49 protein-coding genes (2 of these 49 cut by a window edge) are annotated in these 57,671 nt (G+C 67.3%); 22 read left to right on the forward strand and 27 right to left on the reverse strand.

Annotated elements, in window-relative coordinates:
* A protein-coding gene (gene nhaA / locus V5F89_RS09670) for a Na+/H+ antiporter NhaA (protein ID WP_338445442.1) crosses the window boundary here: on the reverse strand, positions 1-131 show its start. The gene continues 1,087 nt to the left of window position 1, outside the view; only the first 131 of its 1,218 coding nucleotides appear in the window; its start codon is at positions 129-131; the stop codon falls past the left edge of the window.
* A gap of 80 nt (positions 132-211) precedes the next feature.
* Between nhaA and V5F89_RS09675 the strand changes: the two genes are divergently transcribed.
* The 5 genes from V5F89_RS09675 (at position 212) to V5F89_RS09695 (ending at position 6,381) form a co-directional block, all read left to right on the forward strand.
* A complete protein-coding gene (locus tag V5F89_RS09675) occupies positions 212-1,621 on the forward strand; it encodes a glycosyl transferase family protein (protein ID WP_338445443.1) in 1,410 nt (469 codons plus the stop codon).
* Positions 1,618-2,760, forward strand: coding sequence for a hypothetical protein (locus V5F89_RS09680; RefSeq protein ID WP_338445444.1), 1,143 nt, complete (start codon positions 1,618-1,620; stop codon positions 2,758-2,760). Before V5F89_RS09675 ends, V5F89_RS09680 begins: the two co-directional genes overlap by 4 nt.
* Before the next feature lie 81 nt (positions 2,761-2,841).
* Complete coding sequence (locus tag V5F89_RS09685) at positions 2,842-3,756, forward strand: sulfite exporter TauE/SafE family protein (protein WP_338445445.1); 915 nt, start codon at positions 2,842-2,844, stop codon at positions 3,754-3,756.
* A complete protein-coding gene (locus tag V5F89_RS09690) occupies positions 3,753-4,505 on the forward strand; it encodes a TIGR02186 family protein (protein ID WP_338445446.1) in 753 nt (250 codons plus the stop codon). Before V5F89_RS09685 ends, V5F89_RS09690 begins: the two co-directional genes overlap by 4 nt.
* A gap of 103 nt (positions 4,506-4,608) precedes the next feature.
* Positions 4,609-6,381 carry an ATP-binding protein gene (locus V5F89_RS09695; RefSeq protein ID WP_338445447.1) on the forward strand — a complete coding sequence of 591 codons (1,773 nt, stop codon included), beginning with the start codon at positions 4,609-4,611 and terminating at the stop codon, positions 6,379-6,381.
* A 12-nt stretch (positions 6,382-6,393) separates the two neighbouring features.
* On the opposite strand, the gene V5F89_RS09700 is transcribed toward V5F89_RS09695, so the two are convergent.
* The gene (locus V5F89_RS09700; RefSeq protein ID WP_338447554.1) at positions 6,394-7,128 is read right to left on the reverse strand and encodes a 7-carboxy-7-deazaguanine synthase QueE; all 735 of its coding nucleotides are present in this window, start codon (positions 7,126-7,128) and stop codon (positions 6,394-6,396) included.
* A gap of 133 nt (positions 7,129-7,261) precedes the next feature.
* Complete coding sequence (locus V5F89_RS09705) at positions 7,262-10,087, reverse strand: valine--tRNA ligase (protein ID WP_338445448.1); 2,826 nt, start codon at positions 10,085-10,087, stop codon at positions 7,262-7,264.
* Positions 10,088-10,181: 94 nt separating this feature from the next.
* Here V5F89_RS09705 and V5F89_RS09710 point away from each other — a divergent pair, with 94 nt between their 5' ends.
* Genes V5F89_RS09710 through V5F89_RS09730 form a run of 5 tightly spaced genes read left to right on the forward strand, consistent with a single transcriptional unit; the run spans position 10,182 to position 14,480 of the window.
* The gene (locus V5F89_RS09710) at positions 10,182-11,294 is read left to right on the forward strand and encodes an ABC transporter permease (RefSeq protein WP_338445449.1); all 1,113 of its coding nucleotides are present in this window, start codon (positions 10,182-10,184) and stop codon (positions 11,292-11,294) included.
* Positions 11,291-12,157, forward strand: a complete 867-nt coding sequence (locus tag V5F89_RS09715; RefSeq protein WP_338445450.1) for an ABC transporter ATP-binding protein — start codon at positions 11,291-11,293, stop codon at positions 12,155-12,157. The genes V5F89_RS09710 and V5F89_RS09715 overlap by 4 nt, the downstream gene beginning before the upstream one ends.
* 22 nt (positions 12,158-12,179) lie before the next feature.
* Positions 12,180-13,139 (forward strand): MlaD family protein, encoded by a 960-nt coding sequence (locus tag V5F89_RS09720; protein ID WP_338445451.1) that lies wholly within the window; start codon positions 12,180-12,182, stop codon positions 13,137-13,139.
* Between the two features lie 26 nt (positions 13,140-13,165).
* The gene (locus V5F89_RS09725) at positions 13,166-13,753 is read left to right on the forward strand and encodes an ABC-type transport auxiliary lipoprotein family protein (RefSeq protein WP_338445452.1); all 588 of its coding nucleotides are present in this window, start codon (positions 13,166-13,168) and stop codon (positions 13,751-13,753) included.
* A 22-nt stretch (positions 13,754-13,775) separates the two neighbouring features.
* A complete protein-coding gene (locus tag V5F89_RS09730; RefSeq protein ID WP_338445453.1) occupies positions 13,776-14,480 on the forward strand; it encodes an alpha/beta hydrolase in 705 nt (234 codons plus the stop codon).
* A 376-nt stretch (positions 14,481-14,856) separates the two neighbouring features.
* Here the strand turns inward: V5F89_RS09730 and V5F89_RS09735 are convergent, their stop codons facing one another.
* The 4 genes from V5F89_RS09735 to V5F89_RS09750 all read right to left on the reverse strand — a co-directional run bounded on the left by V5F89_RS09735 (position 14,857) and on the right by V5F89_RS09750 (position 20,158).
* A complete protein-coding gene (locus V5F89_RS09735; RefSeq protein ID WP_338445454.1) occupies positions 14,857-16,512 on the reverse strand; it encodes an alkaline phosphatase D family protein in 1,656 nt (551 codons plus the stop codon).
* 18 nt (positions 16,513-16,530) lie between these two features.
* Complete coding sequence (locus V5F89_RS09740; RefSeq protein WP_338445455.1) at positions 16,531-18,909, reverse strand: TonB-dependent receptor; 2,379 nt, start codon at positions 18,907-18,909, stop codon at positions 16,531-16,533.
* Between the two features lie 307 nt (positions 18,910-19,216).
* Complete coding sequence (locus tag V5F89_RS09745) at positions 19,217-19,474, reverse strand: hypothetical protein (RefSeq protein ID WP_338445456.1); 258 nt, start codon at positions 19,472-19,474, stop codon at positions 19,217-19,219.
* 99 nt (positions 19,475-19,573) lie between these two features.
* Positions 19,574-20,158 (reverse strand): XRE family transcriptional regulator, encoded by a 585-nt coding sequence (locus V5F89_RS09750; RefSeq protein WP_338445457.1) that lies wholly within the window; start codon positions 20,156-20,158, stop codon positions 19,574-19,576.
* Between the two features lie 200 nt (positions 20,159-20,358).
* On the opposite strand from V5F89_RS09750, the gene V5F89_RS09755 reads away from it, so the two are divergent.
* The 8 genes from V5F89_RS09755 (at position 20,359) to V5F89_RS09790 (ending at position 31,705) form a co-directional block, all read left to right on the forward strand.
* Positions 20,359-22,317: a serine hydrolase domain-containing protein gene (locus tag V5F89_RS09755; RefSeq protein ID WP_338445458.1), complete on the forward strand. Its 1,959-nt coding sequence runs from the start codon at positions 20,359-20,361 to the stop codon at positions 22,315-22,317.
* Positions 22,317-23,321 (forward strand): dipeptide epimerase, encoded by a 1,005-nt coding sequence (locus V5F89_RS09760; RefSeq protein ID WP_338445459.1) that lies wholly within the window; start codon positions 22,317-22,319, stop codon positions 23,319-23,321. The genes V5F89_RS09755 and V5F89_RS09760 overlap by 1 nt, the downstream gene beginning before the upstream one ends.
* Positions 23,322-23,407: 86 nt before the next feature.
* A complete protein-coding gene (locus V5F89_RS09765; protein ID WP_338445460.1) occupies positions 23,408-24,550 on the forward strand; it encodes a dipeptidase in 1,143 nt (380 codons plus the stop codon).
* Between the two features lie 4 nt (positions 24,551-24,554).
* Positions 24,555-26,741, forward strand: coding sequence for a TonB-dependent receptor (locus V5F89_RS09770; RefSeq protein ID WP_338445461.1), 2,187 nt, complete (start codon positions 24,555-24,557; stop codon positions 26,739-26,741).
* 20 nt (positions 26,742-26,761) lie between these two features.
* The gene (locus V5F89_RS09775; protein WP_338445462.1) at positions 26,762-27,802 is read left to right on the forward strand and encodes a DUF1611 domain-containing protein; all 1,041 of its coding nucleotides are present in this window, start codon (positions 26,762-26,764) and stop codon (positions 27,800-27,802) included.
* Entirely contained in the window at positions 27,799-28,938 is a 1,140-nt protein-coding gene (locus tag V5F89_RS09780; protein WP_338445463.1) for a hypothetical protein, read from the forward strand. Before V5F89_RS09775 ends, V5F89_RS09780 begins: the two co-directional genes overlap by 4 nt.
* Positions 28,935-30,512, forward strand: a complete 1,578-nt coding sequence (locus tag V5F89_RS09785) for a serine hydrolase (protein ID WP_338445464.1) — start codon at positions 28,935-28,937, stop codon at positions 30,510-30,512. The genes V5F89_RS09780 and V5F89_RS09785 overlap by 4 nt, the downstream gene beginning before the upstream one ends.
* A complete protein-coding gene (locus V5F89_RS09790; RefSeq protein ID WP_338445465.1) occupies positions 30,509-31,705 on the forward strand; it encodes a dipeptidase in 1,197 nt (398 codons plus the stop codon). The genes V5F89_RS09785 and V5F89_RS09790 overlap by 4 nt, the downstream gene beginning before the upstream one ends.
* A gap of 58 nt (positions 31,706-31,763) precedes the next feature.
* On the opposite strand, the gene V5F89_RS09795 is transcribed toward V5F89_RS09790, so the two are convergent.
* The 8 genes from V5F89_RS09795 to mgtE all read right to left on the reverse strand — a co-directional run bounded on the left by V5F89_RS09795 (position 31,764) and on the right by mgtE (position 42,825).
* Positions 31,764-33,170 carry an efflux transporter outer membrane subunit gene (locus V5F89_RS09795; RefSeq protein WP_338445466.1) on the reverse strand — a complete coding sequence of 469 codons (1,407 nt, stop codon included), beginning with the start codon at positions 33,168-33,170 and terminating at the stop codon, positions 31,764-31,766.
* Positions 33,171-33,178: 8 nt separating this feature from the next.
* The gene (locus V5F89_RS09800; RefSeq protein WP_338445467.1) at positions 33,179-36,364 is read right to left on the reverse strand and encodes a multidrug efflux RND transporter permease subunit; all 3,186 of its coding nucleotides are present in this window, start codon (positions 36,362-36,364) and stop codon (positions 33,179-33,181) included.
* Positions 36,365-36,413: 49 nt separating this feature from the next.
* A complete protein-coding gene (locus V5F89_RS09805) occupies positions 36,414-37,679 on the reverse strand; it encodes an efflux RND transporter periplasmic adaptor subunit (protein WP_338445468.1) in 1,266 nt (421 codons plus the stop codon).
* Between the two features lie 283 nt (positions 37,680-37,962).
* Positions 37,963-38,559 carry a TetR/AcrR family transcriptional regulator gene (locus tag V5F89_RS09810; protein ID WP_338445469.1) on the reverse strand — a complete coding sequence of 199 codons (597 nt, stop codon included), beginning with the start codon at positions 38,557-38,559 and terminating at the stop codon, positions 37,963-37,965.
* Between the two features lie 184 nt (positions 38,560-38,743).
* Positions 38,744-38,989, reverse strand: coding sequence for a hypothetical protein (locus tag V5F89_RS09815; RefSeq protein ID WP_338445470.1), 246 nt, complete (start codon positions 38,987-38,989; stop codon positions 38,744-38,746).
* 56 nt (positions 38,990-39,045) lie between these two features.
* Entirely contained in the window at positions 39,046-40,815 is a 1,770-nt protein-coding gene (locus tag V5F89_RS09820) for a methyl-accepting chemotaxis protein (protein WP_338445471.1), read from the reverse strand.
* Between the two features lie 123 nt (positions 40,816-40,938).
* Positions 40,939-41,334 (reverse strand): DUF1489 domain-containing protein, encoded by a 396-nt coding sequence (locus V5F89_RS09825; RefSeq protein ID WP_338445472.1) that lies wholly within the window; start codon positions 41,332-41,334, stop codon positions 40,939-40,941.
* Between the two features lie 42 nt (positions 41,335-41,376).
* Positions 41,377-42,825 (reverse strand): magnesium transporter, encoded by a 1,449-nt coding sequence (gene mgtE, locus V5F89_RS09830; protein ID WP_338445473.1) that lies wholly within the window; start codon positions 42,823-42,825, stop codon positions 41,377-41,379.
* Positions 42,826-42,931: 106 nt separating this feature from the next.
* On the opposite strand from mgtE, the gene V5F89_RS09835 reads away from it, so the two are divergent.
* A complete protein-coding gene (locus tag V5F89_RS09835; protein ID WP_338445474.1) occupies positions 42,932-43,396 on the forward strand; it encodes a peptidylprolyl isomerase in 465 nt (154 codons plus the stop codon).
* A 6-nt stretch (positions 43,397-43,402) separates the two neighbouring features.
* Positions 43,403-44,311, forward strand: a complete 909-nt coding sequence (locus tag V5F89_RS09840; RefSeq protein WP_338445475.1) for a hypothetical protein — start codon at positions 43,403-43,405, stop codon at positions 44,309-44,311.
* A gap of 202 nt (positions 44,312-44,513) precedes the next feature.
* Here the strand turns inward: V5F89_RS09840 and V5F89_RS09845 are convergent, their stop codons facing one another.
* The 12 genes from V5F89_RS09845 to V5F89_RS09900 form a co-directional block, all read right to left on the reverse strand.
* Positions 44,514-45,404 carry a LysR substrate-binding domain-containing protein gene (locus V5F89_RS09845; RefSeq protein ID WP_338445476.1) on the reverse strand — a complete coding sequence of 297 codons (891 nt, stop codon included), beginning with the start codon at positions 45,402-45,404 and terminating at the stop codon, positions 44,514-44,516.
* Between the two features lies 1 nt (position 45,405).
* A complete protein-coding gene (locus tag V5F89_RS09850) occupies positions 45,406-46,323 on the reverse strand; it encodes a hemolysin family protein (RefSeq protein WP_338445477.1) in 918 nt (305 codons plus the stop codon).
* Between the two features lie 5 nt (positions 46,324-46,328).
* Positions 46,329-46,832 (reverse strand): rRNA maturation RNase YbeY, encoded by a 504-nt coding sequence (gene ybeY / locus V5F89_RS09855; RefSeq protein ID WP_338445478.1) that lies wholly within the window; start codon positions 46,830-46,832, stop codon positions 46,329-46,331.
* Positions 46,833-46,887: 55 nt separating this feature from the next.
* Positions 46,888-47,916 carry a PhoH family protein gene (locus tag V5F89_RS09860; RefSeq protein WP_338445479.1) on the reverse strand — a complete coding sequence of 343 codons (1,029 nt, stop codon included), beginning with the start codon at positions 47,914-47,916 and terminating at the stop codon, positions 46,888-46,890.
* Positions 47,917-48,161: 245 nt separating this feature from the next.
* A complete protein-coding gene (miaB, locus tag V5F89_RS09865) occupies positions 48,162-49,508 on the reverse strand; it encodes a tRNA (N6-isopentenyl adenosine(37)-C2)-methylthiotransferase MiaB (RefSeq protein ID WP_338445480.1) in 1,347 nt (448 codons plus the stop codon).
* Between the two features lie 62 nt (positions 49,509-49,570).
* Positions 49,571-50,419: a lysophospholipid acyltransferase family protein gene (locus V5F89_RS09870; RefSeq protein WP_338445481.1), complete on the reverse strand. Its 849-nt coding sequence runs from the start codon at positions 50,417-50,419 to the stop codon at positions 49,571-49,573.
* Position 50,420: 1 nt separating this feature from the next.
* On the reverse strand, positions 50,421-50,852 hold the full coding sequence (locus tag V5F89_RS09875; RefSeq protein ID WP_338445482.1) for a Fur family transcriptional regulator: 432 nt from the start codon (positions 50,850-50,852) through the stop codon (positions 50,421-50,423).
* A gap of 79 nt (positions 50,853-50,931) precedes the next feature.
* Positions 50,932-51,375 (reverse strand): MucR family transcriptional regulator, encoded by a 444-nt coding sequence (locus V5F89_RS09880; RefSeq protein WP_338445483.1) that lies wholly within the window; start codon positions 51,373-51,375, stop codon positions 50,932-50,934.
* Positions 51,376-51,524: 149 nt separating this feature from the next.
* The gene (gene rimI / locus V5F89_RS09885; RefSeq protein ID WP_338445484.1) at positions 51,525-51,980 is read right to left on the reverse strand and encodes a ribosomal protein S18-alanine N-acetyltransferase; all 456 of its coding nucleotides are present in this window, start codon (positions 51,978-51,980) and stop codon (positions 51,525-51,527) included.
* Positions 51,977-52,603, reverse strand: a complete 627-nt coding sequence (gene tsaB, locus V5F89_RS09890; protein WP_338445485.1) for a tRNA (adenosine(37)-N6)-threonylcarbamoyltransferase complex dimerization subunit type 1 TsaB — start codon at positions 52,601-52,603, stop codon at positions 51,977-51,979. Before tsaB ends, rimI begins: the two co-directional genes overlap by 4 nt.
* 9 nt (positions 52,604-52,612) lie before the next feature.
* Positions 52,613-53,233: a malonic semialdehyde reductase gene (locus tag V5F89_RS09895; RefSeq protein ID WP_338445486.1), complete on the reverse strand. Its 621-nt coding sequence runs from the start codon at positions 53,231-53,233 to the stop codon at positions 52,613-52,615.
* A 24-nt stretch (positions 53,234-53,257) separates the two neighbouring features.
* Positions 53,258-53,836 (reverse strand): NifU family protein, encoded by a 579-nt coding sequence (locus V5F89_RS09900; protein WP_338445487.1) that lies wholly within the window; start codon positions 53,834-53,836, stop codon positions 53,258-53,260.
* Positions 53,837-53,936: 100 nt separating this feature from the next.
* On the opposite strand from V5F89_RS09900, the gene V5F89_RS09905 reads away from it, so the two are divergent.
* Both V5F89_RS09905 and V5F89_RS09910 read left to right on the forward strand, forming a co-directional pair.
* Complete coding sequence (locus V5F89_RS09905; RefSeq protein WP_338445488.1) at positions 53,937-56,888, forward strand: M16 family metallopeptidase; 2,952 nt, start codon at positions 53,937-53,939, stop codon at positions 56,886-56,888.
* A gap of 113 nt (positions 56,889-57,001) precedes the next feature.
* Positions 57,002-57,671, forward strand: partial view of a class II 3-deoxy-7-phosphoheptulonate synthase gene (locus V5F89_RS09910; RefSeq protein WP_338445489.1) — the 5' end (the start) only. It continues 704 nt past the right edge of the window; 670 of the gene's 1,374 nt are visible here — the first part of the coding sequence; its start codon is at positions 57,002-57,004; its stop codon lies beyond the right edge, outside the window.

Consider the following 57,671-nt stretch of genomic DNA (forward strand, 5'->3'; position numbering starts at 1 on the left):
AGCGTCGAATTGGCGAGCAGCATTGCCGCCGCGGCGACCAGAATCAGCAGGATCCCGGCGGACGCGTCGCCGACAAACAGGGCGCGGACAGGGGCGAACAGGGCTCGGATTGGATCGGGTGCTTTTGCCATCGGTCTGCTCCATTTCGGATTTCGGCGCGCGTTGCAAGGGTGACTGTAGTTAGTTAGGTAAGTTGCCCGGGGGGAAGGGGATGGGACCCGGCGATTTCGTGCTGTTCGAATGGCTCGTGCTCATGGAGCGCGAGCTTCTTATTTTCGCCGGCGTCTTCTTTCTGGCGGGGGCGGTGGACGAATTCGCCGTGGATCTCGCCTGGATCTGGCTGCGCGCGACCGGAAGGGGGCGTGCGCGGCTTCACGATTCGGAGCCGGCCGGCCGAACGGGGCGCGGCCGCCTGTCGGGCCGGGCTGCCGTCTTCATTCCCGCCTGGCGGGAGGATGCCGTGATCGGCACAACCGTCCGCCACATGCTCGGCGCGTGGTCCGATCCCGATCTGCGGATCTACGTCGGATGCTACCGCAACGATCCGTCCACGGTTGCCGCCGCCGCGGCAGCCGCCAGCGGGCAATCGAGAGTGAGGATCGTGATTCACGAGGCTTGCGGGCCGACCACCAAGGCCGATTGCCTCAATCGGCTCTACCGCGCGCTGGAGGAGGACGAGGCGCGAAGCGGCGAACGCGCGGCCATGGTCCTGCTCCACGATGCAGAGGATATGGCCGACCCGGCCGCGCTGGGCCTGATGCGCGAAGCGATGCGCGAAGCGGACCTGGTGCAGTTGCCGGTATTGCCGTTGCCGCAGCGCGATTCCCGCTGGATCGGCAGCCATTACTGCGAAGAATTTGCCGAAGCCCACGGCAAGGCGCTGGTCGTGCGCGATGCCTTGCGCGCGGGCATTCCCCTGGCCGGCGTCGGCTGCGCCATTTCCCGCGAGGCGCTGACGCTGCTCGCCAGGCATCGCGGCGCGGCTGCGCCTTTCGCCGCCGAATCGCTGACCGAGGATTACGAAATCGGCCTGGACATCGCCGCGCTGGGCGGGCGGACGCGCTTCGTCCGCCGGCGCGCCGGCGACGGGCGGCTGATCGCCACGCGCGCCTATTTCCCCCCGAAACTGAACCAGGCGGTTCGGCAGAAGACCCGCTGGATCTTCGGCATCGCCTTCCAGGGCTGGGACCGACTGGGCTGGAGAGGTTCTCCGGCAGAAGTGTGGATGCGCCTGCGCGATCGGCGCGGCCCGTTCAACGCGCTTCTCCTGGCGATCGCCTATTTCCTGCTCGTCATCGCCGCGGCCGGATCGCTTGCCGAATTGCTCGGCTTCGGGGAGCGTCCCGGCTTCTCGCCGATGCTGACTGTGTTGCTCTGGGCCAATCTCGGCTTTCTGGGCTGGCGCTGCGTCTTGCGTTTCGCCTTCACGGCCCGCGAATACGGCGCGATGGAAGGCCTGCGGGCGGTGCTGCGCCTGCCGCTTGCGAATATCGTCGCGATCATGGCGGCTCGTCGCGCGCTGTCGGCATATGTCCGCAGCCTCGGCGGCGCGGTGCCCACCTGGGACAAGACCGAACATCGCCTCCACCCGGCGCTCGCGATCGAGCGGGGGGCGCCATGATCGCGGGAATCGCAGGCCGCCGGGGCCAGCCGCTGATGATGCTGGCACTGGTGCTGACCTGCTGGATCGGCGGCCGGGCACTGACCTGGGAATCGCCCTTCGTGCTGCCGGCGGCGGTGTTCGAAACGCTCGCCGACAAAGGCCCCGCCGGGCGGACGAACGCGGCCCGCACTCCCGAACCGGTCGCGCCCCGATGGGCAGTGGCGCCGACTTTGCCTGCCGGAACAGCCGACAGGCCTGCCGATGCGGTTCGTTCGCACCGTTCCGGTCCCTGGACGGCCGATCGCGCTTCGCCTTCGGCTCGGCCTGAGACCGGTACGGTGATGGCCGGCCACCAGCTCCTGTGGCTTGCGGCGATGGGCCGCCTGCCCGTCCCCGCCGATGTCGCCACGGTGCTGTATCGCGGCGCCATCCCCGATCCGCCCTGGGCACGCCCGGCCCCGAGCACCGCTCCGGCAAGAGGGGAAAATCCGAAGCGCTGGTCGTTCGATTCCTGGCTGCTGCTGCGGGCGGGCGCGACCGGGACCGGAACCGTTCGGGCGGGCGCCGGACCGGGTCTCTACGGCGCCAGTCAGGCCGGCGCCGTGGTCCGCTATCGTCTCGATCCGGGCAATGCCCACCGGCCCGCAGCGCACTTGCGGGCGACCCGGGCCTTTGCCGCCGGGGCGGACAGCGAACTGGGTGCAGGCCTTTCGGCCAGGCCGTTGCCCCCGGTTCCGGTCGCGATACATGCCGAAATGCGCCTGGCGCGCAGCGAAGACGGCGCCGCGGTCGATTTTCGACCGGCGGTGTTCGCCGTTACGGAGCTTCCCCCGGCGCGCCTCGCGCATCGCTTGCGCGGGCAGGCCTATGCCCAGGCCGGCTATGTCGGCGGCGATTTCGCCACGGCCTTCGTGGACGGGCAGGCGAGGGTCGAGCGCGAGCTGGCGCGCTTCGACCTCGGCACCGTGCACGCGGGGGCGGGGGCATGGGGCGGGGCACAGAAGGGCGCGGCCCGGCTCGACGTCGGCCCCGGTGCGCGCTTCGAAATCGCAGCCGGGTCCACGCCGGCACGCCTCGCCGTCGACTACCGCATACGCGTGGCCGGGCAGAGCGCACCGGGATCGGGAATCGCGGTTACCTTGTCGACCGGCTTCTGACCGTTCCCGACCGACCTCGGAAAGCGCGAGGATGGCGGCTACGGCATTGCAGGTTGGATGCCCGGCGCTTAGGGCGATGACATGGACGTTTACCTCCCCATTGCGAACCTCTCGGTCAACGGGCTGGTCATTATCGCACTGGGGGCGCTGACCGGCGTTCTTTCCGGCTTGTTCGGCGTCGGCGGGGGGTTTCTCACCACGCCGCTGCTGATCTTCTACGGCGTGCCGCCCACCGTGGCCGCGGCTTCGGCATCGACCCAGGTCACCGGGGCCAGCGTGTCCGGCGTTCTGGCGCACGGCCGCCGCAACGGCGTGGATTACCGGATGGGCCTCGTGACCGTTGGCGGAGGGGTGATCGGGGCCGGTATCGGCGCGCTGCTGTTCCGATTTTTCCAGGCGATCGGCCAGATCGATACGGTCATCAGCATCCTCTACGTCCTTATGCTGGGCACGATCGGCTCGCTGATGGCGAAAGAAGCCTGGGAGGCGGTCCGGTCCGGCGAGGCGAGCGACAAGCGGCCGCCGAAGAGGCGTCGCCACCATCGTCTGATCGCGATGCTTCCGTTGCGCTGGCGCTTTTACGGCTCCGGCCTCTACATCTCGCCCATCGCGCCGCTCCTGCTGGGCGTCGCGGTCGGGGCCCTGACCATGCTGATGGGCGTGGGCGGCGGGTTCATTCTCGTGCCGGCGATGCTCTATATCCTCGGCATGAGCGCGAACGTGGTGGTCGGAACCTCGCTGTTCAACATCCTGTTCGTGACGATGGCCACGACGATGATGCACGCCCTGACGACGCACGCGGTCGACATCGTGCTGGTCGCGCTGCTCCTGATCGGTTCCGTCACCGGCGCCCAGTTCGGCACGCAGATCGCCCAGAAGTTCAAGCCCGAATATCTGCGCCTGGTCCTCGCTGCGATCGTCCTGTTGGTGGCGTTACGAATGTTCTTCGGCCTTTTCGTCAGGCCCGACGAGATCTACACGGTGGTGCCGCTGTGAAGCGGGTGTTTCTCCTTTTCGCCCTGCTGATGCTGTCGGCGCAGCGCGATCCGATCCTCGTGCCCGAGGTGTCGCAGGACGATGTTCAGGTGCAGCAGGGCTTCACCGGTGCCGAACTCCTGCTGTTCGGGGCAATTCTGGACCCCACCGGTGCGCGCGCGGGGCAGGATTACGACATCGTCGTCGTGCTCAAGGGCCCGACCGAGCCGATCACGGTTCGCGAGAAAGCGCGCGTCGGCGGCATATGGGTCAATGCCGACAGCTCCGCATTCCATTCGGCCCCTTCGTTCTTCGCGATCGCCGCCTCGCGCCCGATCGACGAACTGGTCGACGAGCGCACGGCGGTGATCTACGAACTCGGCCTCGATCATCTCCAGCTTTCGCCGAGCGGATCGATCGACCCCGAGGAACAGGCGCGCTTCACCTCCGGGCTGGTGGACCTCCGCCGGCGCCAGGGGCTGTACAAGGAAGTGACCGACGGGGTGCAGATCAGCGAACAGGTGCTTTACCAGGCGCGCATCTCCCTGCCGTCCAACGTCCAGACGGGCACTTACACGGCGGAAACCTTCGCGATCACGCGGGGGCGGGTGATCGCCTCCGCCATCGCCGAGGTGGAAGTTCGCAAGGTCGGCTTCGAACGTTTCGTGGAGGTGTTCGCGCAGCGTCAGTCGCTTCTCTACGGCCTGCTCGCGGTCTTCATGTCGGTCGGGACCGGCTGGATTGCCGGGCGGCTCTTCGCAATGATCTGATCCGCGGCCGATCGGTCGGGCGTTCCTCGCCTGCGTTGACGCGATCTTAACCCGGCGCGCGCTAGCCCCGGGGCGGGGAAAGAGCGAAGGGATCGACCGTTCCATGACCGATTTTGGCCACGGCAACCCCGCACGGCGGCCGCCGCTCGACGCGGGATCGGCGGAGCCGCCGGGCATCGGACCCGCGCGTTCCGCAGCCACCGCCTCTCCCCCGCCGGCAAGCGCGCCATCCGCCGCCGCGACCGCGCCCTCTCCCGTACGGTCCGGGAGCGAGAACGCCTCCATCCCGATCGGCGTGGTTGTCGAAGTCGCCGGTTCCGGGTCGCAGATTGCGCTCGATTCCGCGCGTCTCAACCAATGCATGGCCGATGCCGATCCCTCCATCGCGCTGGCCGGCCAGGTCGGCAGCCAGATCAAGATCCGGGTCGGAAACGCCTGGCTGCTCGCCAGCGTCCGCAACCAGCGGCAGGATCGCCGCGCGGGCGGGGGCATTATCGCGGACGTCGATTTTCTCGGCGAAGGCACCGAAGAAAAGCTGACCGGCCGGGTGCGCGGTTTCCGCCGCGGCGTCACCCGCTATCCGGTTCCCGGTGCGAAGATCTATCCGGCCGACACGGCGGACCTCAGGCACATCTATGCCAGCGACGGACGCACCAGCATCCCGATCGGGACGGTCTATCCGACCCGCGACATTCGCGCAGGCCTCTACGTCGATGCCCTGCTGGGCAAGCATTTCGCGCTGCTCGGTTCGACCGGGACCGGCAAATCGACGGCGGCGGCGCTGATCCTCCATCGGATTTGCGAGGCGGCGCCCGAAGGCCACGTCGTGATGATCGATCCGCACGGCGAATACGCCAGCGCGTTCCGGCACAGCGGGCTGATCCTCGACGTGTCGAACTTGCAGCTCCCCTACTGGCTGATGAATTTCGAGGAGCACTGCGAGGCGCTGCTCAGTTCCAGCGGGAACGAGCGCCAGGTCGACATGGACATCCTGGCCAAATGCCTGCTCAAGGCCAGGTCGAAGAACCGCATGGCCGAAACGATGGGCAAGATCACCGTCGATTCGCCGATCCCCTATCTCCTGTCGGATCTCGCGGCGGAGCTGCAGAACGAAATGGGCCGGCTGGACAAGGCGACGTCTTCCGCCCCCTATATGCGGATCAAGACCAAGCTGGAGGAATTGCGGGCCGATCCGCGCTATCAATTCATGTTCTCGGGCATGCTGGTCGGCGACACGATGGCCGAGTTCATCGGCAAGATCTTCCGCATGCCGGGGCAGGGCAAGCCCATTTCGATCATCGACGTGTCGGGCGTGCCGTCGGACATCACCGCCACCGTGGTCGCGGTTCTGAGCCGGCTGGTGTTCGATTTCGCGATCTGGGGACGCGACGAACAGGCCCGGCCGATCCTGCTCGTCTGCGAGGAGGCGCACAGATACGTCCCGAACGAGGCCAACGCCGATGGTTCGTCGGTGGGCGACATCCTGGGCCGCATCGCCAAGGAAGGGCGCAAATACGGCATCAGCCTGGGCCTGATCACCCAGCGCCCGTCCGACCTGGCCGAAGGCGTGCTGTCGCAATGCGGCACGATCATCTCGATGCGGCTCAACAACGACCGCGATCAGGCCTTTGTCAAGGCGGCGATGCCCGAGGGCGCGCGCGGCTTTCTCGATTCGATCCCCGCGCTGCGCAACCGCGAATGCATCATTTGTGGGGAGGGCGTGGCGATCCCGATGCGGGTGAATTTCGACACGCTCGAGGAAAGCAAGCGCCCGGCCTCGGCAGATCCGAGCTTTGTCGAACTGTGGAACCAGGCCGGCGGCGAGGAAGAGGCGGTGCAGCGCGTCGTCCGCCGCTGGCGTTCGCAGGGGCGCTGAACCCATCCGCGATCACGTCCCGCGCATATCGCCGTAGAGGTGGATATGCAGCCGGTCGCTCATGCGAAACCCATGTTCCAGGCACAGCGGCGCGAGCCATTCCTCGCGCGCGCGCAATGTGGCGCTGTCGGTCCCCTCGGGCATCAGGAATACGTGGCCGGGGCGAAAGCGGTATCGCGCCTGTAACGCCAGCACCTCGTCCACGTCCCCGGGCGTGGCGATCACGAATTTGAAGAACGCCCGCGGATCGGTCGCGTAGGCGTCGAGCCGTTCGGGCAGGAGCGCCAGTTCGGCAGGGTTGCCGCTGTGCGCCAGCTTGGGGCTGACGTTGTACTGGTCGATCCGCACGTCCAGCCGGGGCGGCGCGGCGACGGTGCCGTTGGTTTCGATCTCGACCGTCATGTCGGGCAGGCGTTCGAGCAGCGCCGCCAGCGCGCCTGCCTGTAACAGCGGCTCTCCGCCGGTGATGACGAGGCGGTTCTGGCCCAGCGCCGCGATCCGCTGCGCAACCTCGTCCTCGCCCAGCGCGATCTGGTTGGCCTTGCGCGCGAAAGTTTCGCCCGAGCGGTGCGGGCGGTTGTCACCTTCGAAATGCCAGGTGTAGGCCGTGTCGCACCACTGGCAGGCGAGGTTGCAGCGCGAAAGGCGCAGGAACGCGACCGGCATTCCCGCGCTCGGCCCTTCGCCCTGGAGCGAGGCGAAGATTTCCGGCTCGCCGGGAGCCTGGGTGGCGAGAGTTAGCGGCATCACTTCCGATCCATTGCACAAACGAGCGATGCAGGAAAATCCTCTCCCGTCGGGGGAGGCGGCTGGCGCAGCGCCTGCCAAGCCCCCTCCGTCAGCCCTTCGGGCTGCCACCTCCCCCGGAGGGGGAGGATCGTTAGCCCAGCCGTGCCAGCGCCGCTTTCAGGCGTTCCGCCTCGGCCGAATGATGCGCGTAATCGGCACGTGCCTTCTCGACCGCCTCGGGCTTGGCCCGTTCGACGAAATTGGCGTTGTTCAGCCGGCCTTCGAGGGCCTTCGCCTCTTTCTCCGCCGCGGCGAGCGCCTTGGCGAGGCGCGCCTTTTCCGCGGCAATGTCGATCAGCCCCTCCAGCGGGATGACCAGCGCATCGCCGCCGGCACCGACCTGCAGCGCGGCCCCGTCGGGGGCGGGCTCGGTGCGGATGGCCGAGAGGCGGGCCACCCGTTCCAGCGCGGCGGCATTGCCCGACAGGACCTTGCCCGCCACGTCGGACGGGGCGGGCAGCCAGGCCTCCAGCTTCGCGCCCGGAGCGATGCCGACCTCGTTCCTGGCCCCGCGCAAGTTGCGCGTCAGCTCGATCAGCCATTCGACTTCGGCCTTGGCCGCGGGGTCCACGGCGGCTTCAGGCCGGGGCCATTGCGCGACGATCAATTCGTAGGGGCGATCGTCCTGCGCATGCCACAGCTCTTCGGTGATGAAGGGCATGAACGGGTGCAGCATGACGAGGATCTGGTCGAGCACCCACCCGGCGACGGCGCGCGTTTCCTCGTCGATCTGCCCCTTGATCAGTTCCAGATACCAGTCGCAGAACGTGTCCCAGACGAAGTGGTAGATCGCGCTCGCCGCAGCATCGAAACGCAGGTCGGCCATCGCCTTGTCGAGCAGGCGAAGCGTTTCGACCACTTCGCCCACGATCCAGCGGTTGACCGCGCTGGTCGCGGGCGGCGCGGCCAGCGTCGTGCTGCCGCCGATGCCGTTGGCCTGGCAGAACCGGGCCGCGTTCCACAGCTTGGTGGCGAAGTTGCGATACCCCTCCACCCGGCTTTCATCCATCTTGATGTCGCGGCCCTGGCTTTCCATCGCCGCCATGAAGAACCGCAGCGCATCGGCGCCGTAGCGGTCGATCAGGTCCAGCGGATCGACCGTATTGCCCTTCGACTTGGACATCTTCGACCCGTCCGCCGCGCGCACGAGGCCGTGGAGGTAGAGCCGCTTCCACGGCGCCTCGCCCAGGAAATGAATCCCCTGCATCGCCATGCGCGCATCCCAGAAGAACAAGATGTCGAAGCCGGAAATCAGCAGGTCGTTCGGATAGTGCTTCTTGAGCAGCGAACGTTCCTCCCCCTTTGGGGGAGGGGGACCGCCGGAGGCGGTGGAGGGGGATGGTGCTGCGCCTGCCGCGCCCCCTCCGTCAGCGCTGCGCGCTGTCACCTCCCCCGGAGGGGGAGGATTTTCGTCGCACGGCCAGCCGAGCGTGGCGAAGGGCCAGAGGGCGGAGGAGAACCAGGTGTCGAGGACGTCTTCGTCGCGGGTGAGCGACACGCCTGTGCCGGCCTGCGCCTGGGCCTCGTCTTCGCTCATCGCGACATAGGCCTTGCCATCGGCATCGTACCACGCCGGAATCCGGTGCCCCCACCAAAGCTGGCGGCTGACGCACCAGGGCTGGATGTTTTCCATCCAGTTGAAGAACGTCTTTTCCCAGCTTTTGGGGACGATCTCGATCTTGCCCGAACGCACGGCCTCGATCGGCGCCTGCGCCAGCTTTTCGGCGTCGACGTACCACTGGTCGGTCAGCCAGGGTTCGATCACCACGCCGCCGCGGTCGCCAAAGGGGGTGGCGATCACGCGCGGTTCGGCATCGTGTTCGACCGGGTTGCCGTCCTTGTCCTTCGCGACATGCGGGATCAGGCAGCCGAGTTCCTTCAGCCGCGCGACGACCAGTTCGCGCGCGCCGTCCTCCCCGTCCTTGCGGAAGCGGTGGAGGCCGATGAATTCGTCGGGCACGAGGCCGTCGGCGGTCTGGCACACGTTGCCTTCGGCATCGAGCATGTTGAGCATGTCCGCCGGGGCGATTCCGGCGCGCTTGCCGACTTCGAAGTCGTTGAAATCGTGCCCCGGCGTGATCTTGACTGCGCCGCTGCTCAGTTCGGGATCGGCATGTTCGTCCGCCACCACGGGCACGCGGCGGCCGGTGATCGGCAGGATCACATGCTTGCCGACGACGCTCCGGTAGCGCTCGTCGTCCGGGTGAACCGCCACCGCCATGTCGGCCAGCATCGTTTCGGGGCGCGTCGTGGCGACTTCGATATAGTCCTGCCCGCTGTCCAGCGTGACGCCGTCGGCCAGCGGATAGCGGAAGTGCCAGAAATGGCCCTTCACGTCCTGCGTTTCGACCTCGAGATCGCTGATCGCGGTCTTGAGCTTCGGGTCCCAGTTCACCAGCCGCTTGTCGCGGTAGATCAGGCCTTCGTTATACAGGTCGACGAAGACCTTGGTCACCGCGCGAGAGAACTCGGGGCTCATGGTGAATTGTTCGCGGCTCCAGTCCATCGAACAGCCCAGGCGGCGCAGCTGGCGGGTGATCGTACCGCCGCTTTCCTCTTTCCACTCCCAGACCTTCTTCACGAAATCTTCGCGAGAATAATTGGTCCGCTTGTCCTGCCGCGCCTCCAGCTGGCGTTCGACCACCATCTGCGTCGCGATGCCGGCGTGGTCGGTGCCGACGACCCACAGCGCATCCTTGCCGCGCAGCCGCTCGTACCGCACGACGATATCCTGCAGCGTGTTGTCGAGCGCGTGCCCGATATGCAGGCTGCCGGTGACGTTGGGCGGCGGGTTCACGATCGTGAAGGGCGCCGCCTCGGGCCGTTCGGGACGGAACAGCCCGCCCGTTTCCCAGTGCGCGTACCAGCGCGCCTCGATTTCGGCCGGGTCGAATGTCTTGGGAAGCTCTGTGCTCATATGGCTGCGGCCTTTGCCAGCGGGTGCGCTGCGGCGCAACACGTCACGAATGTGCGCTTGTAGTGGCGCGCGTTTCCCCGCATAGATCAAGGCGATGCAGGAAGGGGCGTTCTTCGAGGTCGAGGAAACGGGCGGCAACGGCGCGCGCCTCGTTCTTTCAGGGCCCTATCTTGTCTCCACGATCGGGGCGGTGGACCAGGCCCTGCGCGATATCGACCGCGATCTGAGCGCGATCGATCTTTCGAACGTAAGCGAAATCGACACTGTCGGCGCGTGGATCGCCAGCAGCCTCGCCGCGCGCCACGATGCGGAAATCACCGGCGCCAGCGAACGCGCGCAACGCCTGCTGAAGGCGGTCGGGCAGATCGGCGAAGGGGCCGATGTCCGGCCCGAGCGCCTTCCCGTATATCTCCGGGTGCCGGATGAAGTCGGCGCGCTGGTGCGCGATTTCGGGCGGGGGTTCGTCGGCATAGTCGGCTTCCTCGGCCAGATCCTGGTTTCCGGGGCCAGCCTGGTTCGCCATCCTTCGCGCTTTCGCGGGCGCGCGCTGGTGCGCCAGATGGAGCTGGTGGGCGTGTCCTCGTTGCCGATCATCGGGCTGATGAGCTTCCTGATCGGTATCGTCATCGCCCAGCAGGGGGCGGTGCAGCTGGCGCAGTTCGGGGCCGAAACGCTGACGATCAACCTGGTAGGCCGGATCACCTTGCGCGAACTGGGCGTGCTGATGACCGCGATCATGGTCGCGGGCCGGTCGGGCAGCGCCTTCGCCGCGCAGCTCGGCACGATGAAGCTGACCGAGGAAGTCGATGCCATGCGCACGATCGGCATCTCCCCGATCGAGGCGCTGGTGATCCCGCGCATCCTCGCCGCCGTGCTGATGATGCCGCTGCTCGGGTTCTTCGCATCGTGTATCGCGATCGTCGGCGGAGCGGTGATCGGGGATGTCATGCTGGGCATCCCGTTCTTCACGTTTCTCAGCCGGATTCAGGAAGTCGTGCCGCTCTACGACCTCTACGTCGGCCTCGCCAAGGCGCCCGTCTTTGGGCTCATCGTGGCGCTGACCGGATGCTATCAGGGGCTGCAGGTTCAGGGCAATTCGGAACAGGTCGGCCTCAAGACGACCAAGGCCGTGGTCCAGGCGATCTTCATGGTCATCGTGCTCGATGCCTTCTTCGCGGTGTTCTTTACCGAGATCGGATGGGGATGAGCGAAGAGGAAAGCGAACGCGAGACGAAGGGGCTCGGCCGTTACGAACGGTTCCGCGGCGACCACCCGATCGTCGTGGAAGGGCTGGTGAACCGCTTCGGCGACCAGACGATTCATGAGGATCTGTCGCTCACCGTCAACCGGGGGGAAATTCTCGGCGTGGTCGGCGGGTCGGGCACCGGCAAGTCGGTGCTGATGCGCTCGATCATCGGGTTGCAGACGCCGAACGCGGGCCAGATCGAGGTGTTCGGGCGGTCGATCACCGATGCCGAGCCGGACGAGAACCTCGGCCTGCGCAACCGCTGGGGCGTGCTGTTCCAGGGCGGCGCGCTGTTTTCGACCCTGACGGTGGGCGAGAATGTGGAGGTGCCGCTCAAGCAGTTCTATCCCGATATCCAGCCGCAACTGCTGCACGAGATCGCCCGCTACAAGGTCGTGATGTCGGGCCTGCCGGAAGAGGCGGCGAGCAAGTATCCGTCGGAGCTTTCGGGCGGGATGAAGAAACGCGCAGGGCTGGCGCGCGCGCTCGCGCTCGATCCCGAGCTGCTGTTTCTCGACGAGCCGACCGCCGGCCTCGATCCGATCGGCGCGGCCAAGTTCGACCGCCTGACGCGCGAATTGCAGCAGACGCTGGGCCTGACCGTGTTCCTGATCACGCACGATCTCGATACGCTGTATGAAATCTGCGACCGCGTGGCCGTGCTGGCCGATCGCCAGGTGATTGCCGTGGGCACGATCCCCGAGCTGCTCGAAACCGACCATCCGTGGATCGACGAATACTTCAACGGCCCGCGCGGGCGCGCCGCCCGCGAGAGCAAGACGCGCGCCGAAACGATGGACAATCCCCCGGGCGACGGGGCATAGGGGCGTGAGGTAACTTATTTCCATGGAAACACGCGCAAATCACGTCTGGGTGGGGGCCGTAACGCTGGCATTGCTGGCCGCCGCGGCGCTGTTCTTCGTCTGGCTCGCCCGGCTGGGGCAGGGCGCGCAAGACGAATACGACATCTTCTTCAAACAGTCGGTGGCCGGCCTCGCCAACGGATCGCAGGTGTCCTTCGCCGGGGTGCCGGTCGGTCAGGTCAGCCAGATCGCGCTGTGGGAAACCGATCCGCAATTCGTGCGCGTGCGGGTAAAAGTGAGGGACGAGGTGCCGATCCGCGTCGGCACGACCGCCACGATCCAGGGTTCGTTCACCGGGGTTTCGACGATCCTGCTCGACGGCGCGCGGCGCGACGCTCCTGCACTCACGTGTGAGGAAGGGCCGGGCAACACCGCCTGCCCCGAAGGCGTTCCGGTGATCCCGACCAAGCCGGGCGGGCTGGGCGAACTGCTCGCCAATGCGCCGCTGCTGCTCGAACGGCTGGCGACGCTGACCGAGCGGCTGACGATGCTGCTGTCCGACGAGAACCAGGGGGAGATCGCCGGCATTCTGCGCAATACCAACCGCATGACCGCCGACCTGGCGCAGACCGCACCGCAGGTGGAACGAACGATGGCCGAACTGCAGGTGACGCTGCGCGAATCGAGCGAGGCGCTGGATGCGTTCGAGAAAGTCATGGGATCGACCGACCGTCTGCTGAACCAGGAAGGGCAGTCGCTCGCGACCCAGCTGCGCTCCACACTGACGTCGGCCGAGGCGGCGGCCAATGCCCTGACCGAAACGATGGAGCAGGCGCAGCCCGCCACTCGCCAGCTCAGCGAAAGCACGCTGCCGGCGGCGGAGGCCGCGCTGGAGGATCTGCGCGCGACCAGCAAGGCGCTGCGCAACGTCACCGAGAAGATCGAAACGCAAGGCGCCGGGTCGCTGATCGGCGGGCAGAAGCTGCCCGACTACGAACCATGATCGACGCCAGACTACAGGGGAAGGCCATGCGCGCGACAGTCAGGACCTTTCCGGCGCTTGCGGCGCTTGCCGCGCTGGCCGGATGCGTCAGCTTCGGCAGCGAGCCGCCCGAAAGCCTGCTGACGCTGACCCCCACCGCGGCGGCGCCGGCGGGATCGGGCGCTTCGGGCAGTGCCGCCGGCTCGCTGGCGATCCTCGTTCCCGAGGCGCCCGCGCGGCTCGATGTCGTGCGGGTCCCGGTGCAGATCGACGGCGCCACGCTCGCCTATCTCAAGGACGCGGTCTGGGTGGACAAGCCCGCGCGTCTGTTCCGCACGCTTCTGGCCGAAACGATCCGCACGCGTTCGGGCCGGGTGGTGATCGATTCGGACGATCCGGCGCTGACGCCCAGCACCCGGTTGCGCGGCGTGCTGCGCGATTTCGGGTACGATGCGTCGTCGTCGTCAGTCGTCGTGCGCTTCGATGCGATCCGCGAGACGAGCGGCCGGGGGATCGAAACCCGCCGTTTCGAAAGTGTCGTCCCCGGCGTGGCCCCGGAAACCGCGGCCGTCGGCCCCGCGCTCAACCGCGCGGCAAACGATGTTGCCGGTCAGGTCGCGGACTGGGTGGGTTAGGCGGTCGGTCCCCGCACCCAGGGTGCCGTTCGGCCCCTCGTTTCAACATGCACGACATCGCAGCGCTATCGGCGAGCGGGGCCGGGGCGGCGCACGCTGCCCTTTCGATTGCCCTTCGAAGCTGCCGGGCGCCGAGTCCGCTTGCGCGAAGATCGTCGGGCAACAGCAGGCAAAGGCCGCGCTCGAACATGTCGCTGCCCAGGGGGCCGCGCTGGGCATCGATCCCTCGCGGCTGGCCGTGGCGGGCGACAGCGCGGGCGGCAACATGGCCATTGCCGTCACGATGATGGCCAAGGAGCGCCACGGGCCGCAGATCAGCCACCAGCTGCTGTTCTATCCGGTGACCGACGATGTCTCGGACAACGCCTCCTACCGCGCGTTCGGCAATGGTCCGTTCCTGACCCGGAAGGCGATGGATTACTTCCTGGAGGCGAACTATCCGGCCGAACGCCGCCAGGACGTGCTGGCCTTCCCGCTTCGGGCTTCGCTCGACCAGTTGGCGGGCTTGCCAGCGGCAACGATCATCGTGGCCGAGAACGATCTGCTGCGCGACGAGGGCGAGGCCTATGGCCGTCGCCTGATCGAAGCCGGCGTGCCCGTCGCCACCGCCCGCTACAACGGCACCATACATGATTTCGTGATGCTCAATTCCCTGGCCGCGAGCGAACCCGCCCGCGCTGCCATTGCGCAAGGCGCTGCACGCCTGCGCAGCGCTTTCGCGCACTGAGGGCCAGGAAAGGAACCGATGAAATGATCAGGATCCTTCACTCCGCGCGCCGGCGGTCGCGAAGGCCCGGTCCGGCGATCGAACCTTCGCCGTGGGGCGTCTGCCCCCATCCGGGCGAACCGGTGCAGAACTGCAGGAGCGATGAACTTCCTGCCGTTGCCTGACCTGATATGCGGGCGGGCCGCGGGTGCCGGAACAAATCGGCCAGCGCCGCTGCTCCGTGACCCCGGTCCGCCCACCCGCCTGACCCAGGCCGGAAAGGCAGACCTCTCGCGGCTTCTTCGCGAAGCTCGCCAAGCCCGAAAGCAAACTGTTCGGCGCCGCAGCTTCGTAGAGTGTCGCCTGCGTGCCGGATGCCGATGTGCCGCCGATGCGCTTAGCTTTCCAGCGCTTGCAGCGGGCCATCGGGGCTGGCGCGGAATGAGGCGGTTACGCGCCGTTCGAACGGTCTGGCGAAGATCGTCGAGACGGCGACATGCTCCGCCCGGGCCTGCTCCGGCGTCAGCGTGACCAGGGCATAGCCCTTGCTGTCCTGGTCGCAGAAGACCACTTCCTCGTTGGCCGCGGCGAGGAAGCGCCCCAGGCCCGGCAAGATCGAGCCGTAGGACGGGCTGGTGATCGCCGTGCAGCCGACCTCTACGCCGGCAAGCCGGCCCGAGCGATCGTGCAGATTGTTGCTCCAGGCGGCGTGGCTGTCGCCGGATAGCACCAGCGGACGCGATCCGGCGCGGGCGAACAGCTCGTAAAGCCGCTCGCGCGCATGCGGATAGCCGTCCCAGCTATCGAGATTGAACGGCACGCCGGCGCGATATCCGGCCAGCGCGGTGTCGATCTGCGCGCGATATTGCTCGGGCATTCGGGCGCGCATCTCGGCATATCCTTCCGCGCCGAGGCTCGCTTCCAGATCCGGTCCGGCAACGCGCGCCATGACCACCTGATTGCCGAGGATCTGCCACGGCTTGCCGGCGTTCACGGAAGCGCGCAGCACGCCTTCGAGCCATTCGCTCTGCCCGCGCCCGAGCAGTTCGCGCCCGGGCCGCTCGCGCTCCGCCAGCAGCGCTGCGACGCGTTCTGTCGGCGGCAGCTCGCCCTTCGGCGCGGCCTGCTTGTCGCGTGCCAGCAGCCGGGTCTCGACCATCGCCAGCGTGGCGAGATCGCCGAATTCGAAGCTGCGGAAGATCGCCTCGTGCGCGCGCAGCGGATCGGGATCGCGGATCGGCATCCATTCGAAATAGGCCTGCATCGCCACCGCCTTGCGCGCGGCCCAGTCGCCTTCGCTTTCCGGCTGGTGGTTCTCCGCCCCGCCGATCCATCCGTCGTTGGTGACTTCGTGATCGTCCCACACGCAGATGAAGGCGGCGCGGGCGTGGGCCGCCTGCAAGTCCGGGTCGGACTTCATCTGCGCATGGCGGCGGCGGTAATCGGCGAGCGAGACGATTTCGTGCGGCGGATCGGGCAGCCGGCCGAGGCGGCGGCCGATTTCCGCGCCATAGCCCGCATCGCCATATTCATAGATATAGTCGCCGAGATGCACCACCGCGTCGAGGCGCGGCAGGGCGGCCATATCGGCATAGGCGTTGAACAGCCCGCCGGGATAGAGCTGGCAGGACGCGACCGCCAGCACCAGCTCGTCCACCGCGCCCACCGGCAATGTGCGGAACCGGCCGACGGGGGAACGGACGCCGTCCGCCGTCTCGAACCAGTAGCGATAGTCGGTGCCGGGGCGCAGGCCGCTCACTTCGACCTTGGCGGTGTGATCGGCGGACGCCCGCGCCCACACTTCTCCGCTGGCGAGCGGCGCGGTGTCCGGCGCGCTTGCAACGTGCCACTGCAGCCCGATGTCGCCGCCGAACCCTTCCTCGGCCGTGGCGCGGGTCCAGATGACCGCGCCGTCCGGCACGGGGTCGCCGCTGGCGACCCCGTGGACGAAGCGCACCTGTGCCGGCGCCTGCTGGGCGACGGCGATGCCGGGAACGGTCAGCGCGCTCCCGGCGCCCATCAGCGTCAGAACATTGCGGCGGTTCAAGGTCATGGTCTGCTTCCCCCTTCGTCAGAATAGCCGCGCGGTCAGTTCCACGCCATAGAAGCGCGGTTCGGCGGGAATGAAGGTCGGGATACCGAAAGCGCCGCCCGTGTTACCCGCATCGAGCAGATAATCCTCGTTCGTCGCGTTGCGGACGAAGGCGGCAATCTCGAACCGGTTTTCGGCGAAGCTGAGGCCCGCCCGCGCGTTGACCAGAGTGACCGCATCCTGCGAGAGCAGGTCGCTGTTGGGCATCTCGAAATAGATCCGGCTGCGGTGCGTGACGCTGGGCGTCGCGAAGACGCGCATGCCGTTGCCGACCGGGGCATCGACGGTGAAGCCGGCCGCGGCCTGCCACTTCGGCTGCAGGCGGAAACGCGCGCCGGAATAGGCCGGCGTCAGGGCGCTGTCCTCATCCACCTTGGCGTCGATATAGGCGCCGTTGGCGAACAGGCTGAGCCACGGCGTCGCCTGCACGGCCAGCTCCGCCTCGACCCCGAGATTGGCCGCCGAGCCGGCACTTTCGGTGCGGGACGAGCCATCCTCTTGCAGCACGCTGACCTGGAAGCCCGAATAGTCGAGGTAGTAGGCGCCCAGCGAAGCCGACACCGGCCCGCTGCTGACTTTCACCCCGGCTTCATAGTTCCAGACGACTTCTTCCGGCACGAGCTGATAATTGGGAACCGCGTTGCCCTGGCCATCGCGCGTTGCGCCCAGCTGGACGACGGCCGAACGGCGACCTTTCGAAACGGTGGCGTAGAGATTCACGTCGTCGGTGGCGCGATAGAGCACGTTGAAGCGCGGCAGAACGTCGAAGAAATCGTCCTGCGCGGTATAGGTCCTCCCGCCCGTGTCGGTCTGGCCGGGGATCAGCGAGTAGGCGAGGCTGGGCAGTGCCGCCAGCAGCGCCTGGCGCATTTCGTCCGGCAGCAGGCCGATCAGCACCGGGGCCGGCACCGTGGAGGAATAGCCCGACTGCCGGTCCTCCCACTGCAGGCGAACGCCGGCGGTCAGTTCCAGCCTGTCGGTCGGCAGCCAGGTTCCATCGGCGAATACCGAATAGCTGTCGTTCTGCCCCTGGTTTTCGTAGACCGACCGGTAGGGAAGCTGCGTTACCGCGCCTCCGGTCAGGGCCGCGAGGACTTGCGATGCCGGCACGCTGCCATCTGCCGCCACGCAGGGCACGTTCGGCACCGCGCCGGTCAGGCACTGCACGAATGTCCCTTCCTCGCCGGAGAAGGGCACGTTCTGCCGGCCGTCTTCGGTGAAATAGTTCCAGCCGAAAGAGCCGCGCAGATCCATGCCCGAATAGGCGAACCGGCCTTCGTGGCTGAACTGCCAGCCCTTGGCGATCTCGGCGAATTCCAGATACCAGGCCGCCGAGCCGTCGGCGTCGAAAGTCTCCAGGCTGTCGAACTCGCGATAGCCGTTGACCGTGGTGAAGGTCCAGTCATCGGCGAAAGCGTACTCGGCGGTGAGGTTCAGATCGTAGATCTCGCGATCGAGCCCGAGTTGGTCCTTGCCGAGCGCTTCGCTGGATAGGGGCGATCCGCCCAGGTGAGCCGGGCCGAAGGGATCGGCCGGGCCTGCCTCGGTCGCGAAAGTGCCGGAAATGAAGGGTGTGCCGCCATTGCGCTGGCGATCGAAGGTACCGACCAGGTCGACGGTCAGATCGTCGTGAGGGATAAGGCGCAGCGAAGCGCGCAGACCCAGATTGTCGAGCGCGTACAGATCTTCGTCCTGCGCGGGGCTGAGGTTCTCGACATAGCCGTCGCGCTTCTTCCATTCGAAGGCGATGCGGCCGGCGACTGTGTCGTTGCCTGCATTCACGAAGCCCGACAGCTTGGTGTAGTCGAAATTGCCGTATGCGCCGGTCAGCTTGGCCGAAACGCCGGGCTCCGGCCGTGCCGGCACGATGCTGATCGCGCCGACGGCGGAGGCGGTGCCGAACAGGGTCGCCTGCGGCCCCTTGATGACTTCGATCCGGTCGAGATCGTAGATCGACTGATAGCTCCCGCGCGAGCGCGAGATGTCCACGCCGTTGTAGTAGAGCGTGACGCGCGGCCCCTGCTGCGCCGAACCGGAATCCGAGGTCACGCCGCGGATCACGATGCCGGGGTTGTTGGCGCTCTGCTCCTGAATGTTGAGGCCGGGGACGTAGTTGGAAAGCTCGTCGAGGTCGGAGACCCCCAGTTCCTCGATTCGCTCGCCGCCCAGCGCGGAAACCGTGATCGGCACGTCCTGCGCGCGCTGTTCGAATTTCTGCGCGGTGACGACGATCTCGTTGCCCGATCGGCCGGTGCTTTCGCGGTCCGTCGATTCGCCCGCCTCCTGCGCCAGGGCAGGGCAGGCGACCAGCGCGGTCGACGCGAGAAGAAGGCGTGCACTTGCGTAACGAAGTTTCATAGTGGTTCCCGATCCTGAGGTTCGGGGCGCAGATATGCGCGATATGTGACGCTCACGAGGCGGTTCGATTGCGGCACGATGAAACTATCGGTCCGCAGGGTGTTACGGCTGTATGGGAAGCCACTTGCCAGCGGCGCTCGGGCGTGCACGCCTCGCCATTGAGCACACGCCGGTCACCCTTTTCGAAGCCGATCGTGGTCTGTTCGGATCGTTTCGCAGCCTGCACCGAACAACCGATAGTTGCGAAGGCCCAGGCGCGCTGTTTCGGCGCACCATTTCGACTGCCGGCCCCAACCTGCTTTGTCGCTCAGCTGCAAAGCACGTTCGATGCCTCGGTCTCGTCGCGATCGATACTCGGGAAGTAAACCACCACGCGAAGATGCCTGCGCTCGCCCACGGTCATCATTTCATGCTCGAATTTCCATCGCGTGTTGCCGTTCTGCAGCGAGCCGATCCAGTGACCCTGCTTTACCTCGCGCTTTCCGCGCTTGCTGCAGACCTTCGGACGACTGGCGCGCAACGTCGCCGCGTCGATGACGATAGCCGTCGCCATACTGTCGATCACCGCGTTGCGGCACGTCGGCGCAACCGCGTACGCCGAGCCGGACGAGGTGCTTGCGGACGACGCGGGCGGTGGGCACGGGCCATAGAAGCGCCCGAAGCGTTACCCGTGCAGGTTCATCAGCGAATCCATCAGCCCTTCGTCAGAGCTTGAGCAGACGCCCAGGACCAGGGCTTCCTCGCACCCCGGTGCGACGACATAGGCGTGGCCCATCGACGAATCGAGATAGATGCTCTGCCCGGCTTCGAGCACGACGGGGTCGTAGAATTCGGAATGCACTTCGATCCGGCCTTCGAGGACGTAGATGAACTCTTCGCCCTGATGATGCACGAGATCGCCGAATTCGCTCGCGCTGTGGGCGCGAATGCGCGTCACGATGGGAATCATTCGTTTCCGGCGCAAGTCGGTACAGAGGTAGTGGTAGTCGTAGTTGTCGGTCGTGACCCGCACCGCCTGATCGAGAGTGCCGATGCTGCGCCGACCCGTTACGCGCGGGGCAGAGTCTTCGCCCCCTTCCGCGAAGAGATCGGCCATGCGGATGTTGAGCCGTTGGCTGAGCTGCTGGAGCTTGTCGTAACTCAGCGTCAGCCGATCGTGTTCGACTTTCGACAGAGTCGAAACGGGAATGCCGGATTTTGCGCTCATTTCCTTGAGCGTCCAGCCGTTTCTGCTGCGAATACCGCGCATTACCGCCCCTAGCGTGGGCGGATTCTCACGACCCGGCATCAAAATTTCCACGGTTCATTTGACAATTCTCCAATCAAGATCATTATGTCCTCATTGGGCCAACAATCGTTGGCTCGTGTCGTAAGGGTTTCGGTGACTTGCCGCAAGGTGTCACAAACCGGCTGGGTGGGGAACGGTATATGCATTTTGTTCGCAGGCTCATGACTGGCTTGGCCGTGTTGATCGCACTGCCGCTCCTCGCCCAGGGTCCGGTACGACAATCGCCGGAGGCGCAACCTGCAGGCCCCGCCGGGTCGCAGCCGGCCGAAGAGACAGCGCCGGTAGCGCTCGACGCCGCCGACCTGGAAGCGTGGCTGGACGGGTTCATGCCCTATGCCCTCGCACGCGGCCAGATCGCCGGCGCCGTCGTCGTGGTCGTGCGCGGCGATGGGCCTGTGCTGGAGAAAGGCTACGGCTATGCCGATGTCGCGGCGCGAAAGCCCGTGGATCCGCAAACCACGCTGTTTCGGCCCGGCTCGGTTTCCAAGCTGCTGACGTGGACGGCGGTGATGCAGCAGGTCGAGGCCGGCGAGCTCGATCTCGACGAGGACGTGAATGCCTATCTCGATTTCGAGATTCCGCCCTATGAAGGCGAGCCGGTCACCCTTCGTCACATCCTGACGCATAGAGCGGGATTCGAGGAATCGATCCGCCACCTGATCAGCAGCGACCCCGACGCGGTGATGCCGCTCGCGGCCTACGTCAAGAAAGCGCTGCCCAAGCAGGTCGTCGCGCCGGGAACCACGCCGGCATACTCCAATTATGCAACCGCGCTGGCCGGATACATCGTCGAGCGTGTCAGCGGCGAGCCGTTCGACGATTACATCGAGCGGCACATTTTCGCCCCGCTGGAAATGCGATACGCGACTTTCCGTCAGCCGCTTCCCGACGCGTTGCAGCCGTTCATGTCGAAAGGGTATCCGACCGCGGCGGAAGAGGCGAAGCCGTTCGAGATGGTCATTCCGGCGCCCGCCGGCAGCCTTTCGGCTTCGGGCGCTGCGATGGGCAAGTTCATGATGGCGCATCTGAATGACGGCGGTGCGCTGCTCCAACCCGGAACCGCGCAGGAAATGCACGACTATCGCGCGCCGGGCGTCGGGCCGCTCAACACTATGGCGCTCGGGTTCTACGAGCAGTGGGTCAATGGCCATCGCGCGATCGGGCATGGCGGGGACACCGTCTGGTTCCATTCCTATATGTGGCTGTTTCCAGAGGCCGATATCGGGCTGTACATTTCGATGAACAGCGCGGGCAAGGACGGCGCCGCGGGCGCATTGCGCAGCGGCCTGTTTCACGAATTCGCCGATCGCTATCTTCCCGGACCGACGCCGACCGGGCGCGTTGACGAGGAGACTGCGCGCGAACACGCGGCGATGATCGCCGGCAACTATGTGTCCAGTCGCGGTGCCTTCACCAATTTCATGAGCGTGCTCAGCCTGCTCAGTCCGCTGCAGGTCGTGGTGGACGAGGACGGCAAGATCGCCTTGCCTGCGCTCGACGGCCTCAGCGCCGGCGCGCGCGACTGGGTCGAGGTCGAGCCGTTCCTCTGGGTCGATACCGCCACCGGGGAACGGCTGGCCGCGGAGGTGAAGGACGGCCGGGTCGTCCGGCTGAGCACCGATGCGGTCTCGCCCTTCATGGTGCTCGAGCCGGCATCTGCCGGCACCAACGGCGCCTGGCTGGTTCCTGCGCTGCTCGCGGCACTCGGCCTTGTCCTGCTTGCTGCGGTCGCCTGGCCCATACGCGCATTGGTGCGCCGCCATTTCGATGCGCCGTTCGCTTTGGAGGGGAATGCCCGGACAGCGTGGCGCCTGTCGCGCCTTTTCGCATGGCTGGTGCTGCTCGCCGTGGCCGGGTGGATCATGCTGGTGGTCGCGTTCAGCGACGATATCGGAGCGCTTGGCGGACCGCTCGACTGGCTCGTCATCCTGCTGCGCGTGCTGACGCCGGTTGCGACCGTCGGCCTGCTGGCGGCCTCCGCCTGGCACTCGTGGCTCTGCTTCCGCGACAAGCGGCGGTGGACCATGAAGCTGGGGGCCGCGCTGCTCGTGCTGGCGGCATTGGTGCTGGTCTGGGTGACACTGGCCTTCAACCTCTACGGCTTCTCGATGGTCTATTGATGGCCAGGCAACGCAGGCGGGACCTGGCGCTCGATCTTCGGATCGAGCGCTTCCCCTACCACCAGCCGTTCCGCATCGCGGGCCACGTCTTTACGGAGACTGCGCTGCTCGTCGCCGAAATCTCGGACGGCGCGCACCGCGGGCGCGGGGAAGGGGCGGGAGTCTACTACCTGGGCGACGATGCCGGGCATATGCTGGCCGAAGCGGAACGGGTGCGCGGCGCAATCGAGGGGGGCGCAACGCGCGAGGATCTGCAGGCCCTGCTGCCGCCGGGCGGCGCGCGCAACGCGCTCGACTGCGCTTTCTGGGAGCTGGAGGCGCAGCGCGCCGGCCGGCCGGTGTGGGAACTTGCCGGGCTCGACGTGCCGCGTCCGCTGCGATCGACGCTGACGCTTGGCGCCGACACGCCCGAGGCGATGGCGAATGCGGCGCTGGCGCTCGATCCGCGGGCGCCGGTGAAGGTAAAGCTGACCGGCGATGCGGAGGACGATGCCGCGCGCCTCGCCGCCATCCGCGGGGCGCGGCCGAGAGCCTGGATCGGGGTCGACGCCAACCAGGGCTATCGCCGCGAGACGCTGCCCGCCTTGCTCGAAACGCTGCTCGAACACCGGATCGCGCTGCTTGAACAGCCGGTGCCGCGCGGGCGCGACGCCGATCTCGACGGGCTGAAACGACCATTGCCTTTCGCCGCCGACGAAAGTGCCTTGTCGCTGGCCGACACAGCTTCGCTCGTCGGGCGCTACGACGTGGTGAATATCAAGCTCGACAAGTGCGGGGGGCTGACGGAAGGTCTCGCTATCGCGCGGCAGGCGCGGCAGCTGGGGCTCGAGGTCATGGTCGGCAACATGATGGGCACCAGCCTGTCGATGGCGCCATCGTACCTGGTCGGCCAGCTTTGCGATATCGTCGATCTCGACGGGCCGACGTTCCTGGCACGCGATCGTACTCCCGGTGTCCGCTATCGCGACGGAATGATCCACTGTCCGGTGGAAGTCTGGGGCTGAAAGCCAAACTTATGTCCTAAATGGGTTGACAATTCTCTATTCAGGACAAATAGTCTGAAAAATGAAATAATTTGAGGGAGGCTGGAATGATACGCTCATTCCCCGCGACGCGGCGCGCGGTCATTGCCGGCGCGGTCGGCGCGGCCCTGGCCGCACCGATGGTCAACAAGGGGGCGTTCGCCTTCTCCGGCGTGCCGGGGCGGACCTATTCGCGTCGGGCGCTCGACCTCGTGGCCGAGACTCTCGTCATCGACATGCTCGCGCCGCTCAAGATTACCATGAATCCGGCCTATCTCGCCCATCGGTTGACCGATGCCGAAGCGGCCGAGTTCCGCGCGAGCGGCATCACCGGCTTTCACCACGCATTCGGCCTCGGCGGGCCGGACGCGCGGGTACAGGCGTTCGAATACCTGGCCGGGTGGCAGGGCTTCGTCGGCCGCAACAGCCAGGTCTTCACTCTCGCGGGCCGCGCCGACGATCTCGACCGCGCCAAGGCCGAAGGCAAGTGCGCGGTCATCATGGGCATCCAGAACGCCGATCAGTTCGAGACGGTGGAGGATGTCGCGCGGTTCCGGCGCCTCGGCCTGCGGTGCGCGCAGCTTACCTACAACAGCCAGAACCGGATCGGATCGGGCAGCACCGAGCGGGTCGATGGCGGGATCAGCGATTTCGGGGCAGCGATCATCGCCGCGATGGAAGCGGCCGGCATGCTGGTCGACGTATCGCATTGCGGCGACCGGACGACGCTGGACGCGATCGATATCGCGCAAGGGCCGATCGCGATCACGCACAGCAACGCCCGCGCCCTGGTCGATCACCCCCGGGGCAAGACCGACGAGGCGATCCGGGCACTCGCGGCCAAGGGCGGCGTGATGGGCATTACCGGCGTGCGGATGTTCATTCGCGCGATCGATCCGACCAACGTGGGCGACATGGTCGACCACATCGACCATGTCGCAAAGCTGGTCGGCATCGAGCATGTCGGCATCGGGTCCGACGCCGACCTCCATGGCTACGACGACATGGTGCCTGAAGAGTATGAGGCGCTGAAGGCAAGCTACAAGGGCAGCTACGGCTTCCGCGACAAGATCGACATCGACGGCTTCGATCATCCTCGCAAGATCTTCGATCTGACCGAGGAACTGATCCGCCGCGGTTATTCCAACGACAACATCCGGGCAGTGCTCGGCGGGAACTTCCGCCGGCTGCTCGCACAAGTGTGGGGGTAGGACGATGCAGCAGAATCGCTGGATTGCAGGAAGCGTGCTCGCGTTTGCGGTGGCGATGCCGGCGCAGGCGCAAGACGATCCCGTGTCATTCGAAACGGGCGAAATCGTCGTCACCGCGCAGAAGCGGACGCAAAACCTGCAGGACGTGCCGATCTCGATCAGCGTCGTCGGCGGCGAGGAGCTGCAGGAACAGGGCGCGGCCTCGCTGGTCGATTATGCCGGTTACGTGCCCGGCATGCAGGTCAGCAACAGCGGGACCCCGGGCCAGACGACCATCACGCTGCGCGGTGTCGCGCCGATCTCGTCCGCGCAGACGGTTGGCGTCTATCTCGACGATGCACCGGTCGGATCCAGCGCAATCTACAATCGCGCCGGGGCCTTCACCATCGACCTGATGCCTTACGATCTCGAACGGGTCGAAGTGCTCAAGGGACCGCAGGGCACGCTTTACGGCGCCAGTTCGATCGGCGGTCTTGTCAAATACGTGACCGTGCAGCCCGACACGCGCGAGTTCCGGGTCCGGGGCGGGGTCGAAGGTTTCAGCGTCAAGGGCGGCGACCGGCTCGGCTGGGGCGCGCAGACGCTGGTCAACGTGCCGATCGTCGAGGACAAGCTGGCGGTCAGCGGCAGCTTTGCCTGGCGCAGCACGCCGGGCTGGGTCGACAGCGTAAACAACCCCGCGCTCGAGGATCAGAACGATTACGAGCAGCGCGGCGGCCGCGTTGCCCTGCTGTGGCAGCCGACGCCCCGGCTCAGCGTCAAGCTGGCTGGCATCTGGCAGTCGCTCGATTCCGACGGCAATGCGCTCTACGCCGCCGATCTCGACGGTAACCGAGTGGGTGACGGACGATCGTTCAACAATTTCGTCCCCGAATCCTTCGATATCGACCTCGACTACTACTCGGCGACGATCGACTACGACTTCGGGCCGGTCACCCTGACCTCGGCAACCACGTACAGCGAGACGCAGAGCCGGCAGGTGCAGGACGCGAGCTACGCTTTCGGCGTGCTCTTCCCGCTGCTCACGGGCGGCGCGATCGATCCGGGGATCACCCCGTTCGCGCTCGACCTGGGACTCGAGAAGTGGACCCAGGAAGTGCGGCTCGCATCGCCGACCGGCGAGCGCTTCGAATGGATGATCGGCGGCTTCTTCACCGACGAGACGACCAGCAACATCCAGCTCGTCCGGTCATTCGATATGGACGGCAATCCGATCGCACCGCTCGATCCGCTTGCGACAGTCGCCCTGCCTGCGACTTACAAGGAATATGCGGTGTTCGGCAACGCCACCTACAAGTTCAGCGACATGTTCGACATCACCGCAGGCCTGCGCTGGGCGCGCAACGAGCAGACCTTCCGCCAGATCAGCGAGGGGGCGATCGTGCCGAGTGCGGACGATCCCGGCGAATCGGCCGAAAGCGTGTGGACTTTCTCGGTCAGTCCGCAAATCCACCTGAACGAGAATGCGATGCTCTATGGGCGCGTGGCCACCGGCTATCGCCCGGGCGGCCCCAACGTCATCGTCCCCAACGTGCCCCCCAGCGTCGACGCCGACCGCATGACCAACTACGAGATCGGCTTCAAGGGGGACCTTGCCGACCGCATGATCGCGATCGACGTCGCCGCCTTCTGGATGGACTGGACCGATATCCAGGTAACGCGCGCTTTCGGGGGCGTTTCCGGCGGTGCGAACGGGGGCAGGGCGACCAGCAAGGGCTTCGAAGGCAGTATAGCGCTGCGCCCCTCTCCCGGCCTGACGATCAGCGCGACCGGCAGCTATACCGACGCAACCCTGAGCGAGGACGTGCCCGAAATCAGCGGTATGGGCGGCGACCGCCTGCCCGCGGTACCCAAGTTCAGCGGCGCGGTGCGTGCCGATTACGAGTTCGCGCTCGGCGCATCCAGTACCGGGAGCTTCGGCGTCGGCGTCCGCCATGCCGGCAGCCGCCTGTCGCTCGTGGAGAGCGATCCGTTGGTGGCAAGGGCGAGGCCGTATACTTCGGTGGACCTCAACGCCTCGGTGACGTTCGACGACCATTGGACATTGCGCGCCTATGCCCGCAATCTGCTCGACAACGAAGGGGAGATGGCGCGGACGACGATGGCCGACGGGCTCAATCAGCCGAGCTTCCTGGCGATCTCGCCGCTGCAACCCCGCACGATCGGCCTTGCGGTCGACATGTCTTTCTGACGGGCAGGGGAGTGAACCGGATGAACGCCCCGATCGGCAGCCTGACCGATACTATGGTGCTGCCGCAGCCCTATCTGCTGTTCCTCGGCGATACGACCGAGCCGAGCTTTGCCAAGACCGCGTTCGGTCTCGCCGACTGGGCGGCCGACCGCTGCGTCGGCGAATTCGGAGTGGACGGGTGCGCCGTGTCGACCGGGCTGCCGCGCATGACGCCGGCCGAGGCGCGCGGGGCCGGTGCACGCTCGCTGGTGATCGGCGTTGCCAACCAGGGCGGGGTGATCGGCGAGCGGTGGATCGCCGCGCTGCTCGAAGCGATGGACGCAGGCCTCGATATTGTCAGCGGGCTTCACGTCCGGCTCGACAGCATCCCGGCGCTGGCCGATGCGGCGCGGCGTACTGGCTGCCGGCTGATCGACGTGCGTCGCCCGCCGGCGGGTCTCCCTGTCGGCACCGGGCGCAAGCGCAGCGGCAAGCGGCTGCTTACCGTCGGCACAGATTGCGCGCTGGGCAAGAAATATACCGCGCTCGCGCTGCACCGGGCTTTCCTGGAGCGGGGGATCGATGCCGACTTCCGCGCGACGGGCCAGACCGGTATCATGATCGCGGGCGGAGGCATTCCGATGGATGCGGTCGTGTCCGATTTCGAATCGGGCGCGGCCGAGATCCTGAGCCCCGACGCGCCCGCCGATCACTGGGATGTGATCGAGGGACAGGGCTCGATCTTCAACCCGGCCTATGCCGCGGTCTCGCTTGGCCTGCTGCACGGCAGCCAGCCCGATGTCTTCGTCGTCTGCCACGATCCCACGCGCAAGGTGATCCTGGGCATGGAGGACTTCGCCTTGCCCTCGATCGAGGAGGTGGTCGATCTCACGATCCGCCTCGGCAGCCGGACCAACCCTGCGATCCGCTGCGGCGGGGTAAGCCTCAACACCTCGAGCATGGGGGCGGAGGAAGCGGCGGCGTCGATAGCAACGGAGCGCGAACGGCTCAACATTCCGGTCGCCGACCCGATCCGCGGAGGCGATGCCTTCGCCGAACTCGTCGATAGCTGCCTCGCATGAGCGCGGGCGGGGCGGTTGGCGGGGGGAACTGGTTCCAGCGCTTCCTGCTGCCCGGCTTCGCGCTCAAGGCGGTCATCATCGGCGGCGGTTACGCCACGGGGCGCGAGCTGGCCGAGTATTTCGTGCCGGCCGGGCCCTGGGGCGGGCTGGCCGGGATGCTGCTGGCGACGCTGATCTGGAGCGTCGTCGCTGCCCTGACGTTCGCGTTCGCGCGAGCGATGAACGCTTACGATTATCGCAGCTTCTTCAAGGAACTGCTCGGCCCGGCCTGGGGGTTGTTCGAGATCGCCTATCTGATCTTCGTCGTCCTGATCCTCGCCGTCTTCGGGGCTGCGGCCGGGGCAATCGGCGCGGCGACGTTCGGCTGGCCCGAACCGGCCGGATCGATCCTGCTGGCGGCGGCGATCCTGGTGACGACGGCCTTCGGCACCACCGCGGTCGAGCGCTTGTTCAAATACGCCTCGATGCTGATCTACGCGGTCTACGCACTGTTCATCGCCTTCGCCCTGACCGCCTTCGGCGACCTGATCGGCGAAAGCTTCGCCGCCGCGCCCGCTCCTTCGGGCGGCTGGATGGCGGGCGGCGTGACATATGCGAGCTATAACATCGTCGGCGCGGTGGTGATCCTGCCGATCCTGCGGCACCTGACGAGCCGGCGCGATGCGCTGATCGCCGGGGCCGTGGCGGGCCCGCTGACGATGCTGCCCGCGATCCTCTTCTTCGTCGCGATGATGGCCTTCTATCCCGCCATAGGCGACGAGACGTTACCGTCCGACTTCCTCCTCAGGGAGATGGAGGTTCCGGGTTTTCAGGTCCTGTTCCAGGTGATGATCTTCACCGCCCTGCTCGAAAGCGGTGTGGGCGCGCTCCATGCGGTGAACGAGCGTATCGTGGGCGCCTTTCAGGCGCGCGGCCGCCAGACTCCCGGGCCGACGGCACGTGCGCTGATCGGTACGGCAATTCTCGGCGCGTGCATGTTCGTTGCGGCCCGCGTCGGCCTCGTGGACCTGATCGCCAGCGGCTATCGCTTTCTTGCGTGGCTGTTTCTCGCCGTCTTCGTCGTGCCCCTGCTCGGCATCGGCACCTTCCGCCTCCTGCGTGGAGGCCGCGACCCCCGACCGGAGGTATCGTCATGAGCCACGCTCGCCTGCTTGCCCTCTCGTTCCTGCTGCTCTTCTCGGTGCCGGCGATAGCCGAACCGCCGGCCGACATCGGTGACAGTGTCGAGGCGCTGCGGCAGGAGATCGGCGCGGTCGGTGTGTCTATTGCGATAGTCGAAAACGGAAAGACGACGCTTGCGCGCGGTTGGGGCGCGCGCAAGCTCGGCGAACCCGCTCGGGTCGATGCCGAGACGCTGTTCCAGACCGGATCGACCGGCAAGGCCATGACCGCCGCCGCGCTGGCGATCCTCGTCGACGAGGGCAGGATCGCATGGGACGACGCCGTCATCGAACACATGCCCTGGTTCCGCATGTACGACCCGTGGGTTACGCGCAAAATCACGATCCGCGACCTGCTCGTCCATCGCAGCGGGCTGGGCCTCGGGCAGGGGGACCTGCTGTTCGTGCCCCGCAGCAGCCTCACCCGCCGCGAGACGGTCGAGCGCGTGGCTTTCCTCGAGCCGAAGACGAGCTTCCGTTCCGCCTACGCCTACGACAATATCCTCTACGTCGTGGCCGGGCAGTTGATCGAGGAGGTTACCGGCCAGACGTGGGAAGTCTTCATGCGCGACCGTGTCCTGCGCCCCGGCGGCATGAAGAACGCGACCAGCGACAGCGCGGACCGCTTCCGCACAGCCAACCGATCGTGGCCCCACGCGCGCCTGTCCGGCGCCCTGCGCGGCCTCGGTCCGCAGGAGGTGCTCGACGAGCGTGACGAACTCGGCCGCAACGCCGCACCCGCCGGCGGGCTCGCGCTGAGTGCGGAGGACATGACGGCATGGCTGAAGATCCAGCTCGCGCACGGGGCTCTGCCGGGCGGTGGCCGGTTGTTCAGCGAGGAACAGGCGCGGGAGATGTGGGCGCCGGTGACGCCGATACCGATCACCGAACTGCCCGAGATCCTCAAGCCTGCCCAGCCGACTTACCAGGCCTATGCGCTCGGTTGGCAGGTGCAGGACTATCGCGGGCATCGCATCATCCAGCACGGCGGCGGGGTGTTCGGTTCGATCACGCGGGTGGTGATGATCCCGGAGCGCAACGTCGGCTTCGCGATCATGATGAACAGCGAAGACAGCGGAATGCTCCTCGGCCTGACTTACGACCTGCTCGACCACTACCTCGACCAGCGGGATTTCGACTGGACGACCAAGTGGCAGGACTGGTTCGAAGCGCGGCTGCAGGGCGGCAAGGAATACCTCGAGCAGGCGAAAGCCGCTCCGGTCGATGTCGGCCCGTCGCTCGATATTGCGCGCTATACCGGGCGGTATCGCGATGCTTGGTACGGGGACGTGGTGATCGATATGGGGGCCGAAGGGCTGACGATCGACTTCACCACGACACCGGACATGGCCGGGCGCCTGAAGCATTGGCAATACGACAGCTTCGTCACCGAATTCGACGATCCGGCGATCGAGCCGGCTTATGTCACCTTCGCGCTCGACGCGGACGGCAAGGTGACGGGTGCCACGATGAAGCCGGTGAGCGTCATCGCCGACTTCAGCTGGGATTATCACGATCTCGACCTGAAGCCTGTGGAGGAAGAGAAATGAAGAAGCCTGTCCTGCTGCTGCTGCTCGCCGCCACGGCGCTCGCGTCCTGCTCGGTCGTAGGCGAGGAGAAAACCGCCGAGCCCGCGTCGGTTCATGCGGATATGCTGGTGCTCGACACCCATCTCGACACGCCGCTCCATTTCGAGCGCGAAGGGTGGACCTTCGCCGACCGGCACCAGTTGGCGAGCGACCTCGTCCAGCTCGACATTCCGCGGATGAAGGACGGCGCGCTCGATGGCGGGTTCTTCGTCATCTACACCGAGCAGGGTCCGTTGACGCCGGAAGGCTATGCCGATGCGCTGGCGTTCGCGCGCGAGCGGTCGGATCTGATCGACAGTGTTATCGCGAAGCATGGCGATGCTATCGCCCCCGCGCTCACCGCGGAGGACGCGCGCCGGCTGAATGGCGAAGGCAAGCTGATCGCGTTCAAGGCGATCGAGAACAGCTACCCGCTCGGCGAAGACCTCTCGCTGCTGCAGGAATTCTACGACAAGGGCGTGCGCATGGCGGGGCCGGTGCATTCGGCGACCAACCAGTTCGCCGATTCCGCGACCGGGGAAGCGCGCTGGAACGGCCTCAGCCCGCTCGGCAAGGAGTGGGTGGCCGAGATGAACCGGCTCGGCATCGTGATCGACGCCAGCCATTCGTCGGACGCCGCGTTCGACCAGCTTCTGGAACTGTCGAAGTATCCGATCATCCTTTCGCATTCGAGCCTGCGCTCGGCCTACGACCACCCGCGCAATCTCGACGAGGGGAGGCTCCGCAAGCTCGCGGCGAAAGGCGGTGCGATGTGCATCTCGACGATCTTCATGTCGGAGATGAACATGTCCCCCGCACGCGCCGAGCTGTTCGGGCAGTACGAGCGGATCGGCGCGATGTCGCCCGACGAGCAGGCCGAACTGACCCGCCGCTGGCGCGAACTCGACAAGGTCGAACCGATGTGGGCCGCCGATTTCGAAGACTATATGGCGATGGTCCTGCGCGCGATCGAGGTCGGCGGGGTGGACCATATCTGCTTCGGTGCCGATTGGGACGGCGGCGGCGGCCTTGCCGGGATCGAGGACATTTCGGCGCTGCCCAAAGTGACCGCAAGGCTCAAGGCTGCCGGCTATTCCGATGCCGATATCGAAAAGATGTGGAGCGGCAACGTGCTGCGCGTTCTCGCCGCGCAAGGCGCAAACCCCGGGGAATAGCCGAAGCAGTGTCCGGGCATTGGGCCAGGCCCGTTTTCCCGCGAGTGTTCGCGCCTCACTACGTCGTCCAGCCCCCGCCGAGTGCGCGGAAGACGTCGATCTGCGCGCGCGAGATTTCCGCATCCTGCGCGGCAAGCTGGGCTCTGATGTCCGCCAGCGTTCGCTCCGCGTCGAGCCGCTCGAGCGAATTGATGGCGCCTTCGCGCTGCTGCGCGCGGACGATGCGCGCGGCCCGTTCGGCCTGTTCGCCCGCCGCCTGCAGCGTCTTGCGGCGTTCGATCGCCCGGGCATAGTTGGACAGCGCCGTTTCGGTTTCCTCCAGCGCGTTCAGGACCGCGCCGTCGAACGCGGCGAGCGAACCTTGCGTATCGGCCTCCGCCATGCCGATCCGCGCCCGGATGGCCTCCTGGTTGGCAAAGGACCAGCTGAGCAGAGTGCCGGCCAGCCAGCGCAGCGGGCCGCCGGTCAGAATGTCGCCGATGTCGGGTCCGGTCGAGCCGATCGAACCGCCCAGGGTGATGCGCGGATAGAGGTCGGCCGTGGCCACCCCGATCCGCGCCGTGTTGGCGGCAAGGCGCCGCTCTGCCGCGCGAATGTCGGGGCGGCGGGCGAGAAGGGCGGCGCCGTCCCCCACCGGGATCGGCCTTGCGATCTCCAGCACGATGCTGCGTTCGCCGGCGATCGGCGGCAGGTCGGCCGGGGCGCGGCCGGTCAGGGTCGCGAGACGGAACAGGGCGGCGGAACGCGCCGCTTCCAGCGCGGGAATGTCTGCCGCGCGCTGGTCCCGCAACGTTGCGATACGCGCCACGGCGAGCCCGCTTTCGAGCCCGGCCTCGTGGCGCTTGCCGGTCAGCGCGAGCGACTGATCGAGCAGCGCGACGATCTCGCGCGCGACCCGCAACCGGGCGGCGCTTGCCGCGGCATCGGCATAGGCGCGCGTCGTTTCGGCGACCACCATGACTCGCACGGCATCGGCGTCGGCTTCGCTCGCGGCCAGATCCGCCTGCGCGGCCTCGATCCCGCGGCCGACCCGACCGAACAAGTCCACTTCGTAAGCGATGTCGATTCCGGCGTCGTAGGACCAGCTCTCCCGCTCGGCCCCGGCCGGGACCTGGCTTTCGGGCACGCGACCATAGTTCGCGCCGGCACCGAGAGCGGTTTGCGGCAGGCGGTCGCCGCGCGCACCGCGCAGGCCCGCCCGCGCCCGTTCGATGCGGGCGAGCGCCTGACGAACCTCGGTGTTCGCGCGGAGCGCATCCTGCACCAGCGAATCGAGCACCGGATCGTCGTAGAGCCGCCACCAGTCGGCGGGCAGGGGGGCGGGCGCGAATGCCGGATCGTCGGCGGAAAGGAAGGGGCCGGATGACGCGGGAATAGGGGGACTGAGCGCGTAGTCCGGCCCCGCCGCGCACCCCGAAAGGGCGAGCGCGGACAGGGTCGAGAGAGCAAGGGAACGGAACTTCATCTTGGCACCTATTCGGCAGGTTGCGGCGCGTGGTCGCCGTTGCTGTGACTGGCGCTGCCGCGCAGGCGGGCGATGCGATCGCCCAGGGCGCGGCAGACGACGTAGAAGGTCGGGGTGAAGATCAGGCCGAAGCCGGTCACGCCCAGCATGCCGAAGCACACCGCCGTTCCCAGCGCCTGCCGCAGCTCGGCGCCCGCCCCGGTCGCGATCACCAGCGGCACCGAGCCGAGGATGAACGCAAAGCTGGTCATCAGGATCGGACGCAGGCGGGTCTTCGCGGCCTGAACCGCGGCCTGCGCGGGGGAAAGCCCGTCCTGCTCCTCGCCCTGGCGGGCGAATTCGACGATCAGGATCGCGTTCTTCGCCGCCAGCGCGATCAGCACGACCAGCCCGATCTGCGTCAGCACGTTGTTGTCCATGCCTCTCAGGTTCACCCCGATCATCGCCGCCAGGATGCACATCGGAACGATCAGGATGATCGCGAGCGGCATGACCAGGCTTTCGTATTGCGCCGCGAGCACGAGGAAGACGAGCAGCACCGCGAGCGCGAAGACCAGTGCCGCGGTGTTGCCGGCGAACTTCTGCTGGTAGGCGATGCCCGTCCATTCGAAGTCGTACCCGCGCGACAGCGCCTCGGCGGCGACCGCCTCCATCGTTTCGAGCGACTGGCCGGTGGAGAAGCCGGGCGCCGTGTCGCCATCGACGGCGACCGCCGGGGCGAGATTGTAGCGCGTCACCCGATAAGGCCCGGTCGTGTCGCTCAGCGTCGCGACCGATCCCAGCGGCACCATCGCGCCGTTGGCGGAGCGGGTGTGCAGGTTGGCGATGTCCGCCGGATTGTCGCGGAACGGCGCGTCGGCCTGCGCGGTGACCCGATAGGTGCGGCCCAGCAGGTTGAAGTCGTTGATGAAGGCCGAGCCGAGATAGACCTGCAGCGTGTTGAAGATGCTGGCCGGGGAAACGCCCAGGATCTGCGCCTTGTCACGGTCGATATCGGCGCGCACGCGCGGCGTCCCGGTCTCGAAGAAGGTGTAGACGCCGGCGAGCCCCTCCTGCTCGTTCGCCTTCGCGATGACTTCCTGGGCGACCCTTTCCAGCTCGCGATAGCCTTGGCCGTTCTTGTCCTCCACCATCATGCGGAAACCGCCGGCCGAGCCGATGCCGCGGATCACCGGCGGCTTGACGATCATCAGGCGCGCCTCGTCGATGTCGGCAGTCGCTTTCTGCGCTTCGGCGATCAGCGCGTCGACCGTCTGCCCCTTGTCCGCGCGCTCGCTGAAGTCGTCGAGCACCCAGTAGGCGGCGGCGGAGCTGGCGGACTGCGTCTCGGACGTGCCGTCGAAGCCCGAGAGCATGACCACGCCGTCGATCCCGTCGATCGGCAGCACGCGATCGGCGACTTTCTTCATTACCGCTTCGGTGCGCGAAGTCGCGGAGCCTGCGGGCAACTGCACCACGGTCAGGAAATAGGCCTGGTCCTGCTGCGGAACGAAGCCGGTCGGCGTTATCCACAGCGCGGCGCCGGTCAGCGCGATCAGGCCGGCATAGGCGGCCATCATGCGCCGGGGCATGGCGACCAGTCGCGCCGTCCACCGGCCGTAGCTTTCGCCGAACCGGTCGAAGGCGCGATTGAAGGCGTCGCCGGCGCGCTCGATCGCCCGGCGCCAGCGGGCGCCTTCGGGGGCGGACCGGTGCGGACGCAGCAGCAGGGCGGAGAGCGCAGGCGAGAGCGTCAGAGAAACGATCAGCGAGATCACCGTCGCCGCCGAAATCGTCACCGCGAACTGCTGGTAGAATGCGCCCGACAGCCCGCCGATGAACAGCGTCGGCACGAACACGGCGCAGAGCACCAGCACGATCGCGACCAGCGCCGCCCCCACTTCGTCCATCGAGGTGCGCGCGGCCTGCAGCGGGGACATGCCCGCCTCCAGATTGCGCTCGACGTTCTCGACCACCACGATGGCGTCGTCGACCACGATGCCGATCGCCAGGACCAGGCCGAATAGCGAGAGATTGTTGAGCGAATATCCGAGCGCCGCCAGCACTGCGAACGTGCCGATCAGCGAGACCGGGATCGCCAGCACCGGAATCAGCGAGGCGCGCCATTTCTGCAGGAACACCACGATCACCAGCACGACCAGAACGACCGCTTCGAGCAGGGTGTGCACCACGGCGTCGACCGACTGCTGGATGAACTCGGTCGGGTTGTAGACGATGCGGTATTCGAGGCCGGCGGGGAAATCGGCGGCCAGTTCGTCCATCGTTTCCTTCACGATTTCGGCCGAGGCGAGCGCGTTGGAGCCCGGCTCTTGCAGGACCGGGACGATGACGGACTCGTTGTCGTTCAGGAACGCCGACGTGCTGTAGTCCTGCGCGCCGATCTCCACCCGGGCGACATCGCGCACGCGCACCTGCCGCCCATCGGCATCGGTGCGGATCACGACGTTCCCGAACTGCGCCGGGTCGGTGAAGCGCCCCTGCGTCTCGACGTTGAGCTGGAAGGCGCTGTCGGGGCTCGGCTGCTGGCCGAGGATGCCGGCGGCGACCTGCACGTTCTGCGCGCGCAGGGCCGACACGATGTCGTCCGCTGTCAGGTTGAGCGCCGCCGCGCGGCCGGGGTCGATCCAGATCCGCATGGCCAGCTCGCGGCTGCCGAAGAGCTGCACGTCGCCCACGCCTTCGATCCGCGCGAGCCGGTCCTTGATCCGGGTCTGCGCGTAGTTCGACATGTATTCGCGGCTGAGCGATCCGTCGGGCGAGATCAGGTTGACGATCAGCAGGAAGTCTGGCGTCGTCTTGCGGGTGACGATGCCGAGGCGCCGCACTTCTTCCGGCAGGCGCGGTTCCGCGATGGCGACGCGGTTCTGCACCAGCACCTGCGCCTCGTCGAGGTCGGTGCCCTGCTCGAACGTGACGGTGATCGTCACCCGCCCGTCGCCGGTCGACTGGCTCGAGAGGTAAAGCATGCCGTCGACCCCGTTGATCTCCTGCTCGATCGGGTTGGCGACGGTTTCCGCCACCGTCTCGGCCGAGGCGCCGGGGTAGGTTGCCGTCACCGTGACGGTGGGCGGCACGACCTCCGGATATTGGGAGACCGGCAGGAAGAAGTACGAGATCGCACCGATCAGCGTGATGATGACGGCGATCACCCCGGCGAAGATCGGCCGGTCGATGAAGAAGCGGGACAGGCGCATTGCGGCCTCCTGGTGAAATCGATCGAGGGCAGGGAAGGGGTGAGAGGCGTCAACCGGCGAGCGTCGCCGCACCGGGAGGGGCGCCGGCGACGCCGGCCTCGGGCTCGGTCCGGGCGGGCGGATCGATCCGCCCGTTCCGCGCAGTGACCTTGCCGCCCGGCATCGCCATCTGCGTGCCCTTGATGACGACGCGGTCGCTTGGCGACAGACCGCTGCGGATTACGCGCAGGCCGTCGATCACCGGGCCGAGTTCGACCTCCTTGGCGGCGACCGTTCCGTCTTCGGCGACCACCAGGACCAGCTTGCGCGTCTGATCGCTCTGGATCGCGGTTTCGGGGATCAGGAGCGCCCGCTCCGTCCCTCCGCCCGCCATGCGCATATTGCCGAACATGCCGGGGGCGAGGAAGTTGTCGGGATTGCGCACCACGGCCCGCGCACGGATCGTGCCGGATTGGGGATCGAGCCCGTTGTCGGTGAAGTCGAGCGTGCCGTGCCAGGTATAGTCGGCCTCGTCCTGCAGCCGGATGTCGACCTGCGCGCCGCGCTCGCGCCCTTTGCGCCGCGCTTCGAGGAACAGGCCTTCCGACCCGTTGAACGCGAAGTAGAGGGGGTCGGTCGCGTTGATCGTGGTCAGCAGCGTCGCCGACGGTCCGTCCCCTGCGGCGACGAGATTGCCGGGATCGACACGCCGGTCGGAAACGCGCCCGGTGATCGGGGCGCGTACGGTGGTGAATTCCACGTCGAGGCTGCGCGAACGCACCCGCGCCTGAGCAGCGGCCAGCGCCGCGCGCGAGGCCGTGACCCGCGCTTCCAGCGCGTCGATCTCGCTCCGGGCGACGGCATCGTCGTCGATCAGGCGGCGCGCGCGCTCCAGCTCGGTGCGGGCCAGCGCCAGATCGCTCCGTGCCGTGGCGACGCCTGCCTGCGCCTCGGCCAAGGCGGCGCGATAGGGGCGCGGGTCGATCGTGAACAGCGGCTGCCCCTTGCGCACGATCTGCCCGTCGCGGAAATGCACGGCCACGATCTCGCCCGAGACGCGCGGGCGCAGCTCGACGCTGCGGCTCGCCTCGAACCGGCCGATGTATTCGTCCCATTCGGTTATTTCGTGCTGCAGCGGTGCAGCCACGGTGACGACGGGCGGCGGGGCCGCCGCGGCGGGCGCGCTGTCGCCGCGCAGCAAGTACCATGCAAGGACCACCGCGATCAGGAGCGGGCCGAGCCAGGCAAGCCGGCGGCGCCAGGGCGATTTCCCGGAATGGCCCGCCGCTTCGGTTTCGTCGCGTTGCGTCAGTGCGATGGGGGTGAGTTCGTTCATCTGGCGGTCCTCAAAGTCTGCACGTCTGCGCGTCCCTTGCGGGCACACGCGGTCGTTCCCGGAAGCGAACCCGGGAGGCGTGAAAGGTCGAGCGGTCAGAGGCCCGGCTTGCGGGCGTGGATGGCAGAAGTATGTCGCGGAACAGCCGCGCGGAGGCATGGCAGCCCCCGGCAAAGCCGGCCCGCTAAGTTCTGTACCGATAAGTATGTAATCTGGGGTTCAGGTCAAGCGATAGTTTTATACCGCTCGATATCTTTTCTTGCAGTGCAGCATTTTCAGGAATTTAGCGTCCCGGCCAGATCGCCAGAGCGGCCTGTGCCACGCTTTCCAGCTCGTCTCGACTCGCGCCCGAGCCTGCCTGGACGGAGATGCCTTGCAGCAGGGCGAGCAGGTAGCGGGTCATCGCTTCCGCCTCGACCGGAATGGTGAAGTCGCCCTCGTCGATCGCGCGCTGCATCCGATCGACGATCGCACAGCGGGCGGACTGGACGCGGGCGTATACGTCGTCGCGGATGGGCGAATCCTGATTGCTGCAACTGACCGTCGCGATCACGCCCAGGCAGCCGGGGCATTCGCTGGTAATGTTGTCGATCGTGCCGTCCAGCATACGCTCGGCCACGCCGCGAGCGGTCGGAGCTTCGAGCGCGCTTTGCACATAGGCAAGCTTCTCGGCCTGGTAGAGATCGAGCGCCCGCTTGAACAACGCCTCCTTGTTGCCGAACGCGGCATAGAGGCTCGGGCGGGTGATACCCATCGCTTCGGTCAGGTCGGTCAGCGACGCTCCGTCGTAGCCTTTCGTCCAGAAGACGCGCAGCGCACTGGCAAGCGCCTCGTCTGGATCGAACTCGCGCGGGCGACCTCTGACAGCAAGTTTTTCCATATCGCACGGTATGGAATGTCAAGGCCCGGAAGTCCAGAGGGGCGGGGTTCGCCGTCCGCTCTGCGGAGAGCGGGTCTGTCGTCGAAATGCGGCGCGGCAGGATGTGCAGCGACTGCGCCGCTCCGCTTCGCTACGGCCGATCCGGGCGCGCCGAAGGCCGCCCGGGGCCTTGCGCCGGCGGGCCTCAGCTCCGGCGATCCCGCTGGATTGCGGCGCGGGTTTTCGGGCCCTTTTTCGCGTCCTCTGCCGGATTGTCGGAGCCGACGACGGGTTCGCGGTTGTCGGGGTCGGTCGCGCGGGCTTCTTCGCCCCGCTTGCCGACCCGGCGGTTGATCTCGCCCCCGGCGGAGCTTTGCTGCGAAGGGGTTTTGTCCTCGGTCAGTTCGTCGATCAGTTCGTTGTCGGGATGGCGCGACTGGCGCTGGGTCATGGTCGATCTCCTTCTCCCTCGTCAACGGTGCGGGGGCGCCGGGCGTTCCGGCGCGTTCACGCGCGGCGGACGTAGGCGAGGAAGTCGTCGACCTGTTCGCGCAGTGTCTCGGCCTGGCGGTGGAGATCGCCGGCGGCAGCTAGCATCTGTTCGGCCGAGCGGTCCGTGGTGCGGACCATGCCGCGAACCCGGTCCAGGCTGACGCGAATCCGGTCGGTGCCGCGGGCGGCCAGGTCGAGGTTGTGGGCCAGGTCGCGGCTGGCATTTCCCTGCTCCTCCACCGCCTGCGCGATTGCGCTGGCGTTCGCTTCGACGTTGCGCACGTGGTCGCCGATTTCGCGCAAGGCGCCGATATTGGCGGTGCTCGCCTGCTGCACCGCGGCGACCTGTCCGGCGATTTCGCCGGTCGATTCGCGCGTCCGCTTCGCCAGATCCTTGATCTCGTTGGCGACCACCGCGAAGCCCGCTCCGACCTGTCCCGCCCGGCTGGCCTCGATCGTGGCGTTGAGCGCGAGGATATTGGTCTGCTCGGCGATGGAATCGATCAGGCTGACGATCTCGCCGATCTGGCCCGCGGCCTGCGACAGCTCCCCCGTCGTCGCATCGACGGCGTCGACCGACCCGCGCGAGTGGCGCGCGCGTTCTGCCGAGCCGGCCGCCTGTTCGCCGATCTCGCGGATCGAGGAGGCGAACTGGTCGCCGGTCGCCGCCGCCATCGCGACCCCGCGGCTGGCCTCTTCCATCGAACCGGCCACCCCGTCGACATGGCTTGCCGCCTGTTCGGCGGAGCGCGCCATTTCGCCCGCGGCGCCTTCGAGCTGCTTGGACGCGGCGGCAATTCCGCCGACGACTTCGCCCACCGTCTGTTCGAAGCGGGTGGCGAGATCGCGCAGGATCTCCGCCTGGCGGTCGCGCGCGGCGAGCTTTTCCTCCGACCGGCGGGCCGCCTCTTTCTGCAAGGCCGAAAGCTTGCGCGAGCTTTCGCGAAATACGGCCAGCGCGCGCGCCATCTCGCCGATTTCGTCGCCGCGCGTCGCCCCGGGGATCGCGACCGCCTGGTCGCCTGCGGCGAGCCGGCTCATCGATCCGGTGATCTCCCGGATCGCCCCGGCGACCTGCCGCACCAGGAAGCGGGCGCCGACCAGCGCCAGCACCACGCACCCGGCGATCAGCGCGATCACCAGGGCGGTCAGCGTACGGTTGAGCCCCGCGAGCCGGGTATGCGCCTCGCGCGTGCGGGCCGCCAGGGTGGCTTCGACGTCGCGCGCCTGATCGGCCAGCAGCGTGCCGCTGACGTCGATCGCGGCGGCCAGCCCGACCGCGCTGTCCGACGGACCATAGGCGGCGATCGAGCTTTCCAGCGCGTCCAGCTCGGCTTCGAACCCGTCGACCTGTACGTCGAGCCAGGAAATCGCCTCGACGCTTTCCGCGCCGATATCGCCTGCACCGTCGCGCGTTTCGGTCAGCCGGTGGCGCGCGTTGGCGAGGGTCTGGCGGGCGCGGGCGATTTCCTCGGGATCGCCGGTGACCGCGTAGCGGGCCGAGTGATAGCGGCTTTCCGCGATGGCAGTGGTAAGTTCCGCCGCCGCCAGCGAGCCGCGGGCAGAGACCGATGCGTCGTCGTTGCTGACGGTAAGCTGGTAGAAGGCCGCTCCGAGCAGGATGCCGAGCGCGACCAGCAGCGCGACGAAGAACAGCGCGAACAGGCGGATTCGCCCGGCGATCGTGCCGGTCGCACGGGTCCAGATCGCGCGCAGGGCGCTTGCCGGTGGCGAGCCGGCGGACGCGGCATTGTCGGAGGCCCAGAGGCCGGGAGTCTTGAGCAAGGCGGCGATCCTGGTTTGCGGCCCGGTTCGAGCGACCGGCCGCAGCCCCATGGCCGGCCAATTTTGCCGCAGTATGACGCTGGCGTTAACCATTTGGTCACGCTTGGCGCCTCGGGCGCGCCGTCAGACCAGGCCGAGCCGGATCAGTCTGTTCATCATCTTGCCGGGGAGCACGTCGCCGTGATCCTCCCCCTCGGCGAGATCGCGCGGGGTGTCTTCCTCGGCCAGGTAGCGCCAGCCCTGATGCGCGCGCTTCGGGCGCGGCTCGACCCGGATCAGCCGGGGCGCAAGGCGGATCGTCCAGCGCCCGTCCTCCGCCCGCTTCTCGAACCCCAGGATCTCGCTGCGCGCCACGAGCGCATGGTCCATGATCCAGTAGAGCGAACCGCCCACCATCTCTTCATGCCGCTTGGGCAGGTAACGGGTGGTCATATGCGCTTCCGGCCCCCGCTCGACCCAGGCGCGCAGGGTGTCGAGGCTCTTGGAGCGATAGGCGATCTTGGTCATGTGCAGCGGCATGGCGCCCGCGATATGGGCTTTCCGGCGCGCAGCCTCAAGCCGTCACCCGGTAAGGCCGCTGGCGACCGCGAGGCCGAGAAAGGCGAGGAAGCCCATCGAATCGGTGATCATCGTGACGAACACGGAGCTGGCCACTGCCGGGTCCTGCTTCAGCCGCTCGAAGATGACCGGCACCAGCACTCCGGCCAGCCCGGCCACCACGATATTGATCACCATGGCCGCCGCGATCACCGCGCCGAGTTTCGGTGCGAAGATCAACGCGGTGGCGAGGCCGACCAGGACCGCGATGGTGGTCCCGTTCAGCAGCGCCACGCGCATCTCGCGCCACAATATGCGCCCGGTATTGGCCTGGGTAAGCTGATTCACGGCGATCGCGCGCACGGTGACGGCCATTGTCTGCGTGCCCGCGTTGCCGCCGATGCTGGCGACGATCGGCATCAGCACGGCCAGCGCCACCATTTCCTCGATCGCCGCGCCGAACATCGCGATGATGAAGCTGGCGACGAGCGCGGTGCCGAGATTGGCGATCAGCCAGCGCACGCGCGCGGTATAGGCGTCGCGGATCGGTTCGTTGATGTCGCCGTCGCCGGCACCGGAAAGCAGCAGCACGTCCTCGCCCGCCTCTTCCGAGATGATGTGAACCACGTCGTCCACTGTCATCTGCCCGACCAGTCGCCCGTTGGCATCGACCACCGCGGCCGAGATCAGCGCGTATTTCTGGAACATCAGCGCGACTTCCTCCTGATCCATCGTCACCGGGATCAGCGTCTGGTCGCGCTTCATCACGTCGGTCAGCGCCACCGAGCGCGGCGTGCGCAAGATCCAGCTCAAGGCGCAGGACCCGACCGGGTGATGCGCATGATCGACCACGAAGACTTCCCAGAAATCGTTGGCAAGGTTGCCTTCCTCGCGCAGGAAATCGATCAGGTCGCCCACGGTCATATGTTCGGGCACGGCCACGAAATCGCGGCTCATCAGGCGCCCGGCGGTTTCCTCCGGGTAAGCGAGCGCGCTTTCGATCGCCGCGCGATCTTCGGCGTCCAGCGCGTCGAGCACCGCGCGCTGTTCCGCCGGGCCGAGGTCTTCGATCAGCTGGACCGCATCGTCGGTTTCGAGCTGTTCGGCGATGGCGGCCACCGCGTCTGGGGGCAGGGCCTCCATCATGTCCTCGCGGACATAGTCGTTGAGTTCGGCGATAACCTCCGAACTCATCAGGTCGGTGATTGCCGCCGCCAGTTCGCGGCGTTCGTCGCGTTCGAGCAGTTCGAGAAGGTCGGCGATGTCCGCCGGGTGCAACGGCTCGACCAGGTTGTAGGCGGCCGTGTCGTCGCCGTTTTCCAGTGCGTCGCGGACCGCCCGCACGAAGTCGGGCTTCAGCCGGTTCTCCTCGTCGTGGCGCTCGTCGTCCACCCTGTCGTCGGGGTGCGCGCCATCCTCCGCCGGCAGCGGATCGGCCAGAATGGTTTCGTCCTCGCGCGTATCCTCCGCCATGCCTTCGCTCTACGGCCCGGACAGGCAAAAGCAAGCGCGCGGCGGGGTGACTTTGCGCGCGAGGTGCCTATACCGGCGCGGAAATCGAACAGGAGACAGTTTCGCCATGACCGATCAGACGCTTACCCTCACACTCGACACCGGCGACGGGGAGGGCGGCGATGTCGTGATCAAGCTGCGCCCCGATCTCGCACCGGGACATGTCGAACGGATTACGGATCTGGCGAAGGAAGGATTCTACGACGGGGTCGTGTTCCACCGCGTCATCCCCGGCTTCATGGCCCAGGGCGGCGATCCGACCGGCACCGGCATGGGCGGCAGCGACCGGCCCGACCTGAAGGCGGAGTTCAATTCCGAACCGCACGTGCGCGGCACCTGCTCGATGGCGCGCACCCAGGTGCCCGACAGCGCCAACAGCCAGTTCTTCATCTGCTTCGACGACGCCCATTTCCTCGACGGGCAATATACCGTCTGGGGCCAGGTCGAAAGCGGGATGGAGCATATCGACGCCCTGCCCAAGGGCGAGCCGCCCCGCGAACCGGGCAAGATCGTCAAGGCAACGGTGGGCTGACGGGCAATGGCCCGTTGCCTGCGGGCCCTGGTCGGCGCGGGTGCGGCAGCCATGCTGTCGGCCTGCGCCACCGACCTGACCCAGGCCCGCGCGCCGTGCGTTTACGAGCCGGGCGGCTGGTGCGGCTTCACGCGCGAACTGGCGGGGGAAAGCTGGCGATATGCCCAGCTGGCCAACAACAGTTACAAGGACGACGAGGAATTCCCCCACCCGCCCCCCGGCTTCGAACAGACGGGCCCCGTGCACGAGGGGAAGGCGGGATATGCCTACGTCGTTTATGACCGTTTCACGCCGGGCGAGGGCGGCGAACGCAAGCTGGCCGAACGCGTGATCGCCTTCCGCGGCACCGAGATGGACAGTTTCGACGACTGGGTGTTCGGCAATATCCGCGCGCGCCACAACGAGCGGGGCTGGGACACTTATGCCGAGCAGCGCAAGGCGCTCGATGCACAGGGTCTCGACGCGGTGCCGATCACGCTGACCGGCCATTCGCTGGGCGGCGCGATCGCCACTTACGTCGCCCTGCGCGAGCCGCGCACCCGGTCATATGCCTTCAATCCCTCGCCGCGCTTTTCCGCGCCGGAGGAGCCGGCGGCCAACCGGCGGCTGGCGGTGGCCGAACGGGGGGAGGCGCTGCGCGGCCTGCCCACCGGCAGCGCAATGTTCCTGCAGGATATGCTGGTCGTGAACTGCCGCCCGCGCGGTGCGCCGTGGAAAGACCATTCGGTCCGCAAGCTGGCCGAATGCCTGACCTGGATCGCGGCCTACGACGACGGCGAAGCGCTGGCCTCGCTGGGCGAGAACGCCATTGCCAAGCCGCCGATCGAATGCGGCCCGGCGGACAAACCGCACCCCGGCGCCGATGTGCCGCCCCGGGGCGCCTGCCGGCACAAGCGGCGGATCGAGGACGATTGAACGCACCGCTGTTCGCGTGAACGCAAAGTTCTTCTGCCTTCGAGCGAACGACTGTTGTGCCTGGCAGCCCGAGGTCCCGGCCTTCGCTGGGACGCACGCATATTCCGCACCCTCGCCGATCCCCGGCGAAGGCCGGGGTCTCAAGCCACTGGCGCGATCTGGGTGACGCGCGACGCGGGAGTGCCGGTCCGACCCGAGCCCGCTAAAGCTCGGCCTTCACCAGCCAGTCGTGGAACAGGCGTACGGGCCGTTCTTCCAGCGCGGTCGGCTTGCACACGAACCAGTAGCTGTAGGGGCTTTCGACCTCGACGTCGTAGAGGTTGGTCAGGCGGCGGTCGGATGCGCGGCGGAAGTGGTCGTCGTGCATGATCGCGATGCCGAGGCCCTGGGCGGCGGCCTCCAGGATGAGCTGGCCCGAATCGTAGTGGTCGATCGCCGCGGGTTCCAGATCGTCGAGGTCGAGCGCGCGTTTCCACGCCTCGAAGCTGGCGGGCAGTTCGGTGTGAACCAGGAACGTCTGCTTCGCCAGCCGGTCGATAACCGGCGCCTCGCCCAGTTCGTCGGCCAGTTCCTGCCGGCAGATCGCGTGGACTTTGTTGTAATCGAGCCGCACGGCGTGCAGCGACCGGTCGGGGCCGCGCGACAGGATGATCGCCGCGTCCAGCGTATCGCCGACGCGCGTTTCGAGATGCGGCCCGGTGTCGATATCGATGTGCAGCCGGGGATGGAGTTCGCGCAGCTCGGTAAGGCGCGGAAACAGGCGCTGGGTGCCGAACAGCGGGAGGACGCCCAGATGCAGGCGCAGCAGCGAAAGGTTTTCCGACTGCCCCTCCACCGCGCGCGCCAGCGCTTCGAAATGGGGGCTCACCGCTTCGTAGAACTGGTGCCCCTCGTCGGTCAGCTGCATCGCCTGCCGGGCGCGGGTGAACAGTTTCTTGCCGACGAATTCCTCCAGGTTGCCGATCCTGCGCGACAGGGCGGAGGGGCTGAGGCCGATTTCCTCCGCCGCGGCGCGCGCGGACCCCAGCCGCACCGTGCGCATGAAGGCTTCGAGCGCGCGCAGCGGCGGCAGGCGGCGGGTGGGCTTGGGCATATCAGTCTTCGGCCGGCATGGGTTCGGGCGGGTGCAGCCGCAGGCGGGTGACGTGGGTGGCGTCGCCCGCCGTCACCTCGATCCGCCAGCCGCTGGGATGGCTGACGACCGTTCCCACCGGCGGCACCTGCTCGGCGAGGATGAAGGTCAGCCCGCCCAGCGTATCGACCGATTCTTCCACCTCGGCCAGTCGCGAATCGACCTGCTTGGCCACGTCCTCCAGCTCGGCCCGGGCATCGCAGTCCCACATGCCTTCGCCGATCGGAACGATCCATTGTTCGGGCGTCTCGTCGTGCTCGTCCTCGATATCGCCGACGATCTCCTCCACCAGATCCTCGATCGTGATGATTCCGTCGGTGCCCGAAAATTCGTCGACCACGATGGCAAGGTGGGTGCGCTGGGCCCGCATGTCGGCCAGCACGTCCAGCGCGCCGCGCGCCTGCGGAACGTAGAGCGGCTGGCGCATCAGCACGGTCCAGTCTTCCGGCGGAGGCTTGCCCTGCGCGAGATAGGGGAAGACGTCCTTGATGTGGATCATCCCGATCACGTCGTCCAGCGTGTCGCGATAGACCGGCATGCGCGAATGGCCGTTCTCGGAAAAGGTCGCGACCAGTTCGTCCCACCCGATCGTGGCGTCGACCGCGACGATCTCGCCCCGCGGCACGGCCATATCGTCGGCGTCGTGCTCGCTGAAATGGAGGATGTTGCGCAGCATCTGCCGCTCGACCGAGGACAGATCGCCGTCGGTGCGCGTTTCCTCCCCCCCGTTGGCGGTTTCCTCGTCCTCGTGCTCGTCGATCGCTTCTTCAAGCTGCGCGCGCAGCGAGCGGTCGCTCTCGCCATCGAAGAATCTGCGGATCGCGTGCCAAAGCCCGCTTCTACTGTCCGCATCTCCGGCTGAATTTTCGGAATCGGGCATGGCCCTCAAGCGTGCTCCTGGTTGTCCCGGTCGCCATATGGGTCCGGCAGGCCCAGAATCGCAAGCGCCTTTATTTCCAGCGCCTCCATGGCGTCGGCATCGCGGTCGGAAATCTCGTGGTCGTAGCCTGCCAGATGCAGGAACCCGTGGACCAGCAGGTGCGCCGTGTGATCCTCGACCGCGATCCCCTTTTCCGCTGCTTCGCGCCGGCAGGTTTCCCACGCCAGCGCCAGATCGCCGAGCATTTCCGGCCCGCCTTCCGGGGCGAGGCCGGTCAGCTCGTCGCGCAGGAGCATGGGGAAGGACAGGACGTTGGTCGGCTTGTCCTTCGTCCGCCATTCGCGGTTCAGCCGCTGCACGTCCTCGTCCAGCGTGAACAGCACGCTGGCGGTCAGGCGCGGGTTGGCGAGTTCGGGCGCGACTTTCTCCGCCGCCTCGGCGGCACGATAGGACAAGTCGGCCCAGTCGCAGGTGCCCGGCCAGCCGTCGATTTCTATGTCGAGGTCCATCAGCCCGCGGCCTTCCGGTCGCGCCAGCCGGCGGCTTCGCCCCTGCGAATCGCGGTCATTCGGGCGGCCCCTCGTAAGCGTCGACGATCCGGCCCACGATCGGGTGGCGCACCACGTCGGCGGAGGTGAAGCGGCTGACCGCGATGCCTTCCACCCCTTCGAGCCGCGAGACCGCGTCGGCCAGGCCGCTGGTCGCGTCGCCGCCGGGGATATCGACCTGCTTCGGATCGCCGCACACGACCATGCGGCTGTTCTGCCCGAAGCGGGTGAGGAACATCTTCATCTGCTCGCGCGTCGTGTTCTGCGCCTCGTCCAGAATCACGAAGGCGTCGGCCAGCGTGCGCCCGCGCATGAAGGCGATCGGCGCGACCTCGATCACGCCCGACATCAGGTGCCGTTCGACCTGTTCGGGCGGCATGCAGTCGTACAGCGCGTCGTAGAGCGGGCGCAGGTAGGGATCGACTTTCTCCTTCATGTCGCCGGGCAGGAAGCCGATCCGCTCCCCCGCCTCGACCGCGGGACGGCTGAGGATCAGACGCTGGACATTGCCGGTAATCAGCTGGCTGACGGCCTGGGCGACCGCGAGATAGGTCTTGCCGGTCCCCGCCGGGCCGAGCGCGAAGATGATCTCGTCGCGGGCGAGCTGGCGCATATAGGGGATCTGCCCGGCCGAGCGGGGCACGATCGTCTTGCGGCGCGTGCGGATCATGATCGGCGGGCCGTTGCTTTCGCCCGAGATGATCCCTTCCAGCGTCGGCTCGTTCGACATCGCGACGAGCGATTCGATCGCTCCGGTATCCAGCTCCTCGCCTCGTGCAAGCCGGCTGTACATCGCCTGCAGCACGTCGCGCGCGCGGGCGACCGAATCCTCCGGCCCTTCGATCAGCACCTGATCGCCGCGCGCGGAGATGAGCACGCCCAGCCGGTTTTCCACCTGCACCAGGTTCGCATCGAACTGGCCGAACAGCGGGACGAGCAGCGACTGGTCATCGAAGCTCAACTCGGTCCTGGCCCGCCGGGTCTCCCGCTGCGGGCTGGGCGGCGGGGAGATCGGCCTGTCGGCGCTGTTCGGTCTTCGTCCCATGCAATCCTTTCGTCGCTGGACCGGAATCTAGATCGCAACGCGCGGGAGGCAAGCTTGGTGCCTGCACGCGGCAGTGGATTGTTATCGAACTGCAATGATGCGCGAGAACGTGCGCCCGCGTTTCAAATCTCTCATGATCCCCGGCGCAGGCCGGGGTCTCCGGCCGCTGGCGCTCTGCCCGACGGCCTGAGACCCCAGCCTTCGCTGGGGATCGGAAAAGGGGGAGGCCGGTGCCGAATCTCGAATCAGGCGCTGAAAGCGGGCTCGCGCAGCTTGCCCGCGAGCGAGTTGGGACCCGCTTCGGCGAGATCGAGCGTCACGATATCGCCGATGGCCGCCTCGCCTTCGAACCACACCGATTGCAGCCAGGGGGACTTGCCGAGCCATTGGCCGGGGTGCTTGCCCTTGCGCTCCACCAGCACTTCGCAAGTCCGGCCGACGGAGGCGCGGTTGAAAGCGAGCTGGTCGCGGTTGAGCGCGGCCTGGAGACGTTGCAGCCGCTCGTCCATCACCGCGCGCGGGACCTGCCCGTCCATCGTCGCGGCGGGCGTGCCGGGGCGGGGCGAATACTTGAAGCTGAACGCCTGGGCATAGCCGACCGCGTCGACCAGCTGCAACGTCTCCTCGAACTCCGCGTCGGTTTCGCCGGGGAAGCCGACGATGAAATCGCCCGACAGGGCAAGGTCCGGCCGCGCGGCCCGGAACCGGTCGAGCAGCTTGAGATAGCTTTCCGCGGTATGGCTGCGGTTCATCGCCCTGAGCACGCGGTCGCTGCCCGCCTGGACCGGCAAGTGGAGGAACGGCATCAGCTTCTCGATCTCGCCGTGCGCGGCGATCAGCGCGTCGTCCATGTCGGCCGGGTGGCTTGTGGTATAGCGGATGCGCGCCAGACCGTCGATTTCCGCCAGATCGCGGATCAGGCCCGCCAGCCCGATCGCGCGGCCGCGCGCGTCCTCTCCACTCCAGGCCGAAACGTTCTGGCCCAGCAGGGTGATCTCGCGCGCGCCGGCTTCGACCAGCCTGTGCGCTTCGGCCACAAGATCGTTGTAGGGGCGGGAGATTTCCGCGCCCCGTGTATAGGGCACCACGCAATACGTGCAGAACTTGTCGCACCCTTCCTGCACGGTCAGGAACGCGGCCGGCGGGCTGGTGCGCCGGGCGGGAAGGGCATCGAACTTGGCGATCGGCGGCATGTCGGTGTCGGTCGCCCGCTCGCCCGCGACCGCGCGGTCGAGCATGGCCGGCAGGCGGTGATAGGCCTGCGGGCCGACCACCATGCTCACCGCCGGGGCGCGGGCCATGATCTCCTCCCCTTCCGCCTGGGCGACGCAACCGGCGACCGCGATCAGCGGCTTGCGCCCGCGCGCTTCGCCCGCCTTGGCCAGCCGGCCGATGTCGGAATAGACCTTCTCCGCCGCTTTCTCGCGGATATGGCAGGTGTTGAGCACGACCAGATCGGCCTCCTCGCCCTCTGCCGCGGGGGCGATGCCCTTCTCGGCCAGCAGTTCCGCCATGCGCTCGCCGTCGTAGACGTTCATCTGGCAGCCGAAGCTCTTGACCCTGTAGGTCCGGGGTGGGGCACTCTGTCGCATGGCGCGCGCCTATAGCGGAGGCGGGGGCGCTTTGAAACTCCCGTCCAGCCAGGCCCGGGGGGCTAGCCGCGGGGCGCGTTGTAGCGAACCGGCACGACATCGTGCCGGAAGGCGCGCAGCGGCTCGCCCAGCGCGGTCAGGAGCGCGGCCTCGATCGCGGCGCGCGCCCGGGCGCCGATGGCCTTGCGGCCGCGGAATTCCTCGAGGCTGAAAGGTTCGAGGAAATGCAGCCTGACCGGGATGCGGCCCTTGCGCGCCAGGATGCGCCGGGCATTGTTGAGCCCGCTTTCCTCGCCGATCCAGCCGATCTCCTCCCCCACCGGGCCATAATCGATCAGCACGGGTTGAACGAGCACGCCGGGCGGCGGCGGTTCGAGCACGGAGAGCATCGAGGTCTTGAAGGGCAGCAGCGAGCGCCCGTCGGTGGTCGTCCCTTCGGGAAAGACGGTGATCGACCAGTTGTCCTCCAGCGCCTCGCGCAAGGCATTGATCTGTTCGGCCACGCCAAGGCGGTTTTCCCGCTGCACGAAAACCGTGCGGTTCAGCCGGCTGAGCCAGCCGACGACCGGCGCCTGGCCGAGTTCGTGCTTGGCGACGAAGGCGGTCCCGCTCGCCCCGGCGAGCGCGAGAATGTCGATCCACGATACGTGGTTGGCGATGAAGAACACGTCGCGGCGCAGCGGCACCCCGATCCGCTCCACCCGGGCGCCGGCAATCCGCGCGGCCAGGCCGAGGAACAGGCGCGGAAACGGCGATCCGTAGGCGAACAGGCGATAGAGATAGTGCAGCGGAACGCAGACCAGCAGTGCGAGCGCCAATGCCGCCACCCGCATTGTCAGGCGCAGCCAGCCCGCGATGGAAATCGGGGTGCTCTCTCCGCGCGCCGCGGCCTCGCGCAGCGCCGGGTCCATGTCAGCTGGCCTTGTCGCCGCGGTCCAGCTTGACGCCGTAAAGCTCCATCCGGTGGTCGACGAGGCGATAGCCGAGCCGTTCGGCGATCACTTTCTGCAGCGCCTCCAGCTCGGGATCGACGAATTCGACCACTTTGCCGCTTTCCACATCGATCAGGTGGTCGTGGTGCGCCTCCGGCGCCGCCTCGTAACGCGCGCGCCCGTCGCCGAAATCGTGCCGGTCGAGAATACCCGCTTCCTCGAACAGGCGCACTGTGCGGTACACCGTGGCGATCGATATCTTGGGATCGATCGCCGAGGCGCGCTGATGCAGCTGCTCCACGTCGGGGTGGTCTTCGCTTTCGGAAAGCACCCGGGCGATTACGCGCCGCTGTTCGGTGATGCGCAGTCCGCGGTCGGCGCACAATTGTTCGAGATCGATCCGCTGGGACACGGGCTACCCTATGGCAAAAGAAAAACGCCCGGTTGCCTTAACGGCACCGGGCGTTCTTCTCAAGCATGGGCTGCGTCGCTTATTCGGCCGCCTTCTTCTGGCGGCCCCGCTTCTGGCCGGGCTTGCGGCCGAGGCCGATCTTCTTGGCCAGCTCGCGCCGCTTTTCGGCGTAGTTGGGCGCCACCATCGGGTAATCGGCCGGCAGGTTCCAGCGCGCCCGATATTCTTCCGGCGACATATCGTAATTCGTCCGCAGGTAACGCTTGAGCATTTTCAGCTTCTTGCCGTCTTCCAGGCAGACAATATAATCCGGCTTGACCGAAGAACGGATCGAAACCGCCGGTTCGGGCGGCGCCTCTTCCTGAACTTCGGATTCTCCAAGACCGGCAAGCGCGCCGTACACATTGGAAATCAGCGAAGGCACGTCGTCGACCGACACACTGTTGTTGCTCACATGCGCTGCTACGATCTCGGATGTCAGCGTGATCAGCGTCTCCGTCATGTCGTTTTCGATATTGTCCATTTCTTCCTCACACAGACCAATCGGTCAAAATTGTATTTTTTTAACTCGTGGACTTTTATCCACGCCGCATCGCATGGACCGTCAAAGTCGATAATTCAACACTTGTTCCCAAAAATGTCACTCCACATCCCCTTTTCCCAAATCGTACCTTATAGTTTGCGGCCAAATGTAATTGCATCGCGAAACTGACCGTCCGGCAGGCGATAGTATGCCTTGCGGCGCCCGATCGGTTCGAATCCCATGCGAGAATAAAGGGCAAGCGCCGGGTTGTTGTCGCGCATTTCGAGAAACATCCGCTCGGCACCGCGCGTGCGTGCGGCCTCGAGCGCGCGGGACAGCAGCGCCCGGCCCACGCCGCGCCCGCGCCATTCCGGGCGGACCGCGATCAGCAGCAGTTCCTCTTCTCCCGGGGCGTGACGGGTGAGAGTGAAGCCCGCCGCGTCCTCCCCGGCGGCAGGCTCCGCCCCGGTACCGTCGGCGAAAGCGTAATGCGTGGCGGGCAGCGCCAGCGAATCCCCCACCTGGCGCCGCGTCCAGGCCTCTCCCCAGGCCGGATCGAAAGCCGCGTCCATCACCGCCATGATACGGTCGAGATCGTCGTTCACGCCGGGCCTCCCGGCGCGGCGGGCGTCGCATCCGGCGGCCGGCCGTAGACCGGGCGCACGTCGCGGCACAGTTCGGCGCCCGGAATATCGAGCGCGTGGCGGGCATCGGGATGGCGAGCGATCGCCTCGCCCGTGCCGCGCAGTGCGACCAGCGCTTCCGCCTGGGTGCCGCCGACCAGCGGCGCGTCGAGCACGGCGGCGGCCTGCTGCGGCGTCAGCGAGCGCGCTTCGTCCAGCGCGGTTCCGTCTCCGCCGAACTGTTGCACGAACCATTCGCCGTGCCCCCCTGTGGTGCAGACGGCGAGCGGTTCGCCCGGCCGCCCGGCGCGCACGACCGCGGCGACCAGCGCCAGGGTCGGATATCCGGCCACTTCCGCGCCCCAGGCATATCCCAGCGCCCGCGCGGTCGCGATGCCGATCCGCACCCCGGTAAAGCTGCCGGGGCCGAGCGAGACCAGAATGCGTTCCGCCCGCCCGCGCTCGGGCAGGCCGGCGATCATCGGCACCAGGCGTTCGGCGTGGCCGCGGCCCAGCACGCGGTGATCGTGCGCGATGGCCTCGCCGCCTTCGAAGAGCGCGACCGAACAGGCTTCGGTCGCGCATTCGATCGCCAGGATCCGCATCGGGGGCGGTCAGGCGATGGTGCAGAACGTATCGAAATCGGGCCGGGGGCTGCGGTCGAAGATCGTCGACGCATCGCCATAGCCGATTCCGCAGATGAAATTGCTGCGCACGCGCGGGCCGAATTTCGGGTCCGGGGCAAAGAATTCCTTGTCCACCGCGTCGTTGTCGAACCCCGACATCGGGCCGCAATCGAGGCCCAGCGCGCGCGCGGCGAGCATCAGGTAGGCGCCCTGGAGCGAGGAATTGCGAAAGGCATGGCTGCGCCGCCCGTCCTCGTCCCCTTCGAACCAGCTTTTCGCATCGGTATGCGGGAACAGCCAGGGCAGGTTCTCGTGAAAATCGATGTCGTAGCCGACGATCGCGACGACGGGCGCGGTTTCGATCTTCTTGCGGTTCCCCTCCATCGCCAAAGAGGAAAGGCGGTCGCGCGCGTCCTGCGACTTGGCCCAGATAATTCGCGCAGGCTGCATGTTGGCCGAAGTCGGCCCCATTTTCATCAGCGCGTGGATGGCCTCGATCTGCGCGTCGGAAACCGGCTTGTCGAGCCAGCCGTTGTAGCTGCGCGCCTCGCGGAAAAGCTGGTCCAGCGCGTCGTTCGACAGCGTGTGGTCGTGAAACTGTTTCGTCATCGTTGTTCCCCCCGGTGCGAACGGTCAGGCGGCGCGAACCTCGGTCACTTCGGGCACGTAGTGCTTCAGCAGGCCCTCGATCCCGTGTTTCAGCGTCGCGGTCGAACTCGGGCAGCCCGAACAGGCGCCCTGGAGCTGCAGATAGACGACGCCGTCGCGGAAGCCGCGATACTGGATGTCGCCCCCGTCGCCGGCCACTGCAGGGCGGACGCGGGTTTCGAGCAGCTCGTTGATCTGCGCGACGATATCGGTGTCGGCAGGGTCTTCCTCCACCAGCATCGCATCCTCGCCCGGCACGGCAATGCCGCCGGCGTCGCCGCCGGCGAAGAGCGGCGCTTCGGACACGAAATGATCGAGCAGGATCGAGACCACCTGCGGCTTGAGCGCGCTCCATTCCACCCCCGGCGCGGCGGTGACGGCGATGAAATCGCTGCCGAAGAAGACGTTCGTGACTTCGCCGGTGTCGAAAATCGCCTGCGCCAGCGGGCTCGCCTCCGCCGCTTCGGGGCTGGGGAACTCCCGGGTTCCCGAGGGCATGACCTGCCGGCCCGGAAGGAATTTCAGGCTGGCGGGATTGGGCGTGGTTTCGGTCTCGATGAACATGGGGACGATGTAGGGTGGGGCCGGGGCATGAACAAGGCCGCAAACGGGCGCCTGCGTGCATTCACTATCCCTTCAGGCCCCGGGCTCCTATATGCCGGGCATGAATCATCTTTCGCGTGCCGTCCGGCAGTTCGCGCTTCTCCTTCCCCTCGCTCTGGTCGTGCCCTCCGCCACGGCGCAGGTGGCCGTGCCCGCCGATGCGCCCGAATCGCTCCAGACGGGGGACGAGGTGCCGTGGATCTACCGCGGCAGCGACGTTCCCCGCGACGAGGAATGGCTGTTCGGAGAGATGGACAACGGCCTGCGCTATGCGGTGCGCCAGAACGGCGTGCCCCCGCGGCAGGTTTCGATCCGCATCCGCATCGATGCCGGATCGCTGCACGAACGCGACGAGGAACGCGGCTTCGCCCATCTGATGGAGCACCTGAGCTTCCGCGAGAGCAAGTATCTCGGCCCGTCGATGGCTATTCCGACCTGGCAGCGGCTCGGCGCGACGTTCGGCAGCGATACCAATGCCGAGACCTCGCCCACCCACACCGTCTACAAGCTCGATCTGCCCAATGCGACGCCGCAGGCGCTGGAGGAAAGCTTCAAGCTGCTGTCGGGCATGATGCGCGAACCGGTGCTGAACGAGGCCAACCTTGCCGCCGAAGTGCCGATCGTGCTGGCGGAAAAGCGCGAGCGCGGCGGCGCGGAGGAGCGCGTTGTCGAAGGGACGCGCAAGACGCTGTTCGCCGGCCAGCCGCTGGCCGAGCGTATGCCGATCGGCACCGAGGAAACGCTGAAGGGCGCCACGGCCGAGGCGGTCCAGGCGTTTCACGACCGCTGGTACCGCCCGGAAAACACGGTGATCGTGGCGGCCGGCGACGTCGATCCGATCCGCCTGGCGCAGCTGGTGGAGGAGTGGTTCGGCGACTGGCAGGGCAAGGGCCCGCCGGTCGCGGCGCCGAGCTTCGGCGACCCCGTTCCGCCGCCCGGCGCGCAGGGCGACAACCCGGTCGGCGAAACCGCCGTGCTGGTGGAGCCGGACATGCCGCGCTCGCTCACGTACGCGATCATGCGCCCCTGGCGGCAGGTCGACGATACGATTGCCTACAACGAAGGGCTGCTGACCGATTCGCTGGCGCAGGCACTGATCAACCGCCGGCTGGAGGCGCGGGCGCGGGCCGGCGGATCCTATCTCTACGCCCAGGTCCGGCAGGACGACGTCAGCCGCTCCACCGATGCCACTTTCGTCACCGTCGCGCCGCTTTCGGGCGACTGGCAGGCGGCGTTGAAAGACGTGCGCGCGGTCATCGCCGACGCGCTCGCCACCCCGCCTTCGGAGGAGGAAATCGCCCGCGAAGTGGCCGAATTCGACGTGATCTTCGCCAGCACGGTGGAACAGCGCGCGGTCATGGCCGGGTCGAAGCTGGCCGACGATATCGTCAACGCGGTCGATATCCGCGAAACCGTCGCCGCGCCGGAAACGGTGCTGACCGTGTTTCGCGGGATGCGCGACAAGCTGACGCCCGAGGCGGTGCTGGAGCATACGCGCGCGCTGTTCGCCGGCGACGTCGTGCGCGCGGTCTATGTCACCCCCGCGATCGGCGAGGCGGATGCCGAAGCGCTCAAGGCCGCGCTGCGCGAAGATGTCGCGCCCGACGGCAGCGCGCGGCTCGACGCGAGCCCGATCTCGTTCGCCGACCTGCCGGCGATCGGCGAACCGGGAGAGGTGGCGAGCGTGGAGCCGCTGGGCCTGCTGGGTATCGAGCGGGTCGAGCTGGGCAACGGCGTCACCGCGATCCTGTGGGCGAACGACGGAGAGCCGGGCCGCGTCGCGGTGCGCGTCCGTTTCGGCGCGGGGATGCGCGCTTTCGACGAAGGCGACGCGGTCTATCGCGAATTGGGCGAACGGGCGCTGGTCCAGTCGGGCGTGGGCGACCTGGGGCAGGAGGAGCTGGATCGCATCTCCACCGGGCGCAAGATGGCCTTCGATTTCGAAATCGGCGATGCGGCGTTCACTTTCTCGGCCCAGACGCGCAAGGCGGATCTGGCCGACCAGCTCTATCTCTTCGCCGCCAAGTTCGCGATGCCGCGGTGGGACGAGAATCCGGTGCAGCGGGCCAAGGCCGCGGCCCGGCTCGCTTACGAAAGCCTCGCGACCAGCCCGGGCGCGGTGTTGAGCCGCGATCTCGAATACTATCTGCGCGACCGCGACCCGCTCTATGCCACGCCCGACCTGGCGACGCTGGAAAGCGCGACGCCCGAGGGCTTCCGCGAAGTCTGGGCGCCGCTGCTGCGCCAGGGGCCGATCGAAGTCGCGATTTTCGGCGAGTTCGACCGCGATGCCACGCTGGAAACGCTGCGCCGCACTTTCGGCGCCTTGCCCGCGCGCACGCCGATCCCGGCCGAAGTGGCCGCGCGTACGCCCGATTTTCCCGCCCCTTCGGCCGACACGGTCGTGCTGCACCATCGCGGCGATGCCAACCAGGCGGCGGCCGTGATCGCCTGGCCGACCGGCGGCGGGGTCGAGCGCCTGCCCGAATCGCGCCAGCTCGAAATCCTCGCCAATCTGTTCAGCAACCGCCTGATCGATGCGATGCGCGAACGCGCCGGGGCGAGCTATGCCCCGCAAGTCTCCAACAGCTGGCCGACCGACCTTGCCGAAGGCGGCCGGATCGCCGCGATCGCGCAACTGCGCCCGGAAGACGTGCCCGCCTTCTTCGCCGCGGCGGACGAGATCGCGGCCGATCTCGTCGCCAACCCCCCGACCGAGGACGAGCTGGCCCGGGTGACCGAGCCGCTGCGCCAGCTGATCAACCGGGCGTCGACCGGCAACATGTTCTGGATGTACCAGCTCGAAGGTGCGACTCGCGATCCGCGCCGGGTCCAGCTCGTGCGTTCGCTGCTCAACGATTACACGATCACCACGCCGCAGGCGATGCAGGCGCTGGCGCGCAAGTATCTCGCCGCGCGGCCCGGGTTCCGGCTGGCGGTGATCCCCGAAGGGCAGGAACTGGTGCGCGGGCCCGCCGCGTCGCCGGCGCGGGCGTCCCCGGCGGGCCGTTGACGGCGCGCGAGGCGTAGCGCAACCATCAGCGCCCGAAAGTTATTTGCCCTTGCGGCGCGGCGCGGCGTCGCGTTCAATGGCTGCCGTTTCGAAAACACGAAAGAGTACGATCAGTGGCGCGCAACTGGACACCCGATAGCTGGAAGACGCACGAGGCACGGCACCTGCCGGGCTACGACGATGCGCAGGCGCTCGAAGCGGTCGAGGCGACGCTGGGCGCCTATCCGCCGCTCGTCTTCGCGGGCGAGGCGCGCGCGCTGAAGGCGGAACTGGCCGAAGTTTCGGAAGGGCGCGGCTTCCTGATCCAGGGCGGCGACTGCGCCGAAAGTTTCGCCGAATTCCACCCGAACAACATTCGCGACACCTTCCGCGTGCTGTTGCAGATGGCGGTGGTCCTCACGTTCGCGGGCAAGCTGCCGGTGGTGAAAGTGGGCCGCATGGCGGGCCAGTTCGCCAAGCCGCGCAGCGCGCCGACCGAAACCAAGGACGGGGTCACGCTCCCCAGCTATTTCGGCGACAATGTCAACGGGATCGAATTCACGCCCGAGGCGCGGCGCAACGATCCGCAGCGCATGGTGCGCGCCTATTCGCAGGCGGCGGCGACGCTGAACCTGCTGCGCGCCTTTGCCGGCGGCGGCTATGCCAACTTGCGCCAGGTGCACCAATGGACGCTCGATTTCATGGGCCGCAGCCCGTGGGCCGAAAAGTTCGCCGAAACCGCCGACCGGATCGGCGAGGCGCTCGATTTCATGGAGGCGTGCGGAGTCGATCCGGCCACCGTGC

Origin of the sequence: Pelagerythrobacter marensis, assembly GCF_036700095.1 — a bacterium.
Taxonomy (GTDB): Bacteria; Pseudomonadota; Alphaproteobacteria; order Sphingomonadales; family Sphingomonadaceae; genus Pelagerythrobacter; species Pelagerythrobacter marensis_A.

Coding starts and splice junctions, on each gene's coding strand:
- V5F89_RS09675 (WP_338445443.1), top strand. CDS start 212: ATGGGACCCGGCGATTTCGTGCTGTTCGAATGGCTCGTGCTCATGGAG.
- V5F89_RS09680 (WP_338445444.1), top strand. CDS start 1,618: ATGATCGCGGGAATCGCAGGCCGCCGGGGCCAGCCGCTGATGATGCTG.
- V5F89_RS09685 (WP_338445445.1), top strand. CDS start 2,842: ATGGACGTTTACCTCCCCATTGCGAACCTCTCGGTCAACGGGCTGGTC.
- V5F89_RS09695 (WP_338445447.1), top strand. CDS start 4,609: ATGACCGATTTTGGCCACGGCAACCCCGCACGGCGGCCGCCGCTCGAC.
- V5F89_RS09700 (WP_338447554.1), bottom strand. CDS start 7,128: ATGCCGCTAACTCTCGCCACCCAGGCTCCCGGCGAGCCGGAAATCTTC.
- V5F89_RS09705 (WP_338445448.1), bottom strand. CDS start 10,087: ATGAGCACAGAGCTTCCCAAGACATTCGACCCGGCCGAAATCGAGGCG.
- V5F89_RS09710 (WP_338445449.1), top strand. CDS start 10,182: ATGCAGGAAGGGGCGTTCTTCGAGGTCGAGGAAACGGGCGGCAACGGC.
- V5F89_RS09715 (WP_338445450.1), top strand. CDS start 11,291: ATGAGCGAAGAGGAAAGCGAACGCGAGACGAAGGGGCTCGGCCGTTAC.
- V5F89_RS09720 (WP_338445451.1), top strand. CDS start 12,180: ATGGAAACACGCGCAAATCACGTCTGGGTGGGGGCCGTAACGCTGGCA.
- V5F89_RS09725 (WP_338445452.1), top strand. CDS start 13,166: ATGCGCGCGACAGTCAGGACCTTTCCGGCGCTTGCGGCGCTTGCCGCG.
- V5F89_RS09735 (WP_338445454.1), bottom strand. CDS start 16,512: ATGACCTTGAACCGCCGCAATGTTCTGACGCTGATGGGCGCCGGGAGC.
- V5F89_RS09740 (WP_338445455.1), bottom strand. CDS start 18,909: ATGAAACTTCGTTACGCAAGTGCACGCCTTCTTCTCGCGTCGACCGCG.
- V5F89_RS09750 (WP_338445457.1), bottom strand. CDS start 20,158: ATGCGCGGTATTCGCAGCAGAAACGGCTGGACGCTCAAGGAAATGAGC.
- V5F89_RS09755 (WP_338445458.1), top strand. CDS start 20,359: ATGACTGGCTTGGCCGTGTTGATCGCACTGCCGCTCCTCGCCCAGGGT.
- V5F89_RS09760 (WP_338445459.1), top strand. CDS start 22,317: ATGGCCAGGCAACGCAGGCGGGACCTGGCGCTCGATCTTCGGATCGAG.
- V5F89_RS09765 (WP_338445460.1), top strand. CDS start 23,408: ATGATACGCTCATTCCCCGCGACGCGGCGCGCGGTCATTGCCGGCGCG.
- V5F89_RS09770 (WP_338445461.1), top strand. CDS start 24,555: ATGCAGCAGAATCGCTGGATTGCAGGAAGCGTGCTCGCGTTTGCGGTG.
- V5F89_RS09775 (WP_338445462.1), top strand. CDS start 26,762: ATGAACGCCCCGATCGGCAGCCTGACCGATACTATGGTGCTGCCGCAG.
- V5F89_RS09780 (WP_338445463.1), top strand. CDS start 27,799: ATGAGCGCGGGCGGGGCGGTTGGCGGGGGGAACTGGTTCCAGCGCTTC.
- V5F89_RS09785 (WP_338445464.1), top strand. CDS start 28,935: ATGAGCCACGCTCGCCTGCTTGCCCTCTCGTTCCTGCTGCTCTTCTCG.
- V5F89_RS09790 (WP_338445465.1), top strand. CDS start 30,509: ATGAAGAAGCCTGTCCTGCTGCTGCTGCTCGCCGCCACGGCGCTCGCG.
- V5F89_RS09795 (WP_338445466.1), bottom strand. CDS start 33,170: ATGAAGTTCCGTTCCCTTGCTCTCTCGACCCTGTCCGCGCTCGCCCTT.
- V5F89_RS09800 (WP_338445467.1), bottom strand. CDS start 36,364: ATGCGCCTGTCCCGCTTCTTCATCGACCGGCCGATCTTCGCCGGGGTG.
- V5F89_RS09805 (WP_338445468.1), bottom strand. CDS start 37,679: ATGAACGAACTCACCCCCATCGCACTGACGCAACGCGACGAAACCGAA.
- V5F89_RS09810 (WP_338445469.1), bottom strand. CDS start 38,559: ATGGAAAAACTTGCTGTCAGAGGTCGCCCGCGCGAGTTCGATCCAGAC.
- V5F89_RS09815 (WP_338445470.1), bottom strand. CDS start 38,989: ATGACCCAGCGCCAGTCGCGCCATCCCGACAACGAACTGATCGACGAA.
- V5F89_RS09825 (WP_338445472.1), bottom strand. CDS start 41,334: ATGCCGCTGCACATGACCAAGATCGCCTATCGCTCCAAGAGCCTCGAC.
- mgtE (WP_338445473.1), bottom strand. CDS start 42,825: ATGGCGGAGGATACGCGCGAGGACGAAACCATTCTGGCCGATCCGCTG.
- V5F89_RS09835 (WP_338445474.1), top strand. CDS start 42,932: ATGACCGATCAGACGCTTACCCTCACACTCGACACCGGCGACGGGGAG.
- V5F89_RS09840 (WP_338445475.1), top strand. CDS start 43,403: ATGGCCCGTTGCCTGCGGGCCCTGGTCGGCGCGGGTGCGGCAGCCATG.
- V5F89_RS09845 (WP_338445476.1), bottom strand. CDS start 45,404: ATGCCCAAGCCCACCCGCCGCCTGCCGCCGCTGCGCGCGCTCGAAGCC.
- V5F89_RS09850 (WP_338445477.1), bottom strand. CDS start 46,323: ATGCCCGATTCCGAAAATTCAGCCGGAGATGCGGACAGTAGAAGCGGG.
- ybeY (WP_338445478.1), bottom strand. CDS start 46,832: ATGGACCTCGACATAGAAATCGACGGCTGGCCGGGCACCTGCGACTGG.
- V5F89_RS09860 (WP_338445479.1), bottom strand. CDS start 47,916: ATGGGACGAAGACCGAACAGCGCCGACAGGCCGATCTCCCCGCCGCCC.
- miaB (WP_338445480.1), bottom strand. CDS start 49,508: ATGCGACAGAGTGCCCCACCCCGGACCTACAGGGTCAAGAGCTTCGGC.
- V5F89_RS09870 (WP_338445481.1), bottom strand. CDS start 50,419: ATGGACCCGGCGCTGCGCGAGGCCGCGGCGCGCGGAGAGAGCACCCCG.
- V5F89_RS09880 (WP_338445483.1), bottom strand. CDS start 51,375: ATGGACAATATCGAAAACGACATGACGGAGACGCTGATCACGCTGACA.
- tsaB (WP_338445485.1), bottom strand. CDS start 52,603: ATGCGGATCCTGGCGATCGAATGCGCGACCGAAGCCTGTTCGGTCGCG.
- V5F89_RS09895 (WP_338445486.1), bottom strand. CDS start 53,233: ATGACGAAACAGTTTCACGACCACACGCTGTCGAACGACGCGCTGGAC.
- V5F89_RS09900 (WP_338445487.1), bottom strand. CDS start 53,836: ATGTTCATCGAGACCGAAACCACGCCCAATCCCGCCAGCCTGAAATTC.
- V5F89_RS09905 (WP_338445488.1), top strand. CDS start 53,937: ATGAATCATCTTTCGCGTGCCGTCCGGCAGTTCGCGCTTCTCCTTCCC.